This is a genomic window from Methylobacterium sp. UNC378MF, from assembly GCF_900103195.1.
Taxonomy (GTDB): domain Bacteria; phylum Pseudomonadota; class Alphaproteobacteria; order Rhizobiales; family Beijerinckiaceae; genus Methylobacterium.
Genome location: NZ_FMWU01000019.1, coordinates 1 through 57124, shown reverse-complemented (window position 1 = coordinate 57124; position 57124 = coordinate 1). Strand labels below are relative to the sequence as shown.

The window sequence follows — 57124 nt, the reverse complement described above, 5'->3', positions numbered from 1 at the left end:
CCGGTCAAGATCAGCGACGTGACGATCACCGACGAATCCGGCGCGCCGCGAACGCTGTTCCGCCACGGCGAGCGGATGCGGATCCGGGCCCGCTACAACGCCGCCGAGCCGGTCGCCGATCCGCACGTCCTATTCTCGATCACGCGGTCCGACGAGCTGCTCTGCTGCAATTTCAGCACGCAGGCGGACGGCGCCGGCCTGACCGCCCTCTCGGGCGAGGGCGAGGTGGAACTGCTGACGCCGCCGCTGACCCTGACCGCCGACACCTACACGGTCTCGATGGTGGTCCGGCAGCGCGGCTTCGAGCGCCTCCTCGCGGCCAAGATCGGCGGCCGCTTCCACATCGAGCACCCCGTCTTCGCGCCGGACGTCTTCGGAGTCTTCCACGAGGCGGGGAGCTGGACAACGAACGGCGCCGCATCGCTGCGCTGAAGCCCGGAGGGCATGATGGTCAAAGGCGCGTCGGAACTCTGCCGGGACGGCGATGGGGAGAATGCAGCCGGGACGGCGTCCCGCGCCGGGCGGATCCGATCGAACTTCGCCGCCTTCGATGCCCGGGTGCGGCACGCGGAGCGTCTTGCGGCGGCCGGCGACCATGCCGGCGCGGCCGTCGAGACCGCCATCGCGGCGACCCTGGCAGCGCACCGGCATTGCGGCGTGTTCGCAAGCCCGCGCCTCGAACGGTTGATGACCGGGATCGGCCGGACCCTCGACGGCGGCGGCGAGGCCCGGGACGGCGCGGGCGCCGACGGGGCCCCGTACCGGCGCGTCCTCCACGTCTGCACGCAGCTCGCCCCGGTGGGCGGCCTCACCAAGATGCTCGCGCTCTGGATCGGCGCCGACCGCGGCCGGGTCAACGGCGTCGCCCTGACCCAGCACCGCGGCCCGGTCGACGCGCGGATCACCGCCGCGGTGCGCGAGAGCGGCGGCGGGATCCACCACCTGAACCACCACAAGGGCGACAAGCTCGCCTGGGCGCGGGAGCTGCGCCAGATCGCGCGCGGCTACGATGTCGTCGTCCTGCACATCCACTGCGAGGACGTGGTCCCGCTGATCGCCTTCGCGGACCCGGCGAAGAGCCCGCCGGTCCTGCTGCTCAATCACGCCGACCACCTGTTCTGGATCGGGACGCGGATCAGCCACGCGGTGATCAACCTGCGCGAGGCCGCGCGCCGGCTCGCCGTCGCGCGGCGCGGCGTCGATCCGGCCCGCAGCCTCCTGCTGCCGACCCTGATCACCCTGCCCGAGCGCCAGCGCGCCCGCAGCGCGGCCAAGCAGGCCCTGGGCGTCCCGGAGGACAGCGTCCTCCTGGTCTCGGTGGCGCGGGGGGCGAAGTACCGCAACGTCGGGCCGGTCACCTACGCGGACCGCCACGTCGACCTCCTCGCGGCGCATCCCCAAGCCCGGCTCATCGTGGTCGGCCCCGGCGAGCGGGCCGACTGGGAGCGGGCCCGGGCCGCCACCGGCGGGCGCATCACGGCCCATGCCGAGCTCGCCGACCCGCGGGTCTTCTTCGAGGCGGCCGACATCTACGTCGATTCCTACCCGTTTGTGTCGTCGACCTCGATGCTGGAGGCCGCCGCCTATGGGCTGCCGCTGGTCACGCGCTTCGAGGCCCCCGCGGCGGCGGAGATCGTGGCGATCAACCATCCGGGGCTCGACGTCACGGCCCGCGTGGCCCACGACCAAGCCGCCTACGAGTCCCACCTGACCGCGCTCATCACCGATGCCGCGGCGCGGGACGCCGCGGGCGCCGAGAGCGCCGCCGCGGTCGCGGGCCTGTACGCGCAGGCCGCCTGGCTTACAGGACTCGACGCGGTCTACGCGCAGGCGCAAGCCCTGCCCCGGCTGCCCCCGGAGGCCGGGGCGCCCGGCCCGGCCGAGACGCCCCATCTCGGCGAGCCCGACCTGCGACACCAGGACATGTTCGGCTCGGACTTCCCCGTATCGGAGATGACCAAGAACTACATCGGCATGCTGCCGCTGCGCCAGCGCGTCGCCTCCTGGCTCGCCCTGCGCCGCGCGGGCGACTTCTCCGGCCTCTGGGAACCGGTGCGCCTGCTCCTCCCGGAATGGCTGGTCCGCAACGTGAAGGATCGGTTCGGCCCGATGCGGGTCCGGGCGCAGGTCCCCAGCGCCTGAGGCCGCCCCGGGCCCGGGTGGGTGCGGATCGATCATGCCGATTGGCGCGCGTCTCGCCCGGCGGAGCGGTCCCGGCCCCGCGCGGTCCGCGCGTCGCGGAAGGCCGGGCCGCCCGGCCGCGCTTCTGCGGCCTTCACCGGTCTCCGTCGCGACGGCCCGCTCTCCGCCGGCAAGGACGGTCGCGCCTCGTAGGACAGCTCGGAATCACGGGCGGTGCGCACTCCGGCCACGGCCGGGACAACGCGAGCCCGCTCCGGCGGCCGGGCTCCGGGGAGGCCCGCGCCGCGGAGCGAAAGCCCGTCGGGCTCAGCGCGTCTCCGGATCGGCGGTCAGCGGCCGGGCGGCTGGCCCGGCGGCCAGCGCCAGCAGGGCCGCGCGCGCGCGCGTCGGCCGGAAGGCTTGCCGGATCGCCCGGTGCGGCATCAGGCGGAAAGCCGTGAGGAACGCCCCGGCGGCGGCGCGGCGATCGCCGCGGGCCACGTGGGCTTCGGTGGCGTCCAGCAGGGCGTCGTAATAGCCCTGGACGGTCCCGAAATAGAGCCGCAGGGCCGCGAGCCGCGAGACGCCGAGAGCCGGCGCGTGACGTCGGAAGACCAGGCGGGTGAAGTGAATCCGGCGGGCGATCAGGCGGTCGAAGGTCCCCGCCGGCCGCTGCCGGAAATGCACGCAGGGCGCGGCGACGAAGCCCACCCCGTGGCCGCGGACCGCACGGAGCTGCCAGTCCCAGTCCTGATCGCCGAGCAGGGCCTCGTCGAACAGGCCGATCGCGTCCACGACGGTCCGGCGCACCACCGTCGCCCCGATCTGCGGGAAGTAGCCGCTCAACATGCGGTGCAGCAGCGCGCCCTTGTCGGACGGAAGTTCCGCCGGCCAGGGGCCGTAGGTCGGCACGAGGTCGTGGTCGGTGGTGACGATCTGGCCGAACGCGACCCCGAGCTCCGGATCGGCCTCGAACAGGCGCAGATGATCCCGGATGTGCGCGGGCTGCCAGACGTCGTCGTCGTCGAGGAAAGCCACGTAAGGGGCGCTCGCCCGGGTCAGGCCGGCATTGCGAGCCGCGCCGGCGCCGGGCCGCTCGACGGGGACATGGATCGCGCCGAATTCGGCGGCGACCTCGGCGGCCGGCCCCGCCTCGCCGTTGTCGCCCACGATGATCTCAAAGGCGAGGTCGGGGCCCTCCAGGGCGCGGATGCTCGCAAGGGCCTCGCGCAGGAAGGCGGGCCGGTTGCAGGTGGGCACCACGACGGAAACGCGGCGCTGCGCGGGTCGATTCATACCCACTCCTCCCAGGCATCGTAGGCGCCCCGGAGCAGAGCACCGAAGACGAGATCGTTGTCGAACTGCGTGACGAAGTTGCGCGCCACAGTTCCGGCGGGGCGGGTCTCCACCGCCTGCGCGTAGACGATCCGGTAGCCCGCCTCCCGGGCTGCGTGGGCGGCCGCCTGCGTCCAGTTCGCCGATTGCCCGAGCGGGATCGCGAAGCTGTCCGGCCGCACGCCGAGGCGAGCCCCGATGGCGCGCCGGGATTCCTCCAGTTCCTCGGCCGCCTCCGCGGCGCCGAGTCGCCCGAAATCCGGGTGGGTCACGGAATGGCTTCCGATTTCGACCCCGTTCGCGGCGAGCGCCTCGATGGCGCGCCAGCCCAGGATGCCCGGCGGTCCGCTCTCGGGGCGGTCGAGCCAGCCCGACACGATGAACAGGGTCCACGGAATCCCGTAATCGCTCAGGATCGGTGCCGCCCCGCTGAGGACGCTGTGCCAGCCGTCGTCGAAGGTGATGGCGAGATCCCGCGCGCCGCCGCGCCCGTCGGCGATGGTGGCCGCCGGCACGAAGCGGTAGCCGAGACTGAGCGCCCGCTCGAGCTGGTCGCGGAAGCGCGCGGGAGTGACGTCGTTGACGCCGCATTCCGGCTGGCCGACCGAATGGTAGCAGAGGATGCGACCACCCGGCGCCGGCCGCCGGATCCGGGCGAGGGCGAGCGTCGTGCGCTCGCAGGCCATCCGGGCGGCGGCGACGCGCGGGCGCGTCAGGCCGACCGTCCGGGCGAGGCTCCTGACCGGTGCGGGGATCATTTCAGGGCGGCGCGCAGGCCGTCGACGACCTGATCCTGCTCCGCCTCGGTCATCGCCGCGTAGAGGGGCAACAGGATCGCGTGGTCGCGCGCCCGCTCGGATTCCGGCAGCGCGAAGCGCCGCGGCGCCTCGGCGTAGGGCGGCTCGAGATGCGCGCACATGATGCCCCGGCGGGTGGCGATGCCCCGGTCGAGCATCGCCTGCATCACTGCATGCTGGTCTGCATCATCCGGGAGCCGGACGCAGTAGCTCTGCCAATTGCTGCGCATCCCGATCGGTTCGGGCGGCGGCGTCACCGCGGGGAGGTCGGCCAACCGCGCGCGGTAGCCGTCGGCGAGGCGGCGGCGGCGGGCGATCAGGTCGGGCAGCCGCTTCAGCTGCTCCCGGCCGATGGCCGCCTGAACGTCCGTCATCCGATAGTTGAAACCCGCGATCGCGTACGATTCGACGACCACCGTGGCGCTGCCGTGTCGGGCGATGTCGGAGACGCTCATCCCGTGCTGGCGCAGCAGCCGGAAGGTCCGGTCCCATTCGGGCTTGGCGGTGGTGATCATGCCGCCGTCGCCGGTGGTCAGCACCTTGCGCGGATGGAACGAGAAGCAGGCGATGTCGCCGGCAATCCCGCCCCCGCTGCTGCCGATCGGCCGCCAGACATCGCCCTGGAGCCGCTCGGAGCCGATGGCGCAGGCCGCGTCCTCGATCACCGGGATGCCGGACCGGCGCCCGATCGCCACGATCGCCTCCAGGTCGCAGGGCATGCCCATCTGGTGGACGCAGACGATCGCCTTCGTCTTCTCGGTGATCGCCGCCGCCGCCGCGGCCGGGGCCATGTTGAAGGTCGCCGGGTCGATGTCGACGAAGATCGGCGTCGCCCCGCACTGGGCGATGGCGTTGGCGGTGGCGATGAAGCTGTGGCTCACCGTCACAACCTCGTCGCCGGGGCCGACCCCGACGGCGAGCAGGGCGAGATGCAGCGCGGTCGTGCAGTTCGAGACCGCGCAGGCATGGGGGGCGCCGACGATCGCGGCGAACGCCGCCTCGAAGGCCGCGACCTGCGGCCCCTGGGTCAGCCATCCGGAGCGGACGACGGCGGCGGCGGCCTCGGCCTCGGGGTCGCCGACTTCGGGCTTGGCGATCGGGATCATGCCAGCGCCCGCCGCAGGTGATCGGAGCGGGACTCGTCCTGCCACCAGGCGACGAGGTCGGCCAGGCCCTCGGCGGCGCCGATCTCCGCCTCGAAGCCGATCAGGTCCTTGGCGAGGCGCGTGTCGCACAGGCGCCGCGGCACCGGGTTCACCGCCCGCTCGGCCTCGTGGAGCAGCGGCGTGCCGTCCCGGCCCATGATCCGGGTGAGGTGGCCGGCGAGGTCGACCAGCGAGGTCTCGACGCCGGTCCCGACATTGAGCACCACGTCGGTGGCCGACGACGTCGCCGACAGGATGTTGGCCCGGGCGATGTCGCGGACATGGACGAGGTCCATGGTCTGCAGGCCGTCGCCGAACACGATCGGCGACTGGCCCTCGGCCAGGCGCTGCATCCAGCGGACCATGACCTCGGTGTAGCGCCCGGTCAGGTCCATCCGCGGCCCGTAGGCGTTGAAGTACCGGAGGGCGACGTAGTCGAGCCCGTACATGTCGTTGAACGAGCGCAGAAGACCTTCGCCGAAGGACTTGGCGGCCCCGTACAGGGTCCGGTTGTCGTAAGGATGGTGCTTCTCGTTGGTCGGGAAGACCTCCGCCATCCCGTAGACGGAAGCCGAGGAGGCCATCACCACCTTGGCGACGCCGGCCTCGACGCAGCTCTCCAGGAGGTTGAAGGTCGCGGTGGCCATCACCTCGAAGGCGTGGCGCGGCTCCGAGGCGCACTGGGTGATGCGCAGGGCCGCCTGGTGGAACACCACGTCGGTGCCCTTGACCAGCGTGTCCATCAGGGCGCGGTCGCGGATGTCGCCCTGAACCAGGCGGACGCGGCCGGAGCCGAGGGCGTCCGCGAGATTTTCGGGGCGGCCGCGGACCATGTTGTCGACCGCCACGATCTCGTCGCAGCCGGCCTCGACCAGCAGGTCGATGATGTGGGAGCCGACGAAGCCCGATCCGCCGGTGACCAGGATCCGGGTCCCGCGCAGGTCGCCGCTGAACCGGCTTCCCTTCGTGACCTCACGCAGCTTGGGCATCGGCGACCTCGCAGTAGCTCGCGACGGCCTGGCAGACGGTATCGATCTGCGCGGACGTCATCTCGGGGAACATCGGGAGGGACAGGGTCCGGGCGGCCAGCCGCTCGGTGACCGGCAGGCGGCCGGCGCCGTCGTCCAGGTGGCTGTAGGCGGGCTGCCGGTGGACCGGGACGGGATAGTGGATGCCGGTGGCGATGCCGGCCGCGTTGAGGTATTGGCGCAGCCCTTCGCGGTCCGCCGTCGACACGGCGTAGACGTGGAACACGTGGTCGAGCCCGGCGGGGGCCGGCAGTTCCAGGCCGAGGCCCGCGAGCCGGGTGCCGTATTCCGCCGCCACCGCCTGACGGGCGCGGGTCCAGGCCTCCAGATGCGGGAGCTTGACCCCCAGCACCGCGCCCTGGACGCCGTCCATGCGCAGGTTGAAGCCGTGGCGGACGTGGTTGTACTTGCCCTGCTGACCCCAGTCGCGCAGGCAGCGGGCCGCCTCGGCGAGGTCGTCCCGGTCCGTGACGATGGCGCCGCCCTCGCCGTAGGCCCCGAGATTCTTGCCGGGATAGAAGCTGAAGCAGCCGATATCCCCGATCGTGCCGGCCTTGCGGCCGCCGCGCTCGGCGAGATGCGCCTGGGCGGCGTCCTCGACGAGGGCGATCCCGTGGCGCCGGGCGATGGCGCCCAGCGCATCGAGATCCGCCATCCGGCCGTGGAGGTGCACCGGCAGGATCGCCTTGGTGCGGGGCGTGATCGCCGCCTCGACCAGGGCCGGGTCCATGGTCCAGCTGACCGGGTCGATATCGACCAGGACCGGCGTCGCGCCGGCATACAGCACCGCCGCCACCGTCGCCACGAAGGTCGACGAGACCGTGATCACCTCGTCGCCCGGGCCGATGTCGAGGGCCAGCAGGGCGAGGTGCAGGGCCGCGGTGCCGCTGCTCACGGCGACCGCGTGGCGGGCGCCGCAGGCTTCCGCGAAGGCGGCCTCGAAGGCGCTGACCGCCGGGCCGAGGACGAAGTCGCCGCTGCGCAGGACGTTGAGGACCGCCGTCTCGACGTCGCCGCCGATCGCCGCGTACTGCGCCTTGAGGTCGAGGAAGGGAATCACGAGGCCCTCGCAAGTGGCATGAGGTCGATGGGGGAGCCGTTCTGGCGCAGGGAGCGCATGGCGGCTTCGAGCATCTCGACGACGCGCAGGCCGCTATGGCCGTCGGTCATGGGCGCGGTGCCGGTCTCGATGGAATCGGCGAAGTGCTCGATCTCGACGATCAGCGCCTCGCGGAAGGACAGGTGCGGCGACCACATGTCGCCGGTCCGGTAGGAGACCATCAGCTCGGTGATGTCGTCCGAGCCGCCGCCGACGGTGACGCCGCGGTCGTAGACCTTGACCTTCTCGATCGGGTCGAGGTCGTTGTAGACGATCATCTTCTTGCTGCCGCCGATCAGCGTCTGCCGCACCTTCACGGGCGCGAGCCAGTTGACGTTGATCTGCGCGACGACACCGCGCGGGTAGAACACGGTCAGGTGGGCCATGTTCTCGGGGCGGCCGCTGAAATGGCCGGTGCCGCTCGCCGAGATCGCCACCGGGGTGAGATCCAGGATGTGGTCGAGGATGGCGAGGTCGTGGACCGCCAGATCCCAGATCACGTTCACGTCGCGCTGGAACAGGCCGAGATTCACCCGGGTGGAATCGTAGTAGAACACGTCGCCGATGGCGTCGGTCGTCACGAGCTCGTGGATCTTCTCGACCGCGCCCGTGTAGACGAAGGTGTGGTCGACCATCAGGGTCAGGTTGCGCTTGGCCGCTTCCTCGATCAGCAGCCGCGCCTCGAAGGCCGAGGGCGTGATCGGCTTCTCGATGAAGACGTGCTTGCCGGCCCGCAGCGCGTTGATGGCGATCTCGAAATGCGAACTCACCGGCGTCGCCACCATGACGGCGTCGATCGCGGGATCGGCCACGAGGTCGCGCCAATCCTGATGGAGCTGGACGGCCGGGTAGCGCTTGCCGGCCCGGCCGAGCGCGGCCGGCGACTGGTCGGCGATGGCCACGAGCTGGCAGCGCTCGGACTCCGAGGTGCACCGGGCGAGGTTCGGCCCCCAGTAGCCGTATCCGACGATTCCAATCGAGATCATGACTGCATTCCCTCAGGCAACTTGCAGAGGCTCGGCCGTCTCGGGCCGGGGCGACTGGGCGGATCGGGCGCTGTTGGCCCGCTTGGTGCGCGTGTCGCCGACGACCCGGGCAGGGCATCCGGCGACGATGGCGTAGGCCGGGACATCCCGGGTCACGACGGCGCCGGCGCCCACGAGCGCGCCCTCGCCGATGGTGATTCCCGCCACGATCGTGGCGTTGGAGCCGATGGAGGCGCGGGCCTCGACCACGGTCTCGACGAGGTCCCACTCGCCGTCCCGCTTCAGGCTCCCGTCCGCATTGGTGGCTTCCGGATAGATCTCGTTGGTGAAGACCACGCCGTGGCCGACGAACACTTCCGCCCCGATGGAGACGCCCGCGCAGATGAAGCTGTGCGAGGAGATCTTGCAGCGCGGGCCGATCCGGCTGCCCCGCTGGATCTCGACGAAGGGTCCGATGCGCGAACCGCTTTCGATTCGACATCCATAAATATTGACTAGATCTGGGTAGAATATACCCACATCAGGCCCAATATCTGCATCGGTAATCGGCATACCCGCCGCTCCTTTCGCCGAACTTCTGTGCATCAAAACTGCACAGAGCTGCGGACAGCCGGGAACCCAGGCTTTCGATGCCGTTCGTCCGTCGAAAGGCGAACGGCACCCGTCCGAGACGGCCCGTCCCGGTTGCGGCGCGCCGTTCCGGCCAGAGGGCCTACGCCGAAAGGCGCAGCCCCCGCCCCGGCATGGACGCGCGATCCCGCCTTTTGGAGGAGTCCCGGCTGGCTCTGCCGTTACGCATCATGCCGTCTCAGCCCTCCATGAGCCCGTGAGGCCGGCGCGCGGTCCTGCCGCTCGATCGCCGCGCCTGGATTCGGAGGGGGAGCCTAGAGGGAGTGCTGCGTGTCGAAGACTTCGACGAGGACCGAGGCTGCCCACGGCGCCGCCCGCGCCGGGTTCGCGGCCTGTCTGCTCGCCCTGTCCACGCTGCCGGCGGCGGCGGAGTACCGCATCGGCCCCGGCGACACGATCGAGGTCTCGGCCCTGAGCATCCCGAGCTTCAGGCAGGAGGCGACCGTCTCCCCCGACGGCACCGTCATGGTGCCGCTGCTCGGCGACGTGCCGGCGGCCGGCCTCACCGTCGCGGAGCTGCGCCAGAACCTGCAGAAGTCGCTGCCCGCCAAGGCGGTGCGGCAGCGCAACTCGGAGGGCAAGGAATCGATCGCCGTGATCGAGCCGGACGAGATCGGGATCCGGATCTCGAAGTACCAGCCGGTCTACCTGAGCGGCGACGTGACCAAGCAGGGCGAGCACCCGTTCCATCCGGGCATGACCGTCCGGCAGGCGGTCGCGCTGGCGGGCGGCTACAACCTCCTGCGGTTCAGGATGGAGAATCCGATCGTCGAGACCGCGAACCTGCGCGCCGAGTACGACAGCACCTGGGCGAGCATCCAGCGGGAATCCGCCACGGTCTGGCGCCTGAAGGCGATCGTCGCGGCGGCGCGGGGCGAGAAATCCGCGCCCGCGACCGACCCCGCTCCGGGCAGCCGCGCGACGCCGGCGCAGAAGCTCGCGGAGCAGCAGCTCAGGGTCCAGATGACCGACATCGCCAAGGAGAAGGACCACCTGCAGCGGTCCCTCTCCCGGACGCAGACGCAATACGCCAGCCTCAGCGAGCAGCAGAGCAAGGAGAGGGAGGGCGTCACCGCCGATGCCGAGGAATACGACTCGGTGCGCGCCCTGTTCCAGCGCGGCGCGGTGGTCACGACCCGGCTGACCGACGCGCGGCGGGCCGTGCTGCTCTCCTCGACACGGGCCCTGCAGACGACGGTGCAGCTCACCCAGCTCGAACGTGACAAGAGCGAGGTCGCCCGCAAGCTCGAGCGGGTCGACGACCAGCAGGCCCTGGACGCCCTGGAGAAGCTCCAGGTCGCGGAGAACAATCTGGCGACCTATCGATCGCGGCTGAACAGCATCAACGACAAGCTGGTCTATACCGGCGCCCTCCGGGCCCAGCTCCTGTCCGGAAGCCGCGCGCAGGCGTCGATCGCGGTCTTCCGCCAGGGCAACGCGTCCCGGAGCCAGCTCGACGCCGCCGAGGACACGGAACTTCAGCCGGGCGACGTCGTCGAGGTCGCGCTCAAGCCGGATCCCGCGATGCGCGGCATCGGCGACGGCACCGGCCAGAACTGACGACGCCCAACGCCCGGCTCGACGCGGCCCGACGGGCCGGGCCGGAATCCCCCTTCGACGGAGCGCGCTCCGAGGCGGTGACCGCCGCGGCGAGGAGAGATCCATGAACCGACACTCGACCGGTGCGTCCTTCCTGCCGATCGGCGCGGCCCGCGCCGGCGGGGCCGGGCCCTGGCGCAGCCAGCCCTTCCCGCCCGAGGCGGTGACCCAGGTCTCCATCCTGACGATCGCGCGGCAGAACTGGCGGTCGATCCTGGCCTTCGCCGCCGTCGGGCTCGTCTGCGCGGGAATCTACGTCGCGACCGCGCCCGCCATCTTCACCGCCCGGGCCCGCGTCTACATCGAGAGCCGCACCAGCCCGGTGACGGCCCGCGACACGCCCAATGCCGGGACCCCGCTGGAGATCGCCGAGGTCGAGAGCCAGGTCGAGTACATGCGCTCCGAGAAGATCGCCCTCGCGGCGGTGCGCAGGCTCGACGCCTCGGCCCTGCAGGATCTCGCGGCGCCGACGCACCCGCTCTTCGTGAAGATCCGGGAGTTCGTGAAGGCCGCCAAGGCGCTTCCCCTCCGGCTGATCGGCGCCGAGCGGCCGGTGCGGGAGCCCGCCCCCGTCAGCCCGGAACTGCGCCAGGCGCGGACGCTGCGCGAGAACGTGGAGGCCAGCCGCATCGGCGCGGCCTACGTCATCGAGGTCGGCTACAACGCCGACAATCCCACCACGGCGGCCGCCGTCGCGAACGCCGTGGCGGAGGCCTATGTCAGCACCGAGCTGGAGAACCGGGCGAAGGTCTGGAAGGTCGCCGGCGAGTGGATGCTGCCGCGCCTGACCGAACTCCAGCAGCGCGCCAGCCAGGCCTCGCGCGAGGCGCAGACCTACAAGGCCGAGCACACGATCATCGATCTCGGCAAGCGCGGCCTCGTGGGCGAGCAGCAGGTGGAGGAACTCAACACCGCCGTGGCCGCCGCCCGGTCCAAGACCGTGGACGCCCGCGCGGTGCGCGACCAGATCCGCGGGCTGCTCGATTCCGACATCGCCGATCCGGGGATCACCGAGGCCTTCAAGGACAGCGTGATCATCCAGCTGCGCCGGCAATATGTCGACCTCGTGCAGCGGGCCGACGACCTGAAGCGCCGCCTCGGCCCCGACCACGAGGCGGTCCTGGCGATCCAGCGGGACATCCAGGCGGCCAAGCAGTCGCTGCGCACGGAACTCGAGCGCCTCGCCGTCTCCCTGGACCACGATTACGAGGTGGCCCGGGCGCGCGAGGACAGCATGACCGCAGCCTTCGACGCCCTGATCTCGAAGACGCTGATCATGAGCAACGCCCGGGTCAAGGCGAAGGAGCTCGACCGCACCGCCGAGACCTACGACCAGATCTACACGAACCTGCTCCAGCGCTACATCGACGCCGTCAACCAGCAATCCTATCCGCAGCCCTCGGCCCACGTGATCACGCCCGCGACCGTGCCGGAATCCCCGAGCGCGCCCCGCGGCAGCCTGATCATGCTGCTCGGTCTCCTGGTCGGCACCGGCTTCGGCGTGAGCGGCGCCTTCGCGCGGCACTGGTTCGATCGGACGGTCCGGGCGCCCCGGCAGCTGACCGGCCACGGCCTGACCTGCCTCGCCGCCCTCCCCGAGCTGCGGCGCGAGCCCGGCTTCCGGGCCGCCCTGGCGCTGGCGCTGGCCCATGCCAGCGAGGCCCAGCGCCCGGCCAGCGTCGAGGCGTTCAAGGCGAGCGCGGTGCGGTTCATGCCGCAATCGGCCTTCGCCGAGCGCCTGCACAGCCTGAAGGCCCACGTCCTGGGCAGCGACCGACGCGGGCCGGTCTTCGCGATCGGCGTCACCTCGGTGGGGGCCGGCGCGGGCAAGACGCTGTTCGCGAGCAATTTCGGCCTGCTCCTCGCCCGCGCCCGGTCGAGTGCCGGGCGGGTCCTGATGATCGACGCGGATGTGCGGCAGGCGACGCTCTCGCGGCTCAGCCAGGCCACCGAGCAGCGCGGCCTGCTCGACGTGCTCGCCGGCCGCTGCTGCGCCACGGAGGCGGTGCGGCCCCAACCCGGGGAAGTCCGCCTGCTCGCCTGCGGCAACCGCCATCCGAACGATCCCCATTTCAGCGACCTGATGACGCCGGACGGCGTCGCGGCCCTGGTCGGCGACGGGCGCGCGACCCTCGACCGCGTCATCGTCGACCTGCCCCCGGTGGACGAACTCCCCACCCTGCGGCCGCTGCTCGACGGCCTCGACGGCCTCATCATCGTGGTGGAGGCGGGCCGGACGAGCATCGACGAGGTCACCACCGCCGTGCAGGATCTCGAGGCGAGCGGCAGCACCGTCCTGGGCATCGTGCTCAACAAGGCGAGCGACGAGCCGGCGGTCCGGCGCGGCGGCCGCAGGAGCGCGCTGACGCGCTTGGCCGGCCGCCCGAAGCGGAGCCGCGGCGCGACCGAGGCGGCCTCGTGATCGGCCCCCGCGCCGGCGGCATCGGCCGGGCGGCCTTCGCGCCGGCCCCGGTCGCCCCGGCCCCGGCGGTCGCGAGCCCGGCGACCGCCCCCGGCCGCCGGGTCGCCTTCTTCGGCCACGACCGGATCGAGCCGACGGTACGCAAGCGGATCGACGCCATCCGGGAGGCCGGCTGGTCCGTGGTCGTGTACGCGTTCGAGCGGGACCGCTACGGCGGCTCGGCCGAGGCTCCGGCGACGGACGACGTCGTGCCGCTCGGCCGGACGGTCGACCGGAACTACGCCCGCCGCCTGCCCCGCCTCGCCCTCGGCATCGCCCGCGCCCTGCGTCGCCGCCACGATCTGCGCGCGGCCGACGTGATCTACGTGCGCAACCTCGACATGGCCCTCGTGGCCTGGGCCTCGGCGCGCCTCGCCGGAAGCCGCGCGCGCCTCGTCTACGAGGTGCTCGACATCCAGCGGCTGATGGTCCGGCCGGACGCCCCGGGGCGGATCGCCCGCGCGGTCGAGCGCTGGCTCCTCGGTCGCAGCGCCCTCCTCGTCGTCAGCGCCCCGGACTTCATCGACCGGTATTTCCGGCCCGTCCAGGGCTTCACCGGGGCCTGGCATCTCCTCGAGAACAAGGTCATGGGCCATCGCCTCGGCGAGGTGGTGGACCGGCTGGACCGCACCCGCACGGCGGAGCCGCCCTGGGTGATCGGCTGGTTCGGGACGCTGCGCTGCCGCAGGAGCCTGGCGATTCTCGCCGCCATCGCCGACGCCCTCGGCGACTCGGTGCGGATCGTCCTGGCCGGGCGCCTCTCCGCGGAGGACATCTCCCCGCGGGAGCTGGCCGCGACGCTGGACGGCCGCGCGAACATGGTGTTCCGCGGCCCCTACGCCAATCCGGGCGATCTTCCCGAGATCTACGGCGGGATCCACTTCAGTTGGGCGGTCGATTATCTCGACGACGGACTGAATTCGGACTGGCTTCTGCCGAACCGGCTCTACGAGGGCGGCCTGTGCGGCGCCCTGACGCTCGCGCGCGCCGCGACCGCCACAGGCCGCTACGCGGTCGCGGAAGGACTGGGCTGGGCGTTTCCCGAGCCGCTCGCGGAATCGGTGACGGCCTTCCTGCGGACGCTCACCCCGGAAGCCTTCGCGCAGAGACATGCGGGCCTGCTCGCCCGCGACCTCACCACGTTCGTCGATGTCGACGGCATGCGCGATCTCCTGGTCCGGGTGGACTAGAACAGAGCCGTCGCAGAGCCTTTCCGGATCTCGCGGGACCGCCCCGGATGAACAGCTGATTCGCCCTGCGCGCGGGGGGCGCGCCAGAGTGCGTAGGCCGACCCCGGGCCATGTGCCTTTTGGTACGGCAGCGTGCCTACGAAATCAGTAATCGGGCTCAAACGCGCAGCGCGAGCGGGAACCTATGTCGCCTTTTAGACCCCGCTACAGACCGCATACCGGCACAGCTCGAATACTCAGCGCTCGAATACCCGGACCACATTCGAACCCTTGGATTGGGATTGAATGACCGAAAAAACAGCGTGGCAATAAGCAACGCCAAACGAGACAACGTTTCGTTATGTCAAAATCCCTCAGACGATCGAATACATTCGCCAAGATCTTGAAGCCTATCGCCGCCCGACGACGAACGACCTTGCGAATGCACATCTCCATCAGCCGCCGATCCCGCAGTCAAAGAAATAACTACGTACGTACGTAGTAGGCTTTGATTGTATTTAGCCCGGCAATTTTAGCGATTAGTTTCAGATGGGGTATTTACAGACGATTTTACGAAAGTTAGCATTGTATCCGTGGTCATTGGCGCTCGCCCCCATGGCGACCCATCGGATCGCACTTCTCGGTTTCACGCCGTCGGCGAACTTATTGAGTACTCCGTCACCGCCGACAATCGACTTCCTTCGAAAGGAGGTAATTTCTTATGGCCAGTCTTGGTACTCGAGACGCGCTCACCCTCGTCGAGCGGAACACGGCCGAGAGCCGCGGCGGCTTTTCGGGTGGACATGCCGGTGACGGCCCGGTCGTCATCGAGCCACGGGACCAGTCCCGGACACGCTCAAGCCGCATCGTGATCATCGATCGACGGCAGCTCGTCGGCCGATGCCTTGCCGCCTCCCTCAGCGAGGCCGACCGGGAGACGTCGTTCGAGGTCTTCGCCGACATCGACTCGTGGAAGCGGCAGAAGCCGTTCGTCCCGGCGAGCGTGGTCGTCCTCTGCCGGCCGGACGGCAACCTGTCCGAGACCGAATGGGCCGAGATCGTGCGGGAGCTGGCGTTCCTGCAGGGCGAGGCCGGCGCACCGCCGGTGGCGGTCATCTCGGACGGCGAGAACCTCGACCAGATCGTGCGGATCATCAAGCTCGGCGTCAAAGGCTACATCCCGACGACGACGTCCGTCGACATCGCCCTGCAGGCCCTGCAGCTCGTGCAGGCTGGCGGCGTCTACATCCCGGCCGAGTGCCTCCTGCCCCTGCTGGCCAATATCAAGATGGACGAGCCGGCCGAGCCCGGGGACGACGAGATCTTCTCGCCGCGGCAGCTCTGCGTGGCGCGGGCGCTCCGGAAAGGCACGCCGAACAAGATCATCGCGTATGAACTCAACATGTGCGAGAGCACCGTGAAGGTTCATGTCCGCAACATCATGAAGAAGCTCAAGGCCAAGAACCGGACCGAGGTCGCCTACCTGACCAACAAGTACTTCCTCCGGGAAGATTCGAGCCTGGCGAGCGTGAAGGTCCCGGCGGCCTGATCGTCCCGGTGCCGGCCCCGCTGCGGCGGGGCAGCCTCGGCGGCCCATCGATCCGCCGCCGCTGAGCGGGGTTACGGGCTCGCCGATTCGGGCGGCCCGCGAGGAAACCCGGTGTCTGTTCGGCCCGCGCGTGACGCGGACCGATCACCACCCCCGCGCCCATTCGGGCGCGATCACCGGCGTGATGGGCGCGGGAAAACGGGCTCGCTCCCGTGGCGGACGGTCCGACGCGTTGCGGGCCGCGCGACTTCTGCACCTGAGCGGCTTCCGGATTGCCGGCCTCCGGCACCCGCTCCGGGGTCGGGCTCGCCTGCAGCGCTCCCGAATGACCGGGCGGATCAACCGGCGCGGGACAGCGACGGGAGCCAACTTCCCCCAGGGGTGACGTTCTGGCGTTGCGCCCGCCCGTGCCGAGTGGGGCAACGACAGGCCATGGGGACATGGCGGCGACCGGCCCCGCCGGCGCGTGCCACGCCCGGAGCCTGTGCGACGCGGACAGCGTCGGCTCGCAGCCCGCACGCGAGGGAGGCTTCGCGCCATATCCGGCGCCGGCGGCGCCGCCTCAACCGGATCGATGACGGCTCCGGCTCAGACGCGGACGGTCGCAGATCCGGTCGCAGATCCACGCGAATCGATCCTGCACACGCGCACGCGGATGCCGCTCGGGCCGCAGCGTCCGACCATGACGGGGCATTCCCGTCCGCCGGGGAGGCGCCTCACGGATCCGCCGCGGCGACGGCGTCCTCGACGGCCTGCAGGGTCTCGGCGTCCTCCCCGGGCCCGGTGGGGCGGCCGATGCTGCTGTAGGCGAAGCCGTGAGACCGGACGTCGTCGGCCCGGTAGACGTTGCGCAGATCCACGAGGACCGGCCGCTGCATGGCCGCGTGCAGGCGGGCGAGGTCGAGAGCCCGGAAGGCGTCCCATTCGGTGACGAGGACCAGCGCATCCGCGCCCTCGGCACAGTGATAGGCATCCTCGGCGAAGGCGACTCCGGGCAGGAGCGGCCGCGCCTGCTCCATGCCTTCGGGATCGTAGGCGCGGACCATCGCGCCGGCATCCTGCAGGCCGGCCGCGATCGCCAGGGACGGCGCGTCGCGCATGTCGTCGGTGTTGGGCTTGAAGGTCAGCCCGAGCAGCGCCACCGTCCGGCCCCGCACCGAGCCGCCGCAGGCCTTGATCACCTTGCGGGCCATGGCGCGCTTGCGCTGGTCGTTGACCGCCACCACCGTCTCGACGAGCCGCAGCGGCGTGCCGGCATCCTGGGCGGTCTTGACCAGCGCCAGGGTGTCCTTGGGAAAGCACGAGCCGCCATAGCCCGGGCCGGCATGCAGGAACTTCGACCCGATCCGGTTGTCCAGGCCGATGCCGCGCGCCACCGCCTGCACATCCGCGCCGACCGCCTCGCACAGGTCCGCGATCTCGTTGATGAAGGTGATCTTCGCCGCCAGGAACGCGTTCGCCGCGTATTTGGTCAGCTCGGCGGTGCGCCGCGACGTGACCATGATCGGCGCCTGGTTCAGGTAGAGCGGCCGGTAGACCTCGCGCATCACCGCCTCGGCCCGGGCCTCCTCGGCCCCGACGACGATGCGGTCGGGCCGCTTGAAATCGGCGATGGCCGCGCCTTCGCGCAGGAATTCGGGATTCGAGACCACGGCGAACTCTGCGGTCGGATTGGCCTCGCGGATGATGCGCTCGACCTCGTCGCCGGTGCCCACCGGCACGGTCGACTTGGTCACCACCACCGTGAAGCCCGACAGCGCCCCGGCGATCTCCCGGGCGGCCGCGTAGACGAAGCTCAGGTCGGCGAAGCCGTCGCCGCGGCGGGACGGCGTGCCCACCGCGATGAACACCGCGTCCGCCTGCGCGACCGCCGCGTCCAGATCGGTGACGAAGGACAGCCGGTCCTGGCGGACGTTCTCGGCCACCAGCGCCTCGAGACCCGGCTCGTAGATCGGCATCCGACCGGCCTTCAGCGCCTCGATCCGGCCGCGATTGCTGTCGACGCAAACGACGCTGTGGCCGAAATCCGCAAAGCAGGCGCCGGAGACCAGACCGACATAGCCCGATCCGACCATCGTGATGTTCATGGATGCCTCGCCGCGATCGTCCCGACGCTCGGCTCTACGGCGGCCCGCCGGAGCCGCCAACATCATATCTTAGGCGTAGTCGCCTCTGCCGATCGGGCGTAGCGGCGGCGATTCGGACCCACCCCTCCCGTTCTCCGAGGCCCGATCCGCGCCCGGGACCGGGCCGCGCCGGCCATCCCCGTCCGGATATCGGGGCGCCCGGAGACTACGCCCTTCGGCTGACGGCGCGCCGCCGCCCGACGATCCGGTTAACATTTCCCCGGCGCATCACCCGAATTGTCAAAGACAGGCGGCTCATTTCTAGCCGCCTCATCGGGGAACGCGGACGGCTATGGTGCTAGACCCGGGCTATAGAACTGAACTCGCCAAAGAGTTCCGGCTGAGGAGAGCCCTGTTGGCGGCGCGTTTCTACTTCGAGATCGCAAATGCCGAGGAGACGATCCACGACCTGGTGGGGGTCGAGGCCGCGGGCCTTGAGGAAGCCCTGGTCGAGGCGCGCAGCGTGATCGCCGAGATGGCCGAGGAAATCACGGGGAACGGCCGGGAGCCGCCCTGGACCCTGCTCGTGCGCAACGAGGACGGATGGCTGGTCGGGCGGCTGCCCATCAGGAAGTGACGGCACGCCCCGCACGGCCGCGCTTCCTTTAAGATATCGTTAACGGATCCTCCGGAGGATCGGGCCTGCCCCCCCAGACCGTGGCAGCCATGGCCGGAACGCTCCTCTCCCAGAATGTCCCGCACGCCGCCCTGCAGGCGGACGCGATGGCCGCCCAGATGGCGCTGGCCGCCCACGCCCTGCGGATGCGCGGCGATGTCGGGACAGCCGAATCGCTCCTCGCAATGGCGCGGCACAACCGGATCCTCGGGCTCAAGCTGCGGGTCGCGCAGGGTCTCGCGCCGGGCCGGGACCGCGCGCAGCGTCCGACCACCGCCGGCCGATAGCGGTTCCGTCCCAGACGCGTCCGGGCGGGTCGCACCCGCCCGGACGCGCCGGCTCACGGCGGCGCGCGTGCAATGCGGAATCGGCACTGCAGAAAATCTATATGGTTGGCGCCCAACAAAGACCGTGATAAAGTAATAGAATAACTCCTGACAGGAAATTCAGTCCTCGTGTCGACGCCGGAAGCCGGACACTGCGAGGTCAGCGCGACCCTGGCGCTGGACATGGTCGGGCGCGCCTATCTGGCCCTCGCCCTGCTTTACGAGACGGCCCATCCGGGTGAGTTCGGCGACGTTCAGCAGAAGATCCGCACGTTCGTCGAGGACAATTTCCGCATCATCCAGGAAACGGACCGCAACGAAAGCCTGACGACCGGGAGCCTCGACGACGCTGTTCAACTTGTTAACAGCGTCCTCGGCGAGGTCGAGAACAAGATTGCCACGATGATCCGGCCGACGCGACACGCGCGCAGCTAAACGGAATCTTGGTTTTACCCATCCGAATCCGGGACTGTTGCAGTCAAGCCATGGCGCGTCGATAAATCGCCTCGCACCATTCGGGAACGAAGATTGTAACGATCCCTAACGTCGACAGTCAAATTTGGGCGTGTTACCCGGCGACAAGGGCAGGAATAGATAATACGCACAATGATGGGCAGCGATAATTGTGATCGGGGCGGGCGCAGCGCGGATGTCGCGCTGGAGGTTCTGGTCCGCGCCTATCACGCGCTCGCGGTCATCTACGAACTCTCCAGCCCCGGTGCCTACGCGGCGCTCCACGGCAAGATGATGCCCTACCTGCTGGACAGCTTCCGGCAGGGCGAGCCGCGGGACGCGGTCGATCCGGATCTGGACGCGGCGTTCTCGACGGCCCTGGAGCGGGTCCGCTGCGCGCTGGACGACGTCCGCTCCGACGTGGCGGCGGTGCGCACGCGCAAGGAGGAGCGCGACCGCTGATCCGTCGCGGCGGCGCGGACCGGATCGGCCGGCCGTGCCTCAGCCCGCCGGCTCCAGGCGGCGCTCCGGTCCGAGGAGCAGGCGCGGACCGGTCTCCCGGTCCGGCGCGGGGGCCGGCACGCGGCGCGCGCGCTTGGCCGCCAGGGTCACCGACAGGATGTGCCGCCACGCCAGGGGGGCGCCGAGCAGTTCCGTCAGGGCTGCCGCGTAGCCCTGGGTGCGCCGCCGGTCGAGGACGCGCCGGTGCTGCCAGCGCTTCGCCGTGGCGGCGCGGTGGGCCCGGAGCGCCGCGCGTGCGTCCGGGGCGAGGCCCGGCCGGCCCAGCATGGCGTCGTCGAAGGCCAGCAGCGCCGCGAGATCGTCGGTCCGGTGCTGCGCGCTCAGCGAGTTCGACCGCTCGACCGCCACGTAGCCGCAGGGCTCCGTCACGGAAAACACCGCTCCGGCCGCCAGCGCCTCGACGTAGAGGGCGTAATCCTCCCCGAGCCGCAGCCGCGCGTCGTAGCGGAGCCCCTGCCGCTCCAGGAAACCCCGCCGGATGATCGGTTTCAGGAAACCCAGTTCGCGCCGATACGCACCGGGGCGCGGGATGTTGCCGGCCACGAAGGCCGCGAGTGTGAGCCGCTGCGGCCGCCCGGGCCCGGTCACGAGGCCGGCGGCGGAGGCCGCCTCGCGGCCGCGGACCATGACGATGTCGTCGGCGATCAGGTCCCAGGTCCGGGGGGCGGACAGGAGGCGGCCGAGCCGGCCGTCGAGGAAGTAATCGTCGGCGTCGAGGATGCAGAGCAGCGGGGCGGTCGCGGCCGCGACGGCCAGGTTGCGGGCGCCGGCGGGGCCGAGATTGCCGGCCAGCCGGATCAGCTTCAGGCGGCCCGAACCGTCATCGGCGGCCGCGGCGACCGCGCCGGTCCGGTCCGCGGACGCATCGTCCACCACGATGACCTCCGCGACCTCCGGCTGCCGGAGCGCGGACGCGATGGCCACCGCGATGGTGTCGGCGGCGTCCCGGGCCGCGATGATGACGCAGACCTCCGGGACGGGGGACGGGGCCTGTAAGCTGCGCACCGGACGACTCCGCGACTCTCCGGCCGATCCGCGCCGCGGCCGGTCCGCCGACACGGTAGGGCGATCCCGGCCCGGGGTGCGAGATCGTCCGAAAGGAGAGGGCCGCCCCCGGGTCGGATCGTCCGAATGATCACCGGCCGGCGGCGACTGGTTGAGGACGTGCGCAGGACGCTCTTGTCCGGCCCGGACCTCCGCCTCTGCGTGGCGGCGACGCTTCCGCGCCGCCGGCACGTCTCGGACGGCTGGGTCAACGGCGACCAGCGCATGAACGACGCGATCGACGTCGCGTGGCGCGGCACGGACGCCCGCAAGGTCCAGCTCGACGGCTTCCGGGCTGAATCTTAACCTCTCCGCGTCAGGCTGGGCTCCCGAATGCGCCCGGAGCGACGCGATGCATTGGTCGAGCCTCGTCATCGCCGCGTATGCCGCCGGCTTCGTGGAATTCTGGCGCCTCTGCATCGAGGCACCCACCGCCGAGGACGATCCGGTCTGACATGCCCGCGCCGCCGAGACGGTTCGGGCCGATCCCGGGAGGCTCACCGCTCGTTGGTCATGGGCCGCAGCAGCGCGCCGAGCAGGAAGGCCAGCTGCCCGCAGATCAGCAGCGCCGTGCCGCGCCGCAGGCAGGCGCTGGCGCTCAGGTTGTAGACGCAGACGCCGTAGCCGACCTCCGCGGCGACGATCGGGATGAAGATCAGCAGCCGCCAGACCGAGCCGAAGCGCCCGAGCATCACGCCCAGCAGGGCGTTGAGCATCATGCCCTTCATCGGCGCGCTCCGCGGGCGCGGCGCGGCGGCTGGGACATGGCCCTAGCGGCTGCCGCGCTGGCTCAACACGGCCGGCACCGTCTTGAGGAGGATGCCGAGGTCGCGGGCGAGGCTCCACTGGGTGGCATAGGCGCAGTCCAGGGCGACGCGCTCGGCGTAGCCCGTGTCGCTGCGGCCGGAGACCTGCCACAGGCCGGTCAGCCCCGGCGGGACGGAGAAGCAGGTGGCGAAGTCGGCGCCGTAGCGGACGACCTCCGCCTGCACGATCGGCCGCGGCCCGACGAGGCTCATCTCCCCGCGCAGCACGTTCCAGAGCTGCGGCAGTTCGTCGAGGGAGGTCTTGCGCAGGACATGGCCCAGCGCCGTCACGCGGGGATCGTGGGTGAGCTTGTAGGAGGCCTCCCATTCGGCCCGGGCCGCGGGATTCGCGGCGAAGTGCCGTGCCAGCACCGCATCGCCGTCCGGAACCATGGACCGGAACTTCAGGCACCCGAAGGGGCGCCCGTAGCGGCCGAGGCGCTTGTGGCGGAAGATCGGCGACCGGCCGTCGCTGCCCCAGATCAGCAGGGCGATGAACAGCAGAAGGGGCAGCAGCAGGAACAGGGCCGTCAGGGCAATGGTGGCGTCGAGGACGCGCTTCGTCACCCAGCTCGCCCGGAGCCCCGCGCTGGCCTGAACCGTGGCCGGCAACGTCTTGACGAACGCTTCGTTGAGCGTCTCGACCATATCGTGTGGCGTCGACGACTCGATCGGCGTCGGGGGGCCAGCCGGGCGCAACATGTCGGCTCCTTGACTCGGGGCGAGACGGGGTCCGAACCTGCGGGACGGAACGAGTGCCCCTCGGCCCGGCCGGCGTCGCCGCAGCCGGCTCCGGTGGCCTTCAGCCGATCCGAAGGGGCGTCGATCGCAAGCGTAACCCTCGCGACAATTCTGGGCCGGCGACGGGCTCGGCAACAAGACGGCCGCCAATCCGTCAATGGAGGTAAGTCCTTGCTGGTCGTGCTGGTCTTTGCCGCGCTGACGGGAGGAGCGATCGGCTTCGCGTTGGCCCTTCCGCAGGGCATCCTGGTCGCGCTGCTGGCGGCGCAGGCCGCGGCGGCCCTCTCCGTCGGCCTCGTCGCCGTGCTCGTGCTCGCCCGGCGCCGCTGAGCGGCAGACCGCTTTCGGGGAGCCCCACCCCCGATCGAGGTAAGGGCCCCCGAATCGACATCCGATCTATGGCGGGGTGTCCGGCCGTGCGGGCGAGCTCTGCCTCGGGGCCGCACGGCCGATCACCGGACGAGACGCGCCGTGGCCCCTTCAGAGCACCGAATCGTCGGGTTCGACGGCCTGCGCGCCCTGGCCTTCCTGATGGTCTTCGTCAGCCACAAGGCGCCGAGTCCGAGGACCGAGGCCCTCGGCACCGCCGGCGTGTGGCTGTTCTTCGTCCTGAGCGGCTTCCTGATCGTCCGCATCCTCGCCGCCGCCCGCTCGGCCGTGGAGGCGGGCGCGTCGACGCCGCTCGGCAGCCTCGGGCTGTTCTACCGGAACCGGATCGCCCGCATCGTGCCGGTCTACTACGCCTTCCTGCTCGTGCTCTACACGGTCCGGCCCGGCGACCCGTCCAGTCTCGGCACCGCCGCGTTCGAATGCGCGACGTGGTTCTACGTCACCAACGTCTACATCGCGCAGAACGGCTGGGGGACCGAGCTCGGTCACCTGTGGAGCCTCGCCGTCGAGCAGCAATTCTACCTGCTGTTCGCGCCGGCGGCGCTGCTCCTGCCGCGGCGGCACCTGGATGCGCTGTGCTGGATCCTGGTCGGGGCCAGCGTCGTGATGCACGGCGCGCTGTGGCTGGCGGGCGCCGGGCCGACGCGATTCGATGTCGATACGCTGGCCAATCTCGGGCTGATCGCGCTCGGCGGCCTTGCCGGCCTGCGCGCCAGGCCGCTGCCGGGCTGGCTCGCGCAGGACTGGGCCCTGGCCGGCGTGCTGATCCTGTTCCTGACCCTGCCGCTCGCGGTGGCGCCGACCGGCTGGTGGCTGATCCTCGGCCGCCTCAGCGGCATCCTGGCGGCGCTGCTGCTGCTGCAGGTGATCCAGGCGCGGGAGGGCCGCGCGGTCGCCCTGCTGGAAATCCCGTGGCTGCGCCGGATCGGCGTGATCAGCTACGCCGCCTACCTGTTCCACGTTCCGCTCCACGCGGAACGGGTGCTGGCGCTGGTCGGCCTCGATCGCGCCGCACCGCGATCGGTCTCGATGGCGCTCGACCTGCTCCTGACGCTGCTGCTCGCGGAGATGTCGTGGCGGCTTCTGGAGCGGCCTGCCCGCCGGCTCCTGCGGGCCCCGCGGCGCCGGGTCGGCGCCTCCGCGCTGATCAGCCCGTAGTGCCGCCGGGCGGCACGCGGCGGACCATCGATGCGGGCCGCGAGCGGGCGTCGGCCTCGCCCTATGCCGGACGGGCCATCTCCGCGGCTCGCGGGGCCGAGCCGGCATCCGACGCGTAGGCGTTGATGATCCCGCTCAGCAATCCGGGAAAGCGCGCCTCCACTTCGGCCCAGCGCGAATGGTTGCGCACCTCGACGCCGTGCCGTTCGCTGCGGATCAATCCGGCCTCACGCAGCACCTTGAAGTGGTTGGACAGGGATGATTTCGGGATCACCCGATCGCCCAGCGCCGAGAGCGCCGAGCAGGCCTCGACGCAGCCCACCTGCATGATCTTGGCGAAGATGGCCGCTCGGATCGGATCGGATAGCGCGTGAAGGATCGCCTCCGGTCGCAGGTCCTCGATCGGGGGATGAGAGAGGGGTCTCATGATTTTTCCATATGGGGGCTTGATCTGCGCTCCGATAGTTCCGAAATTCCGAACTATGGGACTAAGGCCGCCATCCCGGGGCCGGTCCCTTCTGAGAGTTAGCACACATGTCCAAGCTCGACGGCAAGGTTGCTGTGGTGACCGGCGCATCGAAGGGTATCGGCGCCGGAATTGCCAAGTCGCTGGCGGCGAATGGCGCGGCGGTCGTGGTCAATTACGCGTCCAGCAAGGCTGGCGCCGACGCGGTGGTCGAGGCCATCATCGCGGCCGGTGGCAAAGCCATCGCGGTCCAGGCCGACGTTTCCAAAGCCGAGCAGGCGCAGGACTTGATCGAGGCGGCGGTGAAGCAGTTCGGCCGGCTCGATGTGCTGGTCAACAATTCCGGCATCTATGAATTCGCGTCGATCGAAGAGATCACCGAGCAGCATTACCGCCGGCTTTTCGACGTCAATGTCCTGGGTGTCCTGCTGGCGACGCAGGCGGCTGCGAAGCATCTCGGCGAGGCCGGAAGCATCATCAATATCTCGTCGGCCATCACCCATGTGCACACGCCGACCGCAGCCGTCTATGCAGGGACCAAGGGAGCGCTGAATGCCATTTCGGGTGTCCTTGCGAACGAGCTGGCGCCGCGCAGGATCCGGGTCAATGTCGTCAGCCCGGGCTTCGTGGTGACCGAGGGGACGCACGCGGCCGGCGTCGTCGGCTCCGACATGGAGGCCGGCCTCGTCGCACAGACGCCCCTCGGGCGTGCCGGCCAGCCGGATGACATCGCCGGAGTCGTCGCTTTCCTCGCGTCCGACGAGGCCCGCTGGCTGACCGGCGAGGTGATCACCGCCAGCGGCGGCATTCGCTGACCCACGGTTGCTGACCCTGGGCGTGTTCACCCGCTTGCAGCACGCGCAGGGAGGAAGGCTCGGACAGGTTTCGATGGGGCGATTCCGGTCGTCCGCCGACGATCTGTCCGCCCGGTTTCACGCCATGCAGCGGCCCGGCATCGAAGGCGTGGGAATGCGCTTCAACCCTTGATCGGCAATCGCCCGACCACCGCTCCAGTGGCGTCGCGGACGACGAGCGTCCACGCGCCGGACAGGCCCGCGGCACCCGGTTCACCTGCCATTTCGTCGATCACGCTGCGGGCCTCCGCCAGCGCCTCGGCCAGGTCTTCGGCTTCCACGCCCTGCGCGTCGCGGATCGTTTCCTTGCCGTTCTCGATATCGAAATAGAAGCGACTGGGCACTCATCTCCTCCCTGAATGCTGCCCTCGGGAGGGCCCTCGGATACTACCTACGTAGTTTACCACCATCCAACAACGCTCAGTAGGAGACATAAACCTTAATAAACACCAAAACTGCTTTCGCTCTTGGCGTTGCAATAATGCCGAGATTCCAGCCAAATAATCCATTATAGGTATCGACGATCACCCTTCCGGCCGCGTCGGCAACGGCGACGCGCGGTAACGGGCCTCACGGGCGTTCGACATGACAGCCTGCGGCGATCCGAGCCTCGAGAACACCTCTCCCGCTGCGGAGGAGAGAAGACAGAAATTGCGTGCCCATGTCCGGTCCGTCCTGGCGAAGGGCCTCGCCGTCCGGAATGCCCGTCCCGGCAGCGACACGGCCTCCAACACGGAGTGACCGCTGCCGGCCGTCGGGGCCATCCCTCGCAATGGGAGGGGACGGCCGCCGCCCTACGCCCTTTGAGCGTCGTGCATGCCGACCGCTTCCGGCCAATGTCGAGGGTGGCCGGGGAAGGCCGCGCCCGGCGGCTCGGGAAGCGCGATGGCGGATCAACTCTTGTCCGATGCTCGGGGCACGTTCGTGGACGTCTCGTTCATCATGGCCGCGCACAATGCGGCGCCCTGGATCGAGACGGCCATCCGCTCCGCCCTCGCCCAGACCGGCGTCGCCGTGGAGGTCGTGGCGGTCGATGACGGCTCGCGGGACGGGACCGCGACCGTGCTGGCGCGCCTGGCGGAGGCCGATCCGCGCGTCCGCGTGATCCCCCTCGCCGGAGCCGGAACGGGCGCACCCCGGGGGCCGTCGAGCGCCCGGAACGCGGCCCTGGACGCGGCCCGGGGCCGGTGGATCGCGATCCTCGACGCCGACGACCTGATCCTGCCCGACCGCACCCGGACCCTGCTCGACCTCGCCCTGGCGGCGGATGCCGACATCGTCGCCGACAACCCGATCCCGTTCACCGGCCTGTTCGATCCGCAGAGTCCGGGCATGCTGGAGGGCGGCCGGGAGCCGTACCTGTTCGAGATCGACCTCGCCAAGTACATCGCCAGCAACCAGATGCTCAGCCCCGTGACCAAGCTCGGCTACCTCAAGCCCGTGATGCGCGCCGAGACGCTGCGCCGGCACGGGATCCGGTATGACGAGGGCGTCCGGATCGGCGAGGATTTCCTGCTGTGCCTGGAGGCGCTCGCGGCAGGAGCGCGCTTCGTGGTCACCAGCTATGCGGGCTACGGCTATCGGCGCGGACCGACCTCCCTGTCGCACCGGCTGCGCCAGGCCGATATCGCGCGCCTGGATGCGGCCTTCGCGGCCCGGGCCGAGCACGGCCGCCTCGCGGCGGCCCGGGCGCAGTCCGCCGAGATCCGCCACGGCAGCCGCGCCTACCGCGACGACCTCGCGATGATGCAGGTGATCGCCCGGGTCATCGAGGCGGCCCAGGCCGGCCGGTGGCGCGAAGGCGCGGCGCTGGCGCTCCGGCATCCCCGGACCTGGCGGCACCTGGCCGCGACGCTGCTGGCGGTGGCGGGCAAGCGCCTGCGGCCGCGGCTGCACGCCCTCCCGATCGGACAGAGGTAAGACGATGCGCCTGTGCATCTGCATCTGCACCTGCGAGCGGCCCGTGGGACTGGCGCGCCTGCTCAAGGCCCTGGACCAGCAGCGGCTCGGCAGCCTCGCCGAGACCGCCCTGCGCATCCTGATCATCGACAACGGGCGCAGCCGCGCCGCCGTGCCGGTGGTGGAGGCCTACCGGGCAACCGGGCGATTCCCCGTCACCTACGCGCGGGAGGAGACCCGCGGCCTCGCCGCGGTCCGCAACCGGAGCCTCGCGGAGGCCGCCGCGGCCGGCGCCGACTGGGTCGCGCTGATCGACGACGACGAGTTTCCCGACCGGGACTGGCTCCACAACCTGCTCGAGACCGCCCTCGCCTCGGGCGTCCCGGCCTGCATCGGGCCGGTCGTGCCGTTCTTCGACCGGGTGCCGCCCGCCTGGGCGGCCGCCGGGGGGTTCTTCGCCAAGCGCCTGCCGGTCCGCGACGGCTTCGTGCAGGACGGCTACACCGCGAACGCGCTCCTCGACCTGCGGGTGATCCGGGCGCTGGGCCTGTCCTTCGACATGCGCTTCAACACCCTGGGCGGCGAGGACACGTTCTTCTTCCGGTCCCTGCTGCTCGCCGGGCACCGGATCGCCTGGGCCGAGACGGCCCTGGTCTACGACAGCATCCCGACGCACCGGATGCGGGTGCGCTGGCTGCTGGCCCGCTGGTACCGCAGCGGCAGCGTCGAGGCCTATCTCGGGCGGCTCCGCCCGGAGACGGTGAGCGGCCGCCTCGCCAATGCCGGCCGCGGCCTCGCGCGCCTCGGCGGCGGCCTGCTCCGGCTCGGAATCGCCGGCCTGTCCCTCAGGCCCGCGGCCCTGATCGGCGGCGGCTACACGCTGTGCCGGGGGGCCGGCCTGCTCGCATCCGTGATCGGCCTGAGCTACCGGGAATACCACCCGTCGCGCTACCGGTAGCCGCGCCTACCGGGTCGCGAACGCGATGCTGAGCGCCGCCTCGGCCACGAGGCCCGGGCTTGCCAGCGCGTCGCTATACGCGCGGTAGCGCCGGCCCAGGGCGTTCTGGACGACGACATCCGCGGTGATCCGGTCGGTGACCGCGCCGGTGGCGCAGAGGTCCACCAGCCCGTAGGCCCCCGGGCTGGAGACGGTCGAGCGCGGCCCGCGGGACCACGCTCGTGCCCGCCAGGGCGTCGACGCACGGGCCGGACGCTCTCCGGAACCTGCGAAGTCCGATCAGTCCGGTGCGCGACCGGCCGCATCCCGGTGCGGCAGGAGGAAGGGCTGGCCGCCCGCGGGCACCCGCCCGACCGGCCAGCGGACGCCGAAGACCCGCGCGATCAGGTCGTCCGTCAGGACCTCGACCGGCCGGCCGCTGGCGACCAGCCGGCCCCCGTCGAGGACCAGCAGCCGGTCGGCATAGGCGGCCGCGAGGTTGAGGTCGTGGAGGATCGCCACCACGGCGACGCCGGTCGCCGCCAGCCCGGCGGCGGCGTCGAGCAGCGCGCCCTGGTGCCGGAGATCGAGGCTCGCGGTCGGCTCGTCGAGGAACAGCACCTGCCGGTCCGCGACCGTGCGACCGGCCTCCAGCTGGCAGAGCACGCGGGCGAACTGCACCCGCGCCTGCTCGCCGCCCGAGAGAGTCGGGTAGGCCCGGTCGGCGAGATGCGCCACGTCCGCCCGCGCGAGGGCCCGCGCCAGGATCGCCGCCCGGTCGCGGGCCCCGAGGCCCCGGCCGATGCCGTCGAGGCCGATCCGGGCGACCTCTTCCGCCGCGAACGGGAAGGCGAGGCGCGCCGCCTGCGGCAGCACCGCCCGCGTCGCGGCGAGCCGCCAGGGCGGGATTGTTTCCACCGGCTCCCCCGCATAGGCGACGGCGCCCCGGGTCGGGCGCAGGGCGCCGCTGAGCAGGCGGACGAGGGTCGACTTGCCGGCCCCGTTCGGGCCGACGATCACCTGCAGGGTGCCTCCCTCCACGGCCAGGGAAACGTCGCGCACGAGGTCGCGCCCCGCCACCGTGACGGTCAGGTCGCGGGCGGCGAGCAGGGCCGGATCGGACATCGTCAGACCTCGTCCGGCCGCACCCGGTCGAGGAGCAGCCACAGGAAAACCGGCGCGCCGACGAGCGCCGTGACGATGCCGATCGGCAGTTCGGCGGGCGCGGCGACGAGGCGCGCCACCACGTCGGCGAGGACGAGGAAGGCGCCGCCGAGAAGCGCCGAGGCCGGCAGCAGCAGCCGGTGCCCCGGGCCGATCAGCAGCCGCAGGGCGTGCGGCACCACGAGTCCGACGAAGCCGATGACCCCGGCCGCCGCCACGCTGGCGCCGACCGCCACCGCCACCAGCACGATGCAGGCGCGCTTCAGCCGCTCCACCGGGACGCCGAGATGGAACGCCTCGGCCTCCCCCAGGACCAGGGCGTTGAGGCCGCGGCCCAGGAACGGGACCGCGACCACGACCGGCAGGATCAGCGGCGCCGAGGCCCCGACCTTGGCCCAGGTGGCGCCCCCGAGGCTGCCGAGAGACCAGAAGGCGAGATCGCGCAATTGCCGGTCGTCGCTGACGAAGGTCAGGAGGCCGGTGAGCGCGCCGCTCAGCGCCCCGAGGGCGATCCCCGCGAGCAGCAGCGTCGCCACCGCGGTGCGCCCGGACCGGGTGGCGAGGGCGTAGAGGATGAGGGTCGCGCACAGGCCGCCGAGGAAGGCGCCAGCCGGCAGCACGGCGTAGGGCAGCGGCCCGGGAAGCCCCAGCCGGGCGAGGATCCGGTCGCCGAGCACGATGATGAGCGCGGCGGCGAGCCCCGCCCCCGACGACACCCCGACCAGCGCCGGATCGGCCAGGGGGTTGCGAAACAGTCCCTGCATCAGCGCCCCCGAGACCGCCAGCCCGGCCCCGACCAGCAGCCCCAGCAGGGTGCGGGGCAGGCGGATCGACAGGATCACGAGCGCGTCCCGGGCGCGGGCCGGATCGCTCCCCTCCCCGATCAGGACCGCGACGACCCGCTCCGGCGGGATGCGGATCGCCCCGAGGCTCACGGAGAGCAGGGCGGCAGCAAGCACTAGGGCCGCCAGGATCCCCAGCACCCAGGGCGCCGCGGACCGGCGGCTCACGCGCCCCGCCCGCCGCCGCGCGGCTCAGTCACGCGGCAGGTCCGGGTAGAGCGCCCGCATCAGGTCGGTGGCGGCCTCGGGCGTGCGCGGGCCGAAGCCCAGGAGGTAGAGGCCGTCCATGGCCACCAGCCGGCCCTGCGCCGCCGCCGGCGTCTGGCCGAGGGCCGTGCCGGGGGCGAAGATGCTCTCGCGCTTCGGCGGCTCGGGGCCGTTCTGCATCATCACCACCGCGTCGGGGGCCGCGGCGACGATCGCCTCGTCGGTCATCGGTTTGAAGCCCTCCAGGCCTGCGGCCGCGTTGGCGATGCCCGCCAGGGTCAGGATGCCGTCCGCCGAGGAGCCGGCACCGCCGACGACGGTCCGGCCGCCCTGGATCGAGAGGACGACGAGGGCCCGGGCCGCCCGGGCGATCCGCGCGCGCCGCGCCGCGAGGTCGGTGAAACGGGCGCGGACCTCGGCCTCCAGGGCCTCGGCCTCGCGCTCCAGGCCCGCCAAGCGCCCGACCGTGGCGATCTTGTCCAGCACGCCCTCGGGGCTCGGCGGCTCCGCCACGGTCTCGACGCGCAGCCCGGCCTCGCGCAGCTGCGCCAGGACCGCGGGCGGCCCCGCCCCTTCGGCGGCGATGATCAGGTCGGGCTGCTGCGCCAGAAGGCCCTCGGCCGAGAGCGCCCGCAGGTAGCCGACATTCGGCTTCTCGCGCAGCGCCTCGGGCGGGTAGAGGCTGGTCGTGTCGACCGCCACAATCCGGCCGCCGGCGCCGAGGCGGTAGAGGATCTCGGTGACGGCACCGCCCAGGGCGGCGATGCGGGCGGCCACCTGCGCGGCGGCAACGCGCGGGGCGAGCGCCCCGGCCGCGGCGGCGGCCAGGAGGGCGCGGCGAGACAGAAGGCGGGGAGCGCTCATTTGGTCAGGATCAGCTTGTCGCTCGCGGTCACCCGCAGGCGGTAGGCGCGGTCACTGTGGCGGATGACGATCTCGCGGCGCCCCTGCAGGAGGCGCGCGGAGCCGATCTCGGCCGCCGGCTCCGGACGCGGAACGGACTGCGTCGCGCCGGGCCCCGCGCCTGTGCCATCCGGAAAGCCGCGCCGTCCCTCTCCTTCGGCACACAACATGGACCGGTCGCTCCAGATCTGTTCTTTGTAAATTGTCAAATGAGAGAATGATATCGGTAGGAACGTAGCGTAACGGCAATTGATCGCGGAGGCCACCCCGCCGCAGGGGCGCAGTTTTACTTGAGAAATCGGCGGCCAACGGTGGGCGATGCCGCTGTCCGGGTCCGGACATCGTCGCACGCGCGTCTGTGACCGGTTCCAAGCGGCGGACATTGGTACAGGCGGTGATACAGGCGGCGTCCGCGGCGCAGGCGGGCCGTCCGAGGCCGGGGCCGGAATGAAAGGGGCTTCGGAGCGCCTGTTCGAGCCCGGCGCGGCGCGACAGCGGTACGCCTCCTTCTGAGAATCCGCACAGCGGGCGCGACGGAGGGCTCCACGGACCGCGCGGCCGGCCGGACGGCTCCTTCGAGGCGCCCGCTGCGCAACCGCGACGGCTGTCCCGGGTCCAGGAGCGGCGCAGGCCGGATCGCCTGCCCGACGTCGATGTTGGATTGATCGATGCGCCGCCGGCATCGTCGGCCCCGGCGCGGCGCCGGGATGACCGGGCGCCTCAGGCGGCGGCCGCCGCTCCGTCCGGAGGAAGCCGGAAGGCCACCAGGGTCATGTCGTCCCGCCGGGCCTCGGCACCGCGATAGGCGTCGAGATCGGCCTCGAGGGCGGCGGCCTGGGCGGCGAGCGACAGGTCGGCGTGGCGCAGGAGGCTGTCGGCCACGCCGCGCTGGCCGAGGAGCCGCGGCGCCCGATCCGGCGCCGCGCGGCCCATCTGGTCGGTGATCCCGTCCGTCATCAGGTAGAAGGTGGCACCCGCCACCGGCACGATGACGTCGGCGCCGACCTCCTCCGGCAGCGCCTCCCGGCCGGTACGCGGGTAGCCGAGCCCCCGGCGGCCGCCGCGGATTCGCTCGGCCACCCCGTCCCGGATCACGGTCAGGGACAGGCCGGCGCCGGCGAAGCGCAGGGTGCGGGCCGTCCGGTCCCAGACGCAGAGGCCGCAATCGAGCCCGTCATCCGATTCGGCGCCGCGGCCGTCCTGGCGGAGCTGCGTGCGGACCATCGCGTCGAGCCCGGCCAGGATGGCGGCCGGCGAGCGCAGGCCGCGTTCGTGCAGCAGGCGATCGAGGGCGGTGGCGACGATCAGGGTCAGGAACGCGCCGGGAACGCCGTGCCCGGTGCAGTCGGCCACGGCGATGACGCACAGGCCGTCGATCTCCTCCAGCCAGAAATAGTCGCCGCCGACCACGTGGAGCGGCTCCCACAGCACCGCCACCTCGACCCCGGCCCCCGCCAGGGCGTTCCGGTCCGGCAGCACCGAATCCTGGATGCGCCGCGCGTAGCCGATGCTCTCGACGACCTGGCGGTTGGCGCGTTCCAGCTTGTCGTGGGCGCGTTCCAGATCGGCGAGGAGTTGCTTGGCGGCATCGCCGCTCCGCAGGCCCTCGACCATGCGGTTGAAGGCCTGGCTGATGACGTCGATCTCGTTGCTGGGCCGGTAGGCGCCACCGAGTTCCACGCTCGTCCAGCGCTTGTGCTCGATCTCCCGCATGGCGAGCAGCAGCCGCATCAACGGCGCCATGACGTGGCGGCGCACGGTGGCGTGCAGGGTGATCACGAAGGCGATCATCAACCCGATGCTGGCGCCGAGGGCGAGCATCACCTGCCACGCCGCGTTGTCGCGCAGGTCCTGGGTCGAGACGGTGACCGTCAGGCTGCCCGCGGGACCGGCGAGGCCGGGCACGGAGAGGTCGGCGCTGGCCGAGAGGGTGGACCATCCCCGTCCGGTGGGCGCCGCGCCGGCCGTCCCGACGACGTGGCCCGCCGCGTCGCGCAGGACGGCGTGACGGAAGGCCGGCTCGGCCGCGAGCGCCCTGAGCGGGCCGGCATAGGCTTCCGCGCTGTGCGCCCAGTCCGGTCGCGCGATCGCGGCGGCGGTGAGCCGGGCGAGGAGATGCGCCCGGTCGTCATACAGGCGGAGCTGGTCGGTGTAGTTCACCCAGGCGATCCCGAGCTGGGTCAGCAGCAGGAGGGCGCCGATCACCGGGTAGATGCGCAGGAACAGGGTGTGGGACAGGCTGTCGAGGTCGCGGCCCCGGGCCGCCCCGCGCAGGGCGCCGGGCTTCATCAGTTCGTCCGCCGGCGCGCCCGCGGCCAGCACGTCGGCGAAGCCGCGCTTCGACAGGGGATCGCCCCGGCGGATCGGGCCGGCCCCGCGCAGGCCGGCCGCGCGCCCGGAGCCGCCGGCGGCCGGGACGGGATCGATGTCGGCGAAGCCGAGCCGCGCCAGGGCATCCCCGGTGCGGAGGGGCCGGGCGCCCCTGAGGCCCCCGGCGGGGCGGGGCGCATCCATGGCCGTGTCAGGTCCGCTCACGCGACGTCACTCCGTGTCACAGCGCTGCCGGCCGCCGGCTTCGCGGCGACCGAGGCCTCCGAAAACCGGTCTGATCGCGCAGGCCGGGCGCGCGGCGCCTCAGGTCAGGGAGGAGCCCGGCAGGGGCAGATCCGGCCAGCCGCCGGCCTCGGCCGCGCAGCGGACGCAGTCGCGGCCGGCATGCTTGGCGGCGTAGAGCGCCGCATCGGCCCGCCGCAGCGTTGCCGACATCGACTCGCTCGGGCCGAACGCCGCGAGGCCGATGCTCACCGAGATCGGGAGCAGCCCGTGCTCCAGGCGCACCGGCCGCTGCGCCACGGCGCAGCGGAGCTGCTCGGCGATGGCCTGTGCCTCCGGAAGCACGGCCCCGGGGACGAGGATCGCGAATTCCTCCCCGCCCATGCGGCCGATCACGTCGACCGCGCGCAGGCTGTCGCGGCAGGTCTCGACGAAGGCCTTGAGGACCATGTCGCCCGCGCTGTGCCCGTAGCGGTCGTTGATCAGCTTGAAGCCGTCGAGGTCGAGCATCAGCACGCTGGACGGCGTGTCACCGGACTGGGTCCGGGCCCACACCTCCTCGCAGATCTGCAGGAAGCGGCGGCGCGAGAGGGCGTCGGTGAGGTGGTCGGTGTCGGCGAGGCGGCGGAGTTCGGCCTCGAGGCGCGTCCGGTGCTCGATCTCCGCCGTGAGGGCGTCGTTGAGGTGGCGCAGGGCCCGCTGCTGCTCGGCCATCCGCTGGTTGGCGCGGTGCAGGTCGAGCTGCATCCGGTCGCTCAGCCGCACCAGCCGGCGCTGCTCGTGGTAGCTGCGCCGATAGGCGCCGGCGAGTTCGCGCACCCCGTCGCCGACCTCGGCGAGCCGGGCCAGCATCACCTCGGACCGGCCGAGGACGGCCTCCTCGGTGTCGAACAGGCTGAAGGCGTCCGCCGGCTCGGACAGGAGGTCGTGGGCGGGGGCCCGATGCGCGCTCACGCGGTGACGCCCGCGATCATCTCGAACCGGGCATGCGTGAAATCGGCCGCGAAATCCTCGCCGGCCTCCTGGATCACGTCGTCGTCCGCGCTGAACATCCAGCGGATCGTCACCGGACGTCCCTCCGCGGCGGCGTCCTCCAGGGGCATGAACAGATTCATCAGCGCCTTGGCGCTCGAGGAATTGAAGTAGGCGAGGTCGACATCGAAGGTGATCGGGCTCGCCTGGGTCTCCGCGAGATGACCGCGCAGGGCGTGCAGCAGCGGGCCGAAGAATGCGGCGGCATCCTCCGGGTAGGATTCGCCGCGCAGGACGAGGCGCCCCGACGCGAAGTCGAAATCGACCTCGGGTGATCGCTCGGTCCGGGTCAGCGTGATGCGTTCCATGTCCGTGCCGTCCTCAGATAAAGGCTTTGAGGCAGAACAGGCTGCGCTCCGCGCCCAGATCCTGGAAGTCGTACTCGACAGGGGCGCTCGACCGGCGTGCGATCTCGATCAGTCCGATGCTTCCGCCCAGGCTGCCCTCGTCGGGCGGCTGGCGCAGCTTCTCGCGGTAGACCTTCTTGAGTTCGTCGCTCGACAGGCCGGAGATCTCGTCGAGCCGCTCGCGCAGCCGCGGCACCTCGGTCTTGCCGACCTCGTTGCCGCAGACCACGAAGAACCGGCCCTCCTCGGTTCCGACCGCGATCATGCCGGCGCTGACCCGGGCCGGGCCCGGCGGCTCCGCGGGCGCGACCTTGTCGGCCGAGTAGCGGATCACGTTCTGGGCCTGCTCGACGAAGATCGAGAACACGCGCTTGGCGATCGCGGCATCGGTCTCCTCGTGCCGCATGCGCAACTTCAGCACTTCGCCGAGCGAGAACAGGATGTTCTCGGACAGATCCCCGCCGAACGACAGGATCACGCCGCTGCGCTTCGACGCCTCGTGGAAGGATCGGAAATCGCTTGCGCGCAAGGAAGCCTCTCGACCGCTTCATCGCGGCAACACACCGCGTGTGTAGGCCCATATTTATGCGGGAATAATCAAAGCTTTCTTACTGGCTCTGGTCGCTTTCTGAGCAACATTGCTCGTATATCGGGCATTCTCACAAGCTATACGCTGGCTACACCGCGGGAGCGGGAGGCTTCCACCCCGTCGGGGTCAGGCGGCCGCGCCCTGAACCGTGCCCGCGTCCCAGTCGCTCCCCCAATCCTGGACGACGTGGCCGGGCGCGACCTCGCGGTAGAGCCGCTCCGGCGCCAGGTGGTCGGGGGCACGGATCGGGCTGCGGATCTCGTCGTCGGGCAGGGCGTGCCGCTCGCCGCGCCGGGCCGGATCCGGAACCGGCACCGCGGCGAGCAGCTTCTTCGTGTAGGGATGCTGCGGGTCGCCGAAGATGGCGGCCCGGGGCCCGATCTCCACGATTTCCCCGAGATACATCACGGCGACCCGGTGGCTCACCCGCTCCACGACCGCCATGTCGTGCGAGATGAACAGGTAGGCGAGGCCGAGCTCCGCCTGGAGGTCGAGCATCAGATTCACGACCTGCGCCTTCACCGAGACGTCGAGCGCCGAGACCGCCTCGTCGGCCACGATCAGCCGGGGGTTCAAGGCGAGCGCCCGGGCGATGCAGATGCGCTGGCGCTGGCCGCCCGAGAATTCGTGCGGGAAGCGCCCGGCGGTCTCGGGCGGGAGCCCGACCCGGGCTAGCAGATCCTCGGCGCGCCGCCTTGCCGCGCGGGGCGTGGCGAGGCGGTTGATCAGCAGCGGCTCCGCCACAGCCGCGCCGACGCTCATGCGCGGGTCGAGGCTGGCGAACGGATCCTGGAAGATCATCTGCATCTTCTGCCGGCGGGTGCGCAGGGTGCCGGCGTCGAGGCTGGTAATGTCCTCACCGTCGAGCAGGACCGAGCCCGAGAGCGGTGCGACGAGGCGCAGGATCGAGCGGCCGGTGGTGGACTTGCCGCAGCCGGACTCGCCGACGAGCGCGAGGGTCTCGCCGGCCGCGAGGCTGAACGAGACCCGCTCCACCGCGTGGACCCGGCCGGTGACCCGGCCGAACAATCCGGAGCGGATGTCGAACCGGGTGGTCAGGTCGCGGACCTCCAGAACCGGGCGCTCGGCGGCTTTCACGGTGTCGGGCGTCTCGGGCGTCGGCGCCGCCAGGCCAGTGGCCCGGTCGACCACCGGGAAGCGCATCGGGCGGGCGCGGCCCGCCATGGTCCCGAGGCGCGGGACCGCGGCCAGCAGCGCCCGCGTGTAGGGCTCGGCGGGGGCGTCGAAGATCCGCGCGGTCGGGCCGGCCTCCACGGCGCGGCCCCGGTACATCACCACGGTGCGGTCGGCGATCTCGGCGACCACGCCCATGTCGTGGGTGATGAACAGGACCGACATGCCCTCCTCGTCCTGGAGGCTCTTGATGAGGTCGAGAATCTGGGCCTGGATGGTGACGTCGAGCGCCGTGGTCGGCTCGTCGGCGATCAGGAGCTTCGGCCGGCAGGCGAGCGCCATGGCGATCATCACCCGCTGGCGCATGCCGCCGGAGAAGCGGTGCGGGTATTCGTGCAGGCGCGACCGGGCGGCCGGGATCCGGACCTTGTCGAGGAGCCGGAGCGCCTCAGCCTCGGCGGCGGACCGCGACAGGCCCCGGTGCCGGATCAGCGCCTCGGCGATCTGGAAGCCGATGGTCAGGACCGGGTTCAGGGAGGTCATCGGCTCCTGGAAGATCATGGCGATGGCATCGCCGCGCACCCGCCGCATCTCGGCCTCGGGGGCGGCGAGCAATTCGCGGCCTTCGAAGCGCACGCGGCCGCCGATGCGGCTCGCGTCCCGCGGCAGGAGGCGCAGGATCGACAGGGCGCTGACGCTCTTGCCGGAGCCGGATTCGCCGACGAGGGCCACGGTCTCGCGCGGGCCCACGTCGAACGAGACGCCGTGCACGACCTCGCGCCAGCGCCCGTCCGAGCGGAAGGAGACGGTGAGGTCTGAGACCGAGAGGATTGGGTCCACCGGATCTGCCATCGCTAGAGAACCCGCCGCGGGTCGAGGGCGTCGCGCAGGCCGTCGCCGATGAAGTTGATCGACAGCACCGTCAGGAAGATCGCCCCCCCCGGGAACAGCGCCCAGTGGGGCGCGACGTCGAGGTGGTCCTTGGCGTCGAACAGGAGCCGGCCCCAGGTCGGGATGTCGGGCGGGAAGCCGAGCCCCAGGAAGGACAAGGTCGATTCCGCGATGATCGCCGCCGAGACCTCGATGGAGGCCGCCACGATCACCGGACCGAGTGCGTTCGGCAGGATGTGGCGGCGCACGAGGTGCCCGGTGGTCGCGCCCTGCGAGCGGGCCGCCTCCACGAACTCCTTCTCGCGCAAGCTCAGGAACTGCGCCCGGACCAGCCGGGCGACCGGCATCCAGCGCAGGCCCCCGATCACCGCGACGATCATCAGGAACACCCCGCCCTGCGTGCCGAACACGGCCTTCAGGCTGTCGCGGAACAGGTAGATCACGAGGAGCAGCAGCGGCAGCTGCGGCAGCGACAGGAACAGGTCGGTCAGCCACATCAGCACAGGGTCGAGGAGGCGGCGCGACATGCCGGCGAGCGCGCCCACCAGAACCCCGATCAGGCTCGCCACCGCCATGGCGGCGAAGCCGACGGCGAGCGAGATCCGCCCGCCGTAGATCATCCGGGCGAGCAGATCCTGGCCGAGATCGTCGGTGCCGAACGGGTGGTCCCAGGACGGGCCCTGGAGCTGGGCGGCGAAGTCGATGTCGTCGATGGCGACCGGCCAGAGCAGGCCGCCGAACACCACCCCGGCGACGAGGAGCGCCAGCACGCCGACGCTGGCCACCGCCAGCCGGTGCCGCCGGAAGCGCCGCCACGTCTCCCGCCCCGGCGAGGCCGGCGCGCGGGCGAGGGCAGGCGCCTCATCGGAGGGCGATGCGAGGGTCGAGCCAGCCATAGAGCAGGTCCGCGACGAGGTTGAACAGGATGACGAGGCCGGCGAACACGAAGGTCACGGCCATCACCACCGGCGTGTCGTTGGCGAGCATGGCGTCGATCAGCAGCGAGCCGATGCCGGGAATCCGGAAGATCTGCTCGGTGACGATGGCGCCGCCGAACACCGCCGGGATCTGCAGCGCCACCAGGGTCACCACCGGGATCAGGGCATTGCGGGCGATGTGCCGGCGGGTGACCGTGCCCTCGCTCAGCCCCTTGGCGCGGGCCGTGGTGACGTAGTCGAGCCGGGCCACATCCAGCGCGGAGGCGCGGACGTAGCGGGTGTAGGAGGCGGCCTGGAAGAAGCCGAGCACCGCCACCGGCATGATCGCCTGCCGGATATTGGCCCACATCCAGGCGAGCCCGGTCCCGGGCAGGTCGGCCTGGTAGACGAAGGGCAGCCAGCCCAGCTTGATCGAGAACAGCAGGATGAACAGCAGGCCGGTGAAGAAGGTCGGGAGCGAGAATCCCACGAAGGCCAGCGTGTTGGCGACCTGATCGGCCAGCGAGTAGGGCCGGCGCGCGGCGTAGAGACCGACCGGAATCGCGATCAGCAGCGCCAGCACCTGGGAGGAGCCGACGACGAACAGCGTCGTCGGCAGCCGCTGCAGGATCAGGGCATCGACGTTCACCCGGCTGGCGAAGGAGAAGCCCCAATCGCCGTGCAGCATGGCGGTGAGCCAGCTGAGATAGCGGGTGAAGATCGGGTCATCGAGGCCGAACTTCGCGCGCAGGGCCGCCCGGACCTCGGGCGGCACGTTCGGATTGCTGGCGAGTTCGCCGAACGGGTCACCCGGCGCCAGCGCCAGGACGGTGAACAGGATCAGGCTGATGCCGAGCAGGCTCGGGATCGCGATGAGCAGTCGTCGCAGGATGTAGGCGCCCATGGCGCTCCGCCTCCCGCTCAGGCCTCCTTGTACCAGTCGGGCAGGAACGACAGGTCGTTGTCCCAGCCGCTGCGCGGCGCCGTGAGCGCGGCGCCCACCGCCGAGACCTCGGCCCGGTGGATGAGCGGCACCACGTTCTCGGAGACGGCGAGGTCGTTGCATTTGATCAGGAGCGCCGCCCGCTTGACCGGGTCGAGCTCGCTCTGGGCGGCGTTGTAGGCCTTGTCGTAGGCGTCGTTGCGCCAGCGCACGACGTTGCGGCCCTGCCACTTGTTGGCCTTCTGGGCCACCTCCCAGGAGGCGTACATCAGCAGCCAGATCGCCGGATCGGCCTGCGTCATGCTGTAGGCGTACATTTCCATGTCGGCGTAGAAATGCGTGCAGGTGTCGGGATTCGCCGGGTCGGAGGAGAAGAACACCGAGCCGGTCACCGATTTCAGCTCGATCTCGATCCCGGCCTTGGCGGCGGCCTGCTTGATGATCGCCTGGGTTTTCTGGCGCGGGGCATTGATCGAGGTCTGGAACAGCAGCTTGAGCTTCTTGCCGTCCTTGGCGCGGATGCCGTCCGGGCCCTTCTTCCAGCCGGCCTCGTCGAGGAGCGCGTTGGCGCGGGCCGGATCGAAGGCGAAGCTCGTATTCTTGGAGACGAAGCGCTCCGGGCCGTTGACCGTGTTGGCGGTGGCCTTGCCGGTGCGGCCGTAGATGTAGGTCTGGATCGACTTGCGGTCGACGAGCAGATTGATCGCTTGGGCGACCTTCGGGTCGGAGAAGGCGGGGTGCTTGGTGGTGATCGAGGCACGCTCGCCGTCGACCTCGACATTCGGGTCGGTGGCATTGAGGAGCAGGAACTCGAGCTTGCCGCCATAGACCACGTCGACCCGGCCCTTGCCGCCGGTCTCCAGGCGCTTCAGGACCTCGTCCTCGATCAGCATGTTCCAGGCATAGTCGTACTCGCCGGTCTGGAGCACGGCGCGGGCGGCCGAGACCGCGTCGCCGCCACCCTTCATCTCGACGGTGTCGAAGTACGGGCGGTTCGGCAGGTGGTAGTCGGGGTTGCGCTCCCCGCGGACGATGTCGCCAGGCCGGAACTCCACGAACCGGTACGGGCCGGTGCCCACGGGGGCGAGGTTCTGGGGCGCGTCCCGGGACTTGGCGCCGCTGTAGGGCCCGAACAGATGCTTGGGCAGCACCATCCCGACGATGCCCACGTAGGCGTCGCACCAGTAGGGCGTCGGCTTGTCGAACAGGACCCGGACGCTGAGGTCGTCGATCTTCTCGACCTTGCAATCCTTGTAGGAGCCGGCCGTCACCGCCGCGGTGGCGGGGTCGCGGGCATATTCCCAGGTGAAGACGAGGTCGTCGGCGGTGAGCGGCTTGCCGTCGTGCCATTTCACGCCCGGCTTCAAGGTCCAGACCACCGAGCGGCCGTCCGCGGCGAGCGCCCCGTTCTCCTTGGACGGGATCGAGGCGGCCAGCACCGGCACGAGGTTGCCGTCCGGATCCCAGGCGGCGAGCGGCTCGTAGAAGATCCGCGAGGCGTCCTGATCCTTGGTGCCGACGGCGAAATGCGGGTTGATCAGCGTCGGGGCCTGCCACCAGAGGAGCTTGAGCGCGCCGCCACCCCCGGCCTTGGTCGGCTTGTAGCCGGAGCGGATATCGGCCGCCATGGCGACGTCGTTGCCGGCCAGCATCAGACCGGCCATGGGCGCAGTGAGGCCCACCGCCACCATGCGCTGCACGAAGGCGCGCCGCGACAGGCGGCCGTCCTTCACCCGCCCGATCAGGCCGCGCAGATCCCGCTCGTCCATGTACGCATTCCCATTTACCGCCGCGAGCGGCACAGCAACATTCCGGCAGCGGCCTTGGCAAGGGGCGGGCCAGTGACGCTTCAACCGAAACGTGTCGTCACCGGATCCATCCCTGTGGTTTCCTGGCCCCGGCCCTGCAACAGGACGGCCGACACGCCCTCCCGGAGATTCCCGCCATGGACAACCGCAACACCGTGTGGCGCCACGTCGACGCGCAGAAGGCGCGGCTGATCGCCCTGTCCGAGCGCGTCTGGGGCATGCCGGAGGTCTGCTACACGGAAGCGCGCTCCTGCGCCGAGCACGTCGCCGAGCTGCGCCACCAGGGCTTCCGGATCACGGAAGCGGTTGCCGGCATCCCCACCGCCGTGATGGGCGAAGCCGGCGCGGGCGGGCCGGTCATCGCCTTCCTCGGCGAGTACGACGCCCTGCCGGGCCTGTCGCAGGAGGCGGGCGTCGCCGAGCACCGGCCGGTGGAGGCGGGCGGCCATGGCCACGGCTGCGGCCACAACCTCCTCGGCTCGGCGGCCTTGCTCGCCGCCACGGCCGTGAAGGACTGGCTCGCCGAGACCGGCACGCCCGGCCGCGTGCGCTACTACGGCTGTCCCGCCGAGGAGGGCGGCGCCGCCAAGGCCTTCATGGTCCGCGCCGGTGCCTTCGCGGATGCCGACATCGCGATCTCCTGGCATCCGGGCAGCTTCTGGGAGGTGGCGCCGCCGGTGGCGCTCGCCAACACCCGGGCCGACTTCGTCTTCACCGGCCGCACCGCCCACGCGGCGGCCGCGCCCCATCTCGGGCGCTCGGCGCTGGACGCCGTCGAGCTGATGAGCGTCGGCGTGAACTACATGCGCGAGCACATGCCGTCCGACGCGCGGGTGCACTACGCCTATCTCGACGCCGGCGGCATCGCCCCCAACGTCGTCCAGGCCAGCGCGACCGTGCGCTACTCGATCCGGGCCCGCGACCTGCCGGGCATGCTGGCGCTGGTCGAGCGGGTCAAGAAGATCGCGCAAGGCGCCGCCCTGATGACCGAGACCGCTGTGGAGGTGCGGATCGTCAGCGCGGTGTCGAACCTGCTGGGCAACGATCCCCTGGAGCGGGCGCTGCACGGCGTCATGGAGGAACTCGGGCCGCCGCATTTCGACGAGGCCGACCGGGAGTTCGCGCAGGCGATCCGGGCGACGCTCACCGACGGCGACATCGATGCGGTGTTCCGCGCCATCGGGATGCCGCGCACCGAGGCACCGCTCGCCGATTTCCTCGTGCCCCTCGACGCGCCGCGCAACCCGGCGGTGGGCTCCACCGATGTCGGCGACGTGAGCTGGGTGGTGCCGACCGTCCAGGCCCACGCGCCCACGGTGGCGATCGGCACGCCGTTCCACACCTGGCAGGTGGTGGCGCAGGGGAAGACCCCGGCCGCCCACAAGGCGATGGTGCAGGTCGCCAAGGCGATGGCCGCCACCGGCGCCCGGGCGCTCACCGACGCGGCCCTGCGCGACGCCGCCAAGGCGGACCTCGCCCGGCGGGTCGGCACGACCGGCTACGTCTCGCCGCTGCCGCCGGAGGTCGAGCCGCCGCTCGGCATGTCGCTGGGGCGCTGACGGGGCCCCGTCTCAGAGCGTCCGGGCGCGGAGCGCCGTCACGACGATCTCGGCCAGGATGACGACGCCGAAGATCGCGGCGAGCACCACGGCGACCTGGTCCCAGTAGAGCAGGTTCAGGGCGGTATCGAGCGCGACGCCGATGCCGCCCGCGCCGACCAGCCCGAGCACGGCGGATTCGCGGATGTTGATGTCCCAGCGGAACAGCGCGATCGACCAGAAGGCCGGCTTCACCTGCGGCCAGTAGCCGAGGAGCAGCGTCGACATCCGGCCGGCGCCCGCGGCCTGCAGGGCCTCGATCGAGCCGCGGTTCGCCTCCTCCAGAGCCTCGGCGAAGAGCTTGCCGGTGAAGCCGACGGAGCGGAGCGCGATCGCCAGGGTCCCGGCCAGCGGCCCCGGGCCGAACACCGCCACGAACAGCAGCGCCCAGACCAGGGAATTCACCGAGCGCGAGGTCACGAACACGAACTTGGCGAACAGGTTCAGCGCCCGGTTGGGCGTGACGTTGCGGGCCGCCATCAGCCCGATCGGCACCGCGATCGCGATGGCGATCAGGGTGCCGAGCGTCGCGATATGGAGCGTCTCCACCAGCGCCCGCAGGGTCGGCCCGACATAGCCCGCATCCATCGGCCACATCCGGCCGAACAGGTCGGCCAGCTGGTCGGGGGCGTCGTAGAGGAACTCCGGGATCACCTCGATCGTGCGCAGGCTCGCCACGAAGGCCGCCACCGCGCAGAGCGTGAAGGCGAGCCGCGCCAGCCGCTTCCACAGGGGGAAGCGCTGCCAGCGGCGCGGGCCGGCGGAAGCGGACGCGAGGGCGACGCTCACTGGAACACCTTGCGGGCCCAGCCGGAGACGATCTCGGCCACCATGATCAGGGCGACGATGACGATCAGGATCGCCAGCACCACGTCGAAGTCGAAGCGCTGGTAGGCGGTGAACAGCGTCGCGCCGATGCCGCCGCCGCCGACGATACCCACCATGGTCGAGTTCCGCAGGTTGGAGTCGAGCTGGTAGGTGGCGAAGCCGATGAAGCGCGGCAGCACCTGCGGCTGCACGCCCATGATCAGGGTCGACAGGAAGCCGGCGCCGGTCGCCCGCACCGCCTCGACCTGCTTCAGGGAGATCTCCTCGATCGCCTCGGCGAACAGCTTGGCGATGAAGCCCACCGAGGCGACGATCAGCGCCATGACGCCGGCGAGCGCCCCGAAGCCGATCGCCTTCACGAACAGGATCGCCACGATGATCGGGTGGAACGACCGGCAGAGCGCGATCAGGATGCGCGTCGGCCACGTCACCCAGGGCGGCATCAGGTTGCGGGCCGCCAGGAAGCCGATCGGCAGGGCGACCGCGATGCCGATCACCGTCGCGATCACGGCGATCTGCAGGCTCTCGAGGATGCCCGACTGGATCAGCTCCCAGCGGGAGAAGTTCGGCGGGAACATCCGGGCCAGGAACTGCCCGCCATGGGCGAGGCCGCCGGCGAAGCGCTCGGGCGAGAAGCCGAGCTGGGTCGCCGCGTAGACCGCGTAGAGGGCGAGGAGCGCCCAGCCGGCGCGCGCGGTCCAGTTGGGCCGGAACGCGACGCGGCCGGGGGAAGCGCCGGGGGAAGCCGGGCGGGCGGGCGCGTTCATTCGAGCCAGTTCTCGCCGCCGTAGATGCCGCGCAGGTCAGCCTCGCTCAGCCGGTCCGGCGGCCCGTCATAGACCACGTGCCCGCCCGACATGCCGACGATCCGGGCGGCGAAGCGCTGGGCGAGCGCCACGTTGTGGATGTTGACCACCACCGGCACGCCGCGCTCGGCCGCGAGCCGGGACAGGATCTCCATGATCTCCACGGAGCTCTTCGGGTCGAGGGACGAGGTCGGCTCGTCGGCGAGCACGATCTCGGGCTCCTGCATGATCGCCCGGGCGATGCCGACGCGCTGGCGCTGTCCGCCCGACAGGGCGTCGGCCCGGCGCGTGGCGAAGCCCGACAGGCCGACCGCGTCGAGGAGGTCGAAGGCGCGGGCGATGTCGGCCTCGGGGAAACGGCGCAGCCACGCGCGCCAGGCCGGCACGTAGCCGAGGCGGCCGCAGAGCAGGTTCTCCATCACCGAGAGGCGTTCAACCAGATTGTACTCCTGGAACACCATCCCGATCCGGCGCCGCGCCCGGCGCAAAGCGGGGCCGGAGAGCCGGGCGAGGTCCTCGCCGCGGAACAGGATCTCCCCCGAGGTCGGCGGCACGAGCCGGTTGATGCAGCGGATCAGCGTGCTCTTGCCGGTGCCGGACGGCCCGATGATCGCCGTGAGCCCGGTGCCGGGCACCACGAGGTCGATGCCCTTCAGGACCGGCTGGCCGGCCCGGTACGCCTTGGTCAGCCCGCGGATCACCAGCGCGCGGGGATCCTCCGCGCGGGGATCGCCGTCGGGTCCGACCGCCACCGCGCGCGTCGCGCTCCCCGCCGTCGCGGCTTGCGTCACGGTTTGCGTCACGGCTTGGGCGCGCCCGCGGCCTTCTTGCGCGCGGCCTCGGCCTCGCGGGCGGCCTCGCGTTCGTAGGCGACCTTGTTGTACGGCGTGCCCGATTCCTCCGCGACCTTGCGGACGATCGCCCAGTCCTTGAGGTAGGTGATCGGCGCGAACCGGTCGTCGCCCTCGAAATCCTTCACCATGTCGGGCGGGAAGCGGAAATCGTAGAAGCACTGCTTCAGCTTCTCGGCGAGTTCCGGCTTGAGATCGTGGGCGTAGGCGAAGCCCGAGGTCGGGAACTTCTCGCTCGTGTAGATCACCCGGTAATCGTCGCCCTTGATCGTGCCGCGGGCGACCATCCGGTAGAACACGTCCGAGGCCACCGGGGCGGCGTCGTAATCGCCGGTGCCGACGCCCAGCGCCGACTTGTCGTGGCCGCCCGAGTAGAGGAGCTTGTAATCCTCGCCGGGCTTCAGCCCCTGCTCGGGGAACAGCGCCTTCGGGGCGAGGTTGCCGGAATTCGAGGACGGGGCGGTGTGGGCCACGCGCTTGCCCTTGAGGTCGGCCAGCGTCTTGTACGGGCTGCTCGCCTTGACCACGACGATCAGGTTGTAGCCCTCAGGCCCCTTCTCGGTGCCCTTGGCGGCGAACGGGATCGCGCCGGCCATGTTCACGGCGAAGCCGAGGGGCCCGGTCGAGAAGCCCGCCACCGTGAGCCGGCCCGAGCGCATCGCCTCGATCTCGGCCGAGTTCGACTGGACCGGGTAGTAGACGACGCGCTTGCCGGTGCACTGGCTCAGATAGGTCGTGAACGGCTTGAACGAATTCTCGTAGACCGCGGGATCCTCCACCGGCGTGTAGGCGAAGACGATGACGCTCGGGTCGCGGGTCTTGGCCGGGACGTCGGCGACGAGGTCCTTGTTGGCGTCGCAATAGGCGTCGTCGAGCTGGCCGCGGTTGGGGCACTCGTCGGCCCGGAGGGGCGACAGAGAACCGAATCCGCAGAGCAGCGCCAGCGCCGCGCCATATCGGGCGAATGTCACGTGGTATCCTCCCAGCGGCGCCGTGCCTCGGGCCGGCGCCGTCATGTTCCCGCTCGAGCGCGGCCGAGCCTTAAGTCGGCAAACTTGTAGGCGGCGGTTTTCGGGAGATGCAAGGCGGTCTGTCAAACAGTGGTTGAAGGACGCGGCCCGGTGACAGGGATCCGCAGCGGCGCGAGACCTCTGTCATACCGGCCGGCATCGGGGCACCCGCCGTCGCCACCCTCCAGGGCTGACACCGGGCGCCGACGGGAAAGCGGTTCCGCCCTGGCCCGCCGCGACAGGGCAGCCGCCGCGGCGGGCTAGGAATCCGGTCCGGCAGCCTGATCCTATCGCGCTGCGGATCGTCCATCACGAGACAGCCCCGACCTTGGCCACGCGCCCTGGAAGCCGCCTTCTGCCCTGGCGGACCCGCACCGTTTGCCAAGCCAAGAGCCGGCCGGTCCGGTCGAGGTCCCGTCGTTTTCGCCGCAGGCAAGCCGACGATAATCCGGTCGATCCCACCGGTCCGGGATCAAACGATTAGTCGAGGGCGTTCGACCAAGCGTGACTAAAAGAACTACGCAACCCACACGCACTGCGGATCTTAATTTAATCGGCTATAGGGACGACATACCCTGAGCCTTTACCAGTTTGTGACCCTGGAAACCGGCCGATCCTGCTGCTCGGTCCGAATGGTCGTCAGACCGGATAACAACACCGCTCGGGCGCATATTGAACCGCGAGACCACGCTTCCATGAGTGCCCTTGCTCCAGCCGTCACGCGAGGCGAATCGGGAAACAATTTCGGCACGCTCCGGATTGCGTTCGCCCTGTTGGTCATCATCGGCCACGCTCCCGAGCTGATTGACGGAAATCGCGAGCGCGATTTCCTTGTACGGATGACCGGGAATGCCTTCTCGGGCGACTTGGCTGTCGACGGTTTCTTTCTGATCAGCGGCTACCTCATCACGAAGAGCGCCCGATCCTCTCGATCCGTGACCGGCTATATCGGCAAGCGCATCGCCCGAATATACCCCGGCTTCATTGCAGCCTTCATCGTGTCTCTTCTCCTGTTCGGCACCTTGTCGGGCGGAAGCATCAGCGACGTTCCCGTCGTCAAATCTGCTGTGAAGCTGTTCTCGCTGGGCCTTCCCGTCCTACCCGGTTCGTTTGCCGGGTTGCCGCATCCGGACCTGAACGGCTCCATGTGGACGATTTCCTACGAGTTCCGCTGCTATCTGCTGGCCATCGGGATAGCCTTCATCTCGACCAAGGCGCGACGGCCGTATTTTCTAGCCGTCATCACCGGGTTTAGCGTCCTCTATTTCTATCGTGATGCGCTGCCGGACATCCCGCACGGGAGTGCGATCTTCGGCAGCTCCACCGCCACGATCCGCCTGACCTTCATCTTCCTGGTCGGATCCGCATATTACATCTGGCGAGACGTCATTTCCTTGACGCGCCGCGGCGCAGTGCTTGCGCTGACAGCTTGCACGGCCTTCCTGTTTGTTCCCCCGCTGGCGGAACCTGCCTTCGCGATCTTCGGCGGCTACCTGATCTTCTGGTACGCGCTGGCGACACCAGCGAACCATCTGAGCCGCTGGATCGATCGCACAGATCCGACATACGGACTGTATCTCTACGCATGGCCCATTCAGAATCTGATTATTCAAACCATTCCCGACGTGACGCCGTTGACGTTGATAGCACTCACACTCCCGATCGTCTTCTGTTTCGCTCTTCTGAGTTGGCACTGTGTCGAACGGCCCTTTCTTCGCCCCAAAGGCCGGCCTTTCCCGGAGCTTCTGAGCAATCCCGACCGCTACTCGTCCGCTCCGATGCACAGACCTCGCCTATGAGGGTCGCGGCCCCGGGGGCCTTCGCGGTTGGCTCCCCTTGCACCCCCACCAGATCGCGATTTCGCTCCTGGCCTCGGCCTGCGACTGGACCAGGTCGCGCCCGGACGCCTCAGGCGGGGTTGCAGCCCCGACCGCAGAATCGTTGGTCGACTCCGTCGGGCGCTGAAGCATCGGATCTGGCGCCGCCTTGGGAGGCTGATCCGACCGGCCCCTCCCGCGGCGGGCGTTCCGGCCCCGGCCCGCTTCAGCGTGACGGTGATCTGCTGGGGCGAAGCCGTCCTCCTGCAGGATCTCGCAAGCGCAGAGACCTCGTAAGGGCAGAGACCTCGCGCGCTCCTCGGATCGCGGCGATGGACGCGACGTCGAACTCGGCGGCCCCATCGGGCCAAAGCGTCAATGCTTCCGGCTATCGCGCCGCTTTCGCGGAGACATGGTCGAGCTTCCCGCTGCACAGGAACGCAGCCCTGCATGGATGAAGCCCCGGGGGAGCCGATCGCATGGCTCGCTGTGCAGATTGGTGAGCGCAGATTGGCTTCATCAGGAGAACGACCACGTCCGCTCAAGTCGTCCCTCAGACCGCGAGGACGCAATCCGCCAGATGCTCCCTGCCTTGTTTTCTGAAAGGGCCGGGATTTCGGATCTAACTTAAAAATCTATTATACGGCACCCATATGGCTCAATGACGCCCGCGGCCACCAGGCGATGACTGTTTTTACAATGTATATGCACTTCGATTTTCCGCTACCGACTTGTTTCGGCTAGACTCTGGCCACGCAAAACTGCTATGTCCGGACTCAAGCTTGGCTAGAATGGCCCGGCGCGCCACGAGGTCGGCCATGGCTTTCAAACGGATCGGAACACTTGTGGCAGTGCTGGCATCCAGTGCATGCTCACATGTGCCGCTGAGCCCGACCGCCTATAGCGCGCTGCCGCCACCGACCGCGATGGCGGCTACAACGGCGCCGACGGCCCCGCTCGTGGACCTTGCAGCGCCGCAGCCCGAAGCGGATGACGGCCCGATGCCCGTCGTCATTCCCGGCACGCTGAAGCTTCAGAACGCCGAGTCGGGGCAACGCGGCGTCAACCCTCTGGCAGTGCTTGATTTCTCCAGGCGCTCGCGCCTGGCCTGGAAGACCTTGCGTCCGCAGGACCTGATCAAACCGCCGGTCTACGCCTCGGTCTCCCGGATGTATGACGATGTCGACATCCGGGAGACGGCGACCACGTCGGGGAAAGGCCCTGCGCCGGAATCGGGTCTCAAAGCCGGCAAGGCGCCCTTGGATTACGACCGCGAGGCGACGATGGAGACCCTCTTGAAGGGCGGACGCATGGCCACGAGCAGCATCTGCTCAGGTTGCTGATCCGGTGCGTCGCGGCATTGCCGGCACCGCCTAGCGTCTCCGGATCCGCGCAGGCCCGATCTTGGCCCGTTGCGGTCCCGTCGGCCGGCCGGTCATTGCCTCGATCGCGGAACCCGGCATCGGTGGCACAGAGCGCCTGACAGAACGGCACGATAGGTCCGGCGCGGCGGTGTCGGGGCTGCGCCCGGCCGCTTCAGCCCGACGACCTCCGGAGCGAGATCGCTCGGGTTCGGCCACCGGACGCCTTCGGCAGTTCCCGGGGCTCGAACCCGTCAGCGACGGCGGTCCCATGAACCCTTCGGATTCGCATCCTGCGAGCCGAGAACCTAGGGTTCGTCTCCGTCCCTGCACGACCGCTCACGCAAGGCGGGCCATCCCTGATTCCGGCTGCAACGCCGCCGTCCGGAAAGGGATGCCGCCGGCGGCGGCCGCCCGGGCCCCGGCTGATCCGCGGCGAGCGGGACGCTCACCCCATCCGACGCGGCCCCAAGCTAGTCTCGCGGCAGGAACTCCGTCCAGGACAAGACGGTGAACACGGGCGGCGCGCGATCGGCGGGCTCGACGGATACGGGATCCTGCGACCGCTCCATTCGAACGGACGGGCATAACAAGGTCGACCCCAATTCGGCTTCTGGTGACAAGATCCGCCGAAGAGGAGCCGCCGTCGTCATGGCCGGCTTCGGTTCGAGCCACGTTCCGGGCATCACCTGCTGACCGCAATTGCCGACAACAGCTTCGAAGATATGTCCCTCGATGGAAGCGGAAACGATGCAGCTGGCAGGATGGTACACCAATTCATATTGGAATTTCCCGCGATCATCGGACTCTGTCCGAAATCGGTCATCCAAGACCACCGTCGTGTGAGGTCGCTCGGTCGTACCGATCACATAAAGCCGGCCGGTGGCGATCCCGGCGGACGTGATGTCTGAACCAGCCGAAGCGGGCGTACTGAAGCCAAGGGCCACTGCGCCAGCCAGCGTCCCAGCCACGAACACGCCGAGCATTTTGACCTCCCCCAACCGACAGCCTGATCAAAGCCCACCCAACCATATCGCAAACTGCAATGGTGCGATGAATATGGCATTTCATAACCATTTTAACTATCGCCTCTCACCTGCATCGGTCAATTGAGGTAGGAAATAATGATACGGCATGGCTCGTCGCTCAAGATTGTCACTCTCTCATAGTTTTTTGCGCCTTTTATTGCAGGCTGACGCCTGCATCTCCGTCGTTCTCAATTTTCCACGCAATGCAGCCAAATCATATCGCAGTCGGGCCATTCGATAATGGCTCGAACAAGCTAATTCCACGTTTCAATAAGGGCCGATCCGGTTGGAATACGGGAAGTCCGGCAGTTGAAATACAACCGGATAACCGCCAATCCCGGAACGACTCCGGCGCGGTTCCGGATAGGGCACCTGACGTCCGCGCCGTGTTTCCGTGCGATTGAGGTTGGTTCAGGCTGCGCGGCACCTGCTCGGCCAGGTGCCGGCCTCGGCTTCGTTGCCCTGACCGCGAGCAGGTTCCGCAGCTCGACCACGACCGGCACCCTGGCGAGGATTGCCGCGCCCCCTCTCGGGACCTTTGCGGCAATGCCGCCGCTGGTGCTGTCCTGCTCACCGGCCGTACGGCCTGCAGGAAGGTCCACATTTCGGTTTTCGGCTGGACTCGCCAACTTGCCCGCGCTCGCAGGTCCCCGGGGAACCGAACACAGAGCACGTGTCATCAGGCGTCACCGCTGCCGATCGTCTGTGGCCGTGGCCTATGCAGGCTCGGCTGAGGGCTGCGATCACGCGGAAAGCAATGCAAAGACCACGACCTGAATCGTTACAGCAATGAATAAACAACAATGATTATTGCTATCAGCACGAACAGGCAAGCAGACACAACCAACCAATGATCGAAATATGCTGCATCACGGTCAGCCTGATCGGTCGCGCAGGACAGGCAGTACACGTCCGGAACTTTCACTGTCTCACCACATGACCGGCATACCCCGATCGAGCGTGATCGTTCCTTTGCGGACATCCTGCGGGCTCGCAGCGCTTTCCCCAGATGCCAGAATCGCGTGGACCGTCCAATTTCTGAACTTCTCATCCGAGCACACGCCGTTCGACTCTACTGAAATGCGTGCCCCAGAAATTGGGCACCCTCTCGTCAAGCAAGCTCATTCAATCAACCGAATAAATTATTTATCTAAATGCCAGCCAATGATGCATCTATTCATTGCCGCTTCCACCTCGGCAGGCCGCTCGCGTTCCGTGCCGCGTTCCCATGACACCTCTGGCCGCCCCGCCTGACGGAAACCGCCATCGTCCGGGGCCTCGAGCTCTGGCGGCGCGCATGCCGACCCCGCTCTCAAGTTGCGGTCAGAGAATACTGTGCTTCGACCGATCAGACAGCTATCTCGTTGATGAACAGTGTATCATCATATTTCGCGCCGCAACCCAAGCGACGCGGTCTGACGCTGCGGACCGCTGAAGCCCTGCGTACAGGATCGGCGGCCAGTGACCAAGGTTCGCGCCGGGCGGTGCTTTCCCGCGGCACAAACCTAAGCTCCGGTGCTCCAAGCAACGGCATTTCAGGACATCTGATCTGGCCGGCCCTGCGGTACAGGATGGCACGGTGCGCAGCGGCCAGCGCGACGAGGCCGGTGCCTGGCCGCGACGGTTTCCCGGAAGCGTGGGTCGCCGCGCCGCTCTGCGGCTCCGCCTGCGCGGTCGCAAGCACCATAGCGCCGCAACCTCCGCTCCCTGCCCTCGGGCGGGAAACGCGGCGCCCGATGTCGAGCCAGGTCGTCCGGCTGCACCGAATCCGCCCGACCCCAGCGAGATCGGCGCTCTCGGGATTTGGCCGCGCGTCCGGGCGGGCCGTCGCGCGTATCGGCCGGGTTGGAGAGACTGCTCGATCGTCCGCACACCTGTCCGGAGCGGACCCTGGCTTCGCGCAGAGGTTGGCACCAGCCCGGAGGGTCCCAGCCATCGCGGCTCGGTCAGCGATACGGCCGACCCGTCGATCGGGTGGGCTCGGGAACGGATGCCTGGCGCCGGACCATCACGGCGCGGCGCGCGACGCTTCAATCAGGACCGCCTTGCCGTGGCGATCCAACCTGATACTCCGCACCACAATGTGGTCGGGAGCCAGAACAGAGAAACCGCCACCTCAAGACCCGCCTTGAGAAGTAGAAACGAAAGGGCCAGCCCCTGAAGGATCGGCCCCGGAGGCTCGTCGGGTTCGACCCGATCATACCAAATCGGATCATCGTGCTGACGCGGGTCGAAAATGGCCAATGCTGGAACCCTCCACAGCCCGCAGCGGTCGTCAATCGCTGCAGTAGCAAATGTTTTACCGGTGCCCCGCGGGCCGTGCGCAGGCAGAAGGTTCCCGGCCGTCTGCGCAGAGCGCGCCGCCATATTCCACGCGACCTGTGCCTCGGATGCCGGCCCTTGCGGAGGGGCCGCTCGGTGACGCTGCCGCGCGCCGGCGCGATCTGGTCCCGGCGCCGGCTCCCCGCGGAAACCCGCCTCGAGCAATGCCGACCCGACGCATCAGCGGCAGCGGCCAGGACCGGACCTGCCGCGGCGGCGTGATCATCATCGCGCCGGTGGGCGTTCTGACGCGACAGAGGGCTGCCCTGCCGGGTGGATGCCGCCTCACCGGCTCCCGCGCTGGGCCAGGACGGCTGGCACGGTGCGGATCATGATGGCGAGATCCCGGCGCAGGCTCCAGCGGGTCGCGTAGTCGAGATCGAGCGCCACACGCTCGCGGTAGGTCGTGTCGGAACGGCCCGAGACCTGCCACAAGCCGGTCACGCCTGGCGGCACGGCAAAGCAGGTCGGGAAGGCTCGCCCGTAGCGGACGACTTCGGCCGGCACGATCGGGCGCGGCCCGACAAGGCTCATCTCGCCGCGCAGCACGTTCCAGAGCTGCGGCAACTCGTCGAGGGAGGTCTTGCGCAGCACGTGCCCGATGGCCGTGATGCGCGGGTCGTCGCTGAGCTTGTGGGTCGCCTCCCATTCGGCACGGGCCCGCGGATTGGCGGCCAAGTGCGCTGCCAGCACGGCGTCGCCATCCGTCACCATCGAGCGGAACTTCAGGCAGCCGAAACGACGCCCATCGCGACCAAGTCGCATGTGACGGAAGATCGGCGACTTGTGATCGCCGGCATAGATGAGGCCGGCGATCAACAGCATCAGCGGCAGGAGCAGGAACAGCGCCGTGGCCGATACCGTGATATCGAGCCCACGCTTGGCCGCCCAGTTCAAGCGGGGGCCTCGCGTCACGAAGGGCGCCGCTGGCAGAACCGCCTCGGCAACGGCCTCCGCAGCCTCGCTCACGTGATTGGCCAACTCGACACCATGGTGCGGCGCACGCAGGATGGTGTGAAGCGGCTGGCCAGCGTCGCGCAGCATGGTGTCGGCTCCTCGTGAAGGAAGTCGGCAGGGGAAGCGGAAAATTGATTAATCAGTTATTAACGGCTGAATATCAAATCATCGCACTTATTACAAGCTGAGCCGTAGCCCATATTTCAGTCTTCGAGCGGCTCAAAATCCCAAGGATTGGGGACGGCTTGACGTGTCCAGCCGCAGCTTTACAGCGCTTACGCCACGGACGCCGCGACCAAATCCGCCTTCTGCCCTGCGTCGGCGCAATGCCGCGATATATCTATCTCGTCTGGATGCTCACCGAACATTTGTGCACTGCGTGCGGCTGGCGCGGAGAGAGCCGCATGCCTGGATGGTTGACACGCAAGAGACGAGCCTCGACCGGCGTTGTGCTTTTCGCGAACGGACCGCCCGCCAAGCTCCATCGGCACTCCCGTCTGGCCAGAAACTGCGCATCCCCAGGTCCGGGACAGGCGCGCTCCGCCCAAGGACGCCGATCTGGCTCTGCGGCGCCGCGGAGATCGGAAGGCCGTCCGGCTCCGCCTGGGAACAGAGGAATAAACTGAGTTAGGGCCGCAAATTCAATTTAGAGCGAGCAGCGATCATGACACGTTGAGGGACACGCTCTATGGAGCGCACCTGTAACGGACTAAAAGCGCGAACGATGAGGTTGAGTTCGGCGCCGGTTTGACGGCATATGCCGCCACGCCGAACGGGAGCATGGGCGCGCGTCCGCTGTCCGACGCGGCGGCGCGACAGCCACCACGGCAAGCGCCGTCTCGGATCCGGACGGCCACGTCAGTAATCTGCGCATGCCAAAGCGGCATCCATCATGCAGGAGCCGATGTGGATGGGGATTGTCCCTGCCATGCGCGCCGGGAAAGGACAGCGTTTCGGGCGACACTGCACGCGCGTGGATCTGCGCCAGCCCGGCCAGCGGACGGGGCCGGCACCGGATGCAGGCTTTGTCCCCTGGAACCCGGCCCGACCCGCGCACCGCGGCCACAGCGCGCACGTCACGAGACCCAGTCAGGGGGTTTGGAGGCCCTCGATATCGGATCGGCCCGACGTTTGATTGACCCCTGCCCTATTGAAGATACCTGTTTCAGATCGAGCTGAGAACACCACATTCATGGTCCATTGCCTATGGAAAGGCTGCACGGTCGCAGTCGATCAGGGTCCCTGCCGATGGGCAGAGTGGCCCGCCTCTCGTCGGACGGCGTCCGGAGTGGGACCCGCTTGCGACGCGCATGCCCCTTCGGCTGCCCTCCAAACGGCGCCGGCCGCCTTGTCTGATGGTCGTGGGATCAAGGTTTGATTGATGAAAGTCGCGATCGTCCATTACTGGCTCGTCGGGATGCGCGGAGGCGAGAAGGTCATCGAGGCGCTGTGCAACCTGTACCCCGAAGCCGATATCTTCACACACGTCTACGCGCCGCAAGCCATGTCGCCGGCCATCGCCGCGCACCGTGTGACGACATCCTTCATCGGTACGTTACCGTTCGCGGCCAAACGGTATAAATCCTATCTTCCCCTGATGCCGATGGCTCTCGAGCAGCTCGATCTGCGCGGGTACGATCTGATCATCAGCAGCGAGTCCGGTCCCGCGAAAGGCATCATCCCGCCCTCCGATGCGGTCCACATCTGCTATTGCCACTCGCCGATGCGGTACGTCTGGAACATGTACCATGACTATCGCGAGCGTACAGGATTGCTCACCCGCCTGATGATGCCGCCAATGGCCCACTATATCCGGAATTGGGACGCCATCTCGGCAGGCCGGGTCCACGAATTCATCGCCAATTCAAACACGGTAGCCCGGCGGATCGAGACCTACTACCGGCGCCAGGCAGAGGTCATTCATCCGCCCGTGGATACCGCGGCGTTCGAGACTGTCCCGGCCGGTGAGCTCGGCGATTATCATCTCATGGTCGGGGAGTTGGTGCGCTACAAGCGGCCGGAACTGGCGATCCAGGCCTTCAACCGCTTGCAGAAGCCACTCGTGGTGATCGGTGGCGGTGAAATGTTGCGCGAGTTGCACAGCATGGCCGGTCCACATATCAGGATTCTCGGCCCACAGCCCTTCGACGTGTTGAAGCATCATTACGCGCGCTGCCAAGCCTTGATCTTCCCCGGAGAGGAGGATTTCGGCATCGTCCCTGTCGAGGCGATGGCGAGTGGACGGCCCGTCGTCGCGTATGGCAAAGGCGGCGTTACCGAAACGGTCCTCGACGGAATCACCGGAACGTTCTTCCACGAACAATCCGTTGAAGCGTTGATCGATGCCGTCGAGCGCTGCCGGACCATCGGCGTGGAGCCGGAGCGGCTCGTCCGCCGTGCTGCCGACTTCGGTGTCGGCCGTTTCTCGGAGGAGATCAGCCGCTTCGTGGACGGCGTCCTGGCCCGCAGGCGCCTGACGGCGCCCGGAGTGCAGCGTGCGCCGAGCCGCGCCTATCTGGTCCAGTGAGACCGCGGCGTTCCGCCCCTGAGGGCCCTCGGAAAGAACGCAATCCTCGGGAAACGGATCTTATGTCGGAAGCCGTCGTCTCAGTCCGTCCGGTCGTTCTGTGCGGTGGGACGGGGACGCGGCTGTGGCCGGCCTCGCGCGAGAGCATGCCCAAGCAGTTCGCCCGTCTGGTCGACGCCGAGCGCTCGACCTTCCAGGCGACGCTGGCGCGGGTGTCGGACGCCGCCGTCTTCGCCACGCCCACCGTCATCGCCTCGGCCGAGGCCCGGTTCATCGTCGCCGAGCAGCGCGACCAGCTCGGTCTTGCCGCCGACATCCTGCTCGAGCCGCAGGGCCGCGACTCGGCCGCCGCCGTGGCGGTCGCCGCCCTCCACGCCGCCGCCAGCGACCCGCAGGCCGTGGTGCTGATCATGGCCGCCGACCACGTCGTGC

General features: G+C 69.9%; 54 protein-coding genes (1 of these 54 cut by a window edge). 22 read left to right on the top strand and 32 right to left on the bottom strand.

The window, feature by feature from the left end; genetic code table 11:
* Both BLT59_RS19900 and BLT59_RS19895 read left to right on the top strand, forming a co-directional pair.
* Positions 1 to 432: the 3' portion of an ABC transporter ATP-binding protein gene (locus tag BLT59_RS19900; RefSeq protein WP_091784310.1), read on the top strand. It extends 804 nt beyond the left edge of the window; only the last 432 of its 1236 coding nucleotides appear in the window; its start codon lies beyond the left edge, outside the window; the stop codon is at positions 430 to 432.
* A gap of 12 nt (positions 433 to 444) precedes the next feature.
* Positions 445 to 2142 (top strand): glycosyltransferase, encoded by a 1698-nt coding sequence (locus BLT59_RS19895; protein WP_244514060.1) that lies wholly within the window; start codon positions 445 to 447, stop codon positions 2140 to 2142.
* 306 nt (positions 2143 to 2448) lie between these two features.
* Here the strand turns inward: BLT59_RS19895 and BLT59_RS19890 are convergent, their stop codons facing one another.
* The 7 genes from BLT59_RS19890 to BLT59_RS19860 are packed head-to-tail and all read right to left on the bottom strand — an operon-like array spanning position 2449 to position 9063.
* Complete coding sequence (locus BLT59_RS19890; protein ID WP_091784304.1) at positions 2449 to 3417, bottom strand: glycosyltransferase family 2 protein; 969 nt, start codon at positions 3415 to 3417, stop codon at positions 2449 to 2451.
* Complete coding sequence (locus BLT59_RS19885; RefSeq protein WP_091784301.1) at positions 3414 to 4214, bottom strand: polysaccharide deacetylase family protein; 801 nt, start codon at positions 4212 to 4214, stop codon at positions 3414 to 3416. The genes BLT59_RS19890 and BLT59_RS19885 overlap by 4 nt, the downstream gene beginning before the upstream one ends.
* The gene (locus tag BLT59_RS19880) at positions 4211 to 5359 is read right to left on the bottom strand and encodes a DegT/DnrJ/EryC1/StrS family aminotransferase (protein ID WP_091784297.1); all 1149 of its coding nucleotides are present in this window, start codon (positions 5357 to 5359) and stop codon (positions 4211 to 4213) included. Before BLT59_RS19880 ends, BLT59_RS19885 begins: the two co-directional genes overlap by 4 nt.
* Positions 5356 to 6387 (bottom strand): NAD-dependent epimerase/dehydratase family protein, encoded by a 1032-nt coding sequence (locus tag BLT59_RS19875; protein WP_091784293.1) that lies wholly within the window; start codon positions 6385 to 6387, stop codon positions 5356 to 5358. The genes BLT59_RS19880 and BLT59_RS19875 overlap by 4 nt, the downstream gene beginning before the upstream one ends.
* Positions 6371 to 7486: a DegT/DnrJ/EryC1/StrS family aminotransferase gene (locus BLT59_RS19870; RefSeq protein WP_091784290.1), complete on the bottom strand. Its 1116-nt coding sequence runs from the start codon at positions 7484 to 7486 to the stop codon at positions 6371 to 6373. The genes BLT59_RS19875 and BLT59_RS19870 overlap by 17 nt, the downstream gene beginning before the upstream one ends.
* Complete coding sequence (locus BLT59_RS19865) at positions 7483 to 8511, bottom strand: Gfo/Idh/MocA family protein (RefSeq protein ID WP_091784285.1); 1029 nt, start codon at positions 8509 to 8511, stop codon at positions 7483 to 7485. The genes BLT59_RS19870 and BLT59_RS19865 overlap by 4 nt, the downstream gene beginning before the upstream one ends.
* Before the next feature lie 12 nt (positions 8512 to 8523).
* Positions 8524 to 9063, bottom strand: coding sequence for an acyltransferase (locus BLT59_RS19860; RefSeq protein ID WP_091784282.1), 540 nt, complete (start codon positions 9061 to 9063; stop codon positions 8524 to 8526).
* 348 nt (positions 9064 to 9411) lie between these two features.
* Here BLT59_RS19860 and BLT59_RS19855 point away from each other — a divergent pair, with 348 nt between their 5' ends.
* The 4 genes from BLT59_RS19855 (at position 9412) to BLT59_RS19840 (ending at position 15919) form a co-directional block, all read left to right on the top strand.
* A complete protein-coding gene (locus BLT59_RS19855; protein WP_091784279.1) occupies positions 9412 to 10701 on the top strand; it encodes a polysaccharide biosynthesis/export family protein in 1290 nt (429 codons plus the stop codon).
* A gap of 103 nt (positions 10702 to 10804) precedes the next feature.
* A complete protein-coding gene (locus BLT59_RS19850) occupies positions 10805 to 13162 on the top strand; it encodes a GumC family protein (protein ID WP_091784276.1) in 2358 nt (785 codons plus the stop codon).
* On the top strand, positions 13159 to 14391 hold the full coding sequence (locus BLT59_RS19845) for a glycosyltransferase (protein WP_091784273.1): 1233 nt from the start codon (positions 13159 to 13161) through the stop codon (positions 14389 to 14391). Before BLT59_RS19850 ends, BLT59_RS19845 begins: the two co-directional genes overlap by 4 nt.
* A 700-nt stretch (positions 14392 to 15091) precedes the next feature.
* Positions 15092 to 15919, top strand: a complete 828-nt coding sequence (locus BLT59_RS19840; protein WP_091784270.1) for a response regulator transcription factor — start codon at positions 15092 to 15094, stop codon at positions 15917 to 15919.
* Positions 15920 to 16635: 716 nt separating this feature from the next.
* Here the strand turns inward: BLT59_RS19840 and BLT59_RS19835 are convergent.
* Positions 16636 to 18006, bottom strand: coding sequence for a UDP-glucose dehydrogenase family protein (locus tag BLT59_RS19835; RefSeq protein ID WP_091784267.1), 1371 nt, complete (start codon positions 18004 to 18006; stop codon positions 16636 to 16638).
* Between the two features lie 394 nt (positions 18007 to 18400).
* Between BLT59_RS19835 and BLT59_RS19830 the strand changes: the two genes are divergently transcribed.
* The 4 genes from BLT59_RS19830 to BLT59_RS19815 all read left to right on the top strand — a co-directional run bounded on the left by BLT59_RS19830 (position 18401) and on the right by BLT59_RS19815 (position 19902).
* The gene (locus BLT59_RS19830) at positions 18401 to 18622 is read left to right on the top strand and encodes a DUF6894 family protein (protein ID WP_091784264.1); all 222 of its coding nucleotides are present in this window, start codon (positions 18401 to 18403) and stop codon (positions 18620 to 18622) included.
* An 89-nt stretch (positions 18623 to 18711) separates the two neighbouring features.
* Positions 18712 to 18948, top strand: coding sequence for a hypothetical protein (locus BLT59_RS19825; protein ID WP_091784261.1), 237 nt, complete (start codon positions 18712 to 18714; stop codon positions 18946 to 18948).
* A 168-nt stretch (positions 18949 to 19116) separates the two neighbouring features.
* The gene (locus BLT59_RS19820) at positions 19117 to 19422 is read left to right on the top strand and encodes a hypothetical protein (protein WP_091784258.1); all 306 of its coding nucleotides are present in this window, start codon (positions 19117 to 19119) and stop codon (positions 19420 to 19422) included.
* A gap of 171 nt (positions 19423 to 19593) precedes the next feature.
* Positions 19594 to 19902, top strand: a complete 309-nt coding sequence (locus tag BLT59_RS19815) for a hypothetical protein (protein WP_244514059.1) — start codon at positions 19594 to 19596, stop codon at positions 19900 to 19902.
* A 39-nt stretch (positions 19903 to 19941) separates the two neighbouring features.
* Here BLT59_RS19815 and BLT59_RS19810 read toward each other — a convergent pair whose 3' ends face one another.
* Positions 19942 to 20967 carry a glycosyltransferase family 2 protein gene (locus tag BLT59_RS19810; protein WP_091784255.1) on the bottom strand — a complete coding sequence of 342 codons (1026 nt, stop codon included), beginning with the start codon at positions 20965 to 20967 and terminating at the stop codon, positions 19942 to 19944.
* A gap of 126 nt (positions 20968 to 21093) precedes the next feature.
* On the opposite strand from BLT59_RS19810, the gene BLT59_RS19805 reads away from it, so the two are divergent.
* Positions 21094 to 21312: a hypothetical protein gene (locus tag BLT59_RS19805; RefSeq protein ID WP_091784252.1), complete on the top strand. Its 219-nt coding sequence runs from the start codon at positions 21094 to 21096 to the stop codon at positions 21310 to 21312.
* Between the two features lie 191 nt (positions 21313 to 21503).
* On the opposite strand, the gene BLT59_RS19800 is transcribed toward BLT59_RS19805, so the two are convergent.
* Together BLT59_RS19800 and BLT59_RS19795 are read right to left on the bottom strand one after the other, a co-directional pair.
* On the bottom strand, positions 21504 to 21734 hold the full coding sequence (locus tag BLT59_RS19800; RefSeq protein ID WP_091784249.1) for a hypothetical protein: 231 nt from the start codon (positions 21732 to 21734) through the stop codon (positions 21504 to 21506).
* A 42-nt stretch (positions 21735 to 21776) separates the two neighbouring features.
* A complete protein-coding gene (locus BLT59_RS19795; RefSeq protein ID WP_091784245.1) occupies positions 21777 to 22514 on the bottom strand; it encodes a sugar transferase in 738 nt (245 codons plus the stop codon).
* A gap of 210 nt (positions 22515 to 22724) precedes the next feature.
* Between BLT59_RS19795 and BLT59_RS31390 the strand changes: the two genes are divergently transcribed.
* Both BLT59_RS31390 and BLT59_RS19790 read left to right on the top strand, forming a co-directional pair.
* Positions 22725 to 22883 (top strand): hypothetical protein, encoded by a 159-nt coding sequence (locus BLT59_RS31390; protein ID WP_173009302.1) that lies wholly within the window; start codon positions 22725 to 22727, stop codon positions 22881 to 22883.
* A gap of 141 nt (positions 22884 to 23024) precedes the next feature.
* A complete protein-coding gene (locus tag BLT59_RS19790; protein WP_091784240.1) occupies positions 23025 to 24101 on the top strand; it encodes an acyltransferase family protein in 1077 nt (358 codons plus the stop codon).
* 61 nt (positions 24102 to 24162) lie between these two features.
* On the opposite strand, the gene BLT59_RS19785 is transcribed toward BLT59_RS19790, so the two are convergent.
* Positions 24163 to 24528: an ArsR/SmtB family transcription factor gene (locus BLT59_RS19785; RefSeq protein WP_091784238.1), complete on the bottom strand. Its 366-nt coding sequence runs from the start codon at positions 24526 to 24528 to the stop codon at positions 24163 to 24165.
* Between the two features lie 107 nt (positions 24529 to 24635).
* Between BLT59_RS19785 and BLT59_RS19780 the strand changes: the two genes are divergently transcribed.
* Both BLT59_RS19780 and BLT59_RS31385 read left to right on the top strand, forming a co-directional pair.
* Positions 24636 to 25382, top strand: a complete 747-nt coding sequence (locus BLT59_RS19780) for a glucose 1-dehydrogenase (RefSeq protein WP_091784236.1) — start codon at positions 24636 to 24638, stop codon at positions 25380 to 25382.
* A 7-nt stretch (positions 25383 to 25389) separates the two neighbouring features.
* The gene (locus BLT59_RS31385) at positions 25390 to 25554 is read left to right on the top strand and encodes a hypothetical protein (protein WP_175544069.1); all 165 of its coding nucleotides are present in this window, start codon (positions 25390 to 25392) and stop codon (positions 25552 to 25554) included.
* On the opposite strand, the gene BLT59_RS19775 is transcribed toward BLT59_RS31385, so the two are convergent.
* Entirely contained in the window at positions 25544 to 25765 is a 222-nt protein-coding gene (locus tag BLT59_RS19775; RefSeq protein WP_091784234.1) for a DUF6894 family protein, read from the bottom strand. The genes BLT59_RS31385 and BLT59_RS19775 overlap by 11 nt on opposite strands.
* Before the next feature lie 541 nt (positions 25766 to 26306).
* Here BLT59_RS19775 and BLT59_RS19770 point away from each other — a divergent pair.
* On the top strand, positions 26307 to 27341 hold the full coding sequence (locus BLT59_RS19770) for a glycosyltransferase family 2 protein (RefSeq protein WP_091784232.1): 1035 nt from the start codon (positions 26307 to 26309) through the stop codon (positions 27339 to 27341).
* Positions 27342 to 27345: 4 nt separating this feature from the next.
* The gene (locus BLT59_RS19765) at positions 27346 to 28278 is read left to right on the top strand and encodes a glycosyltransferase family 2 protein (protein WP_091784230.1); all 933 of its coding nucleotides are present in this window, start codon (positions 27346 to 27348) and stop codon (positions 28276 to 28278) included.
* A 6-nt stretch (positions 28279 to 28284) separates the two neighbouring features.
* On the opposite strand, the gene BLT59_RS31380 is transcribed toward BLT59_RS19765, so the two are convergent.
* From BLT59_RS31380 to BLT59_RS19705, 13 genes are all read right to left on the bottom strand, one after another.
* Positions 28285 to 28443: a hypothetical protein gene (locus tag BLT59_RS31380; protein WP_175544068.1), complete on the bottom strand. Its 159-nt coding sequence runs from the start codon at positions 28441 to 28443 to the stop codon at positions 28285 to 28287.
* Positions 28444 to 28557: 114 nt separating this feature from the next.
* Positions 28558 to 29382, bottom strand: a complete 825-nt coding sequence (locus tag BLT59_RS19760; RefSeq protein ID WP_091784228.1) for a heme ABC transporter ATP-binding protein — start codon at positions 29380 to 29382, stop codon at positions 28558 to 28560.
* Positions 29383 to 29384: 2 nt separating this feature from the next.
* A complete protein-coding gene (locus BLT59_RS19755; protein WP_091784226.1) occupies positions 29385 to 30431 on the bottom strand; it encodes a FecCD family ABC transporter permease in 1047 nt (348 codons plus the stop codon).
* Between the two features lie 24 nt (positions 30432 to 30455).
* On the bottom strand, positions 30456 to 31334 hold the full coding sequence (locus BLT59_RS19750; RefSeq protein WP_091784224.1) for a heme/hemin ABC transporter substrate-binding protein: 879 nt from the start codon (positions 31332 to 31334) through the stop codon (positions 30456 to 30458).
* On the bottom strand, positions 31331 to 31543 hold the full coding sequence (locus BLT59_RS19745) for a hemin uptake protein HemP (protein WP_091784222.1): 213 nt from the start codon (positions 31541 to 31543) through the stop codon (positions 31331 to 31333). The genes BLT59_RS19750 and BLT59_RS19745 overlap by 4 nt, the downstream gene beginning before the upstream one ends.
* A gap of 550 nt (positions 31544 to 32093) precedes the next feature.
* Positions 32094 to 33908: a SpoIIE family protein phosphatase gene (locus BLT59_RS19740; protein ID WP_091784219.1), complete on the bottom strand. Its 1815-nt coding sequence runs from the start codon at positions 33906 to 33908 to the stop codon at positions 32094 to 32096.
* Between the two features lie 99 nt (positions 33909 to 34007).
* Positions 34008 to 34880: a GGDEF domain-containing protein gene (locus BLT59_RS19735; RefSeq protein WP_091784216.1), complete on the bottom strand. Its 873-nt coding sequence runs from the start codon at positions 34878 to 34880 to the stop codon at positions 34008 to 34010.
* Positions 34877 to 35266 carry a DUF1987 domain-containing protein gene (locus BLT59_RS19730; protein WP_091784213.1) on the bottom strand — a complete coding sequence of 130 codons (390 nt, stop codon included), beginning with the start codon at positions 35264 to 35266 and terminating at the stop codon, positions 34877 to 34879. The genes BLT59_RS19735 and BLT59_RS19730 overlap by 4 nt, the downstream gene beginning before the upstream one ends.
* A gap of 13 nt (positions 35267 to 35279) precedes the next feature.
* Complete coding sequence (locus BLT59_RS19725) at positions 35280 to 35834, bottom strand: SiaB family protein kinase (RefSeq protein ID WP_091784209.1); 555 nt, start codon at positions 35832 to 35834, stop codon at positions 35280 to 35282.
* Between the two features lie 186 nt (positions 35835 to 36020).
* Entirely contained in the window at positions 36021 to 37880 is a 1860-nt protein-coding gene (locus BLT59_RS19720) for an ABC transporter ATP-binding protein (RefSeq protein WP_091784206.1), read from the bottom strand.
* Positions 37881 to 37882: 2 nt separating this feature from the next.
* Positions 37883 to 38815 (bottom strand): ABC transporter permease, encoded by a 933-nt coding sequence (locus BLT59_RS19715; RefSeq protein WP_091784203.1) that lies wholly within the window; start codon positions 38813 to 38815, stop codon positions 37883 to 37885.
* On the bottom strand, positions 38781 to 39740 hold the full coding sequence (locus tag BLT59_RS19710; protein ID WP_091784199.1) for an ABC transporter permease: 960 nt from the start codon (positions 39738 to 39740) through the stop codon (positions 38781 to 38783). The genes BLT59_RS19715 and BLT59_RS19710 overlap by 35 nt, the downstream gene beginning before the upstream one ends.
* A gap of 17 nt (positions 39741 to 39757) precedes the next feature.
* Positions 39758 to 41548, bottom strand: a complete 1791-nt coding sequence (locus tag BLT59_RS19705; RefSeq protein WP_091784196.1) for a peptide ABC transporter substrate-binding protein — start codon at positions 41546 to 41548, stop codon at positions 39758 to 39760.
* A 176-nt stretch (positions 41549 to 41724) separates the two neighbouring features.
* Between BLT59_RS19705 and BLT59_RS19700 the strand changes: the two genes are divergently transcribed.
* Positions 41725 to 43146, top strand: a complete 1422-nt coding sequence (locus tag BLT59_RS19700) for a M20 family metallopeptidase (RefSeq protein WP_091784193.1) — start codon at positions 41725 to 41727, stop codon at positions 43144 to 43146.
* A gap of 12 nt (positions 43147 to 43158) precedes the next feature.
* On the opposite strand, the gene phnE (BLT59_RS19695) is transcribed toward BLT59_RS19700, so the two are convergent.
* Genes phnE (BLT59_RS19695) through phnD form a run of 4 tightly spaced genes read right to left on the bottom strand, consistent with a single transcriptional unit; the run spans position 43159 to position 46641 of the window.
* Complete coding sequence (phnE, locus tag BLT59_RS19695) at positions 43159 to 43974, bottom strand: phosphonate ABC transporter, permease protein PhnE (RefSeq protein ID WP_091784190.1); 816 nt, start codon at positions 43972 to 43974, stop codon at positions 43159 to 43161.
* The gene (gene phnE / locus BLT59_RS19690) at positions 43971 to 44780 is read right to left on the bottom strand and encodes a phosphonate ABC transporter, permease protein PhnE (RefSeq protein WP_091784187.1); all 810 of its coding nucleotides are present in this window, start codon (positions 44778 to 44780) and stop codon (positions 43971 to 43973) included. Before phnE (BLT59_RS19690) ends, phnE (BLT59_RS19695) begins: the two co-directional genes overlap by 4 nt.
* The gene (gene phnC / locus BLT59_RS19685; RefSeq protein WP_091784537.1) at positions 44777 to 45571 is read right to left on the bottom strand and encodes a phosphonate ABC transporter ATP-binding protein; all 795 of its coding nucleotides are present in this window, start codon (positions 45569 to 45571) and stop codon (positions 44777 to 44779) included. Before phnC ends, phnE (BLT59_RS19690) begins: the two co-directional genes overlap by 4 nt.
* A 47-nt stretch (positions 45572 to 45618) precedes the next feature.
* The gene (phnD, locus tag BLT59_RS19680) at positions 45619 to 46641 is read right to left on the bottom strand and encodes a phosphate/phosphite/phosphonate ABC transporter substrate-binding protein (RefSeq protein ID WP_091784183.1); all 1023 of its coding nucleotides are present in this window, start codon (positions 46639 to 46641) and stop codon (positions 45619 to 45621) included.
* 734 nt (positions 46642 to 47375) lie between these two features.
* Between phnD and BLT59_RS19675 the strand changes: the two genes are divergently transcribed.
* Entirely contained in the window at positions 47376 to 48479 is a 1104-nt protein-coding gene (locus BLT59_RS19675) for an acyltransferase family protein (RefSeq protein WP_175544067.1), read from the top strand.
* An 836-nt stretch (positions 48480 to 49315) separates the two neighbouring features.
* On the top strand, positions 49316 to 49840 hold the full coding sequence (locus tag BLT59_RS19670; RefSeq protein ID WP_091784177.1) for a hypothetical protein: 525 nt from the start codon (positions 49316 to 49318) through the stop codon (positions 49838 to 49840).
* 491 nt (positions 49841 to 50331) lie between these two features.
* Here the strand turns inward: BLT59_RS19670 and BLT59_RS19665 are convergent, their stop codons facing one another.
* Entirely contained in the window at positions 50332 to 50844 is a 513-nt protein-coding gene (locus BLT59_RS19665) for a hypothetical protein (protein ID WP_091784173.1), read from the bottom strand.
* Positions 50845 to 53493: 2649 nt separating this feature from the next.
* Positions 53494 to 54252, bottom strand: coding sequence for a sugar transferase (locus BLT59_RS19655; protein WP_091784165.1), 759 nt, complete (start codon positions 54250 to 54252; stop codon positions 53494 to 53496).
* 1294 nt (positions 54253 to 55546) lie between these two features.
* Here BLT59_RS19655 and BLT59_RS19650 point away from each other — a divergent pair.
* A complete protein-coding gene (locus tag BLT59_RS19650; protein ID WP_091784162.1) occupies positions 55547 to 56692 on the top strand; it encodes a glycosyltransferase in 1146 nt (381 codons plus the stop codon).
* Positions 56693 to 56754: 62 nt separating this feature from the next.
* The coding region (locus tag BLT59_RS19645) for a sugar phosphate nucleotidyltransferase (protein WP_175544066.1) at positions 56755 to 57124 on the top strand (370 nt) is incomplete at its 3' end.

Coding starts and splice junctions, on each gene's coding strand:
- BLT59_RS19700 (WP_091784193.1), top strand. CDS start 41,725: ATGGACAACCGCAACACCGTGTGGCGCCACGTCGACGCGCAGAAGGCG.
- BLT59_RS19785 (WP_091784238.1), bottom strand. CDS start 24,528: ATGAGACCCCTCTCTCATCCCCCGATCGAGGACCTGCGACCGGAGGCG.
- BLT59_RS19710 (WP_091784199.1), bottom strand. CDS start 39,740: ATGGGCGCCTACATCCTGCGACGACTGCTCATCGCGATCCCGAGCCTG.
- BLT59_RS19730 (WP_091784213.1), bottom strand. CDS start 35,266: ATGGAACGCATCACGCTGACCCGGACCGAGCGATCACCCGAGGTCGAT.
- BLT59_RS19675 (WP_175544067.1), top strand. CDS start 47,376: ATGAGTGCCCTTGCTCCAGCCGTCACGCGAGGCGAATCGGGAAACAAT.
- BLT59_RS19765 (WP_091784230.1), top strand. CDS start 27,346: ATGCGCCTGTGCATCTGCATCTGCACCTGCGAGCGGCCCGTGGGACTG.
- BLT59_RS19805 (WP_091784252.1), top strand. CDS start 21,094: ATGATCACCGGCCGGCGGCGACTGGTTGAGGACGTGCGCAGGACGCTC.
- BLT59_RS19670 (WP_091784177.1), top strand. CDS start 49,316: ATGGCTTTCAAACGGATCGGAACACTTGTGGCAGTGCTGGCATCCAGT.
- BLT59_RS19835 (WP_091784267.1), bottom strand. CDS start 18,006: ATGAACATCACGATGGTCGGATCGGGCTATGTCGGTCTGGTCTCCGGC.
- BLT59_RS19715 (WP_091784203.1), bottom strand. CDS start 38,815: ATGGCTGGCTCGACCCTCGCATCGCCCTCCGATGAGGCGCCTGCCCTC.
- BLT59_RS19815 (WP_244514059.1), top strand. CDS start 19,594: ATGATGGGCAGCGATAATTGTGATCGGGGCGGGCGCAGCGCGGATGTC.
- BLT59_RS19720 (WP_091784206.1), bottom strand. CDS start 37,880: ATGGCAGATCCGGTGGACCCAATCCTCTCGGTCTCAGACCTCACCGTC.
- BLT59_RS19745 (WP_091784222.1), bottom strand. CDS start 31,543: ATGTTGTGTGCCGAAGGAGAGGGACGGCGCGGCTTTCCGGATGGCACA.
- BLT59_RS19760 (WP_091784228.1), bottom strand. CDS start 29,382: ATGTCCGATCCGGCCCTGCTCGCCGCCCGCGACCTGACCGTCACGGTG.
- BLT59_RS19825 (WP_091784261.1), top strand. CDS start 18,712: ATGGCCGGAACGCTCCTCTCCCAGAATGTCCCGCACGCCGCCCTGCAG.
- phnE (WP_091784187.1), bottom strand. CDS start 44,780: ATGAACGCGCCCGCCCGCCCGGCTTCCCCCGGCGCTTCCCCCGGCCGC.
- BLT59_RS19865 (WP_091784285.1), bottom strand. CDS start 8,511: ATGATCTCGATTGGAATCGTCGGATACGGCTACTGGGGGCCGAACCTC.
- BLT59_RS19880 (WP_091784297.1), bottom strand. CDS start 5,359: ATGATCCCGATCGCCAAGCCCGAAGTCGGCGACCCCGAGGCCGAGGCC.
- BLT59_RS19800 (WP_091784249.1), bottom strand. CDS start 21,734: ATGAAGGGCATGATGCTCAACGCCCTGCTGGGCGTGATGCTCGGGCGC.
- BLT59_RS19650 (WP_091784162.1), top strand. CDS start 55,547: ATGAAAGTCGCGATCGTCCATTACTGGCTCGTCGGGATGCGCGGAGGC.
- BLT59_RS19795 (WP_091784245.1), bottom strand. CDS start 22,514: ATGTTGCGCCCGGCTGGCCCCCCGACGCCGATCGAGTCGTCGACGCCA.
- BLT59_RS19665 (WP_091784173.1), bottom strand. CDS start 50,844: ATGCTCGGCGTGTTCGTGGCTGGGACGCTGGCTGGCGCAGTGGCCCTT.
- BLT59_RS19860 (WP_091784282.1), bottom strand. CDS start 9,063: ATGCCGATTACCGATGCAGATATTGGGCCTGATGTGGGTATATTCTAC.
- BLT59_RS19750 (WP_091784224.1), bottom strand. CDS start 31,334: ATGAGCGCTCCCCGCCTTCTGTCTCGCCGCGCCCTCCTGGCCGCCGCC.
- BLT59_RS19895 (WP_244514060.1), top strand. CDS start 445: ATGATGGTCAAAGGCGCGTCGGAACTCTGCCGGGACGGCGATGGGGAG.
- BLT59_RS19850 (WP_091784276.1), top strand. CDS start 10,805: ATGAACCGACACTCGACCGGTGCGTCCTTCCTGCCGATCGGCGCGGCC.
- BLT59_RS19655 (WP_091784165.1), bottom strand. CDS start 54,252: ATGCTGCGCGACGCTGGCCAGCCGCTTCACACCATCCTGCGTGCGCCG.
- BLT59_RS19780 (WP_091784236.1), top strand. CDS start 24,636: ATGTCCAAGCTCGACGGCAAGGTTGCTGTGGTGACCGGCGCATCGAAG.
- BLT59_RS19705 (WP_091784196.1), bottom strand. CDS start 41,548: ATGGACGAGCGGGATCTGCGCGGCCTGATCGGGCGGGTGAAGGACGGC.
- BLT59_RS19885 (WP_091784301.1), bottom strand. CDS start 4,214: ATGATCCCCGCACCGGTCAGGAGCCTCGCCCGGACGGTCGGCCTGACG.
- BLT59_RS19770 (WP_091784232.1), top strand. CDS start 26,307: ATGGCGGATCAACTCTTGTCCGATGCTCGGGGCACGTTCGTGGACGTC.
- BLT59_RS19890 (WP_091784304.1), bottom strand. CDS start 3,417: ATGAATCGACCCGCGCAGCGCCGCGTTTCCGTCGTGGTGCCCACCTGC.
- BLT59_RS19840 (WP_091784270.1), top strand. CDS start 15,092: ATGGCCAGTCTTGGTACTCGAGACGCGCTCACCCTCGTCGAGCGGAAC.
- BLT59_RS19875 (WP_091784293.1), bottom strand. CDS start 6,387: ATGCCCAAGCTGCGTGAGGTCACGAAGGGAAGCCGGTTCAGCGGCGAC.